52 protein-coding genes and 1 tRNA gene (2 of these 53 cut by a window edge) are annotated in these 57,671 nt (G+C 32.8%); 24 read left to right on the forward strand and 29 right to left on the reverse strand.

From position 1 onward, the window contains the following. The 3 genes from HB672_RS03780 to HB672_RS03790 form a co-directional block, all read left to right on the forward strand. A protein-coding gene (locus HB672_RS03780) for a HupE/UreJ family protein (protein ID WP_167607936.1) crosses the window boundary here: on the forward strand, positions 1-60 show its 3' end. It extends 531 nt beyond the left edge of the window; 60 of the gene's 591 nt are visible here — the last part of the coding sequence; the start codon falls outside the window, past its left edge; it ends in the stop codon at positions 58-60. 127 nt (positions 61-187) lie between these two features. Next, positions 188-616 (forward strand): dCMP deaminase family protein, encoded by a 429-nt coding sequence (locus HB672_RS03785; protein WP_167607939.1) that lies wholly within the window; start codon positions 188-190, stop codon positions 614-616. Next, positions 616-2,205 carry a S41 family peptidase gene (locus HB672_RS03790; RefSeq protein ID WP_167607942.1) on the forward strand — a complete coding sequence of 530 codons (1,590 nt, stop codon included), beginning with the start codon at positions 616-618 and terminating at the stop codon, positions 2,203-2,205. Before HB672_RS03785 ends, HB672_RS03790 begins: the two co-directional genes overlap by 1 nt. Here the strand turns inward: HB672_RS03790 and HB672_RS03795 are convergent. From HB672_RS03795 to HB672_RS03805, 3 genes are read right to left on the reverse strand one after another with little or no spacing between them, the layout of a single operon-like run. Beyond that, a complete protein-coding gene (locus HB672_RS03795) occupies positions 2,202-2,810 on the reverse strand; it encodes an FAD-dependent oxidoreductase (protein WP_167607945.1) in 609 nt (202 codons plus the stop codon). The genes HB672_RS03790 and HB672_RS03795 overlap by 4 nt on opposite strands. Continuing rightward, the gene (locus HB672_RS03800; RefSeq protein WP_167607950.1) at positions 2,810-3,013 is read right to left on the reverse strand and encodes a hypothetical protein; all 204 of its coding nucleotides are present in this window, start codon (positions 3,011-3,013) and stop codon (positions 2,810-2,812) included. Before HB672_RS03800 ends, HB672_RS03795 begins: the two co-directional genes overlap by 1 nt. Positions 3,014-3,015: 2 nt before the next feature. Then, positions 3,016-3,594, reverse strand: a complete 579-nt coding sequence (locus HB672_RS03805; RefSeq protein WP_167610258.1) for a MarC family protein — start codon at positions 3,592-3,594, stop codon at positions 3,016-3,018. A 127-nt stretch (positions 3,595-3,721) separates the two neighbouring features. Between HB672_RS03805 and HB672_RS03810 the strand changes: the two genes are divergently transcribed. From HB672_RS03810 to HB672_RS03825, 4 genes are all read left to right on the forward strand, one after another. After that, positions 3,722-4,291 (forward strand): DUF3109 family protein, encoded by a 570-nt coding sequence (locus tag HB672_RS03810; protein ID WP_167607953.1) that lies wholly within the window; start codon positions 3,722-3,724, stop codon positions 4,289-4,291. A gap of 344 nt (positions 4,292-4,635) precedes the next feature. Beyond that, positions 4,636-5,616, forward strand: a complete 981-nt coding sequence (locus HB672_RS03815) for a ribonucleotide-diphosphate reductase subunit beta (RefSeq protein WP_167607957.1) — start codon at positions 4,636-4,638, stop codon at positions 5,614-5,616. A 194-nt stretch (positions 5,617-5,810) separates the two neighbouring features. Then, on the forward strand, positions 5,811-8,306 hold the full coding sequence (locus tag HB672_RS03820; protein WP_167607974.1) for a ribonucleoside-diphosphate reductase subunit alpha: 2,496 nt from the start codon (positions 5,811-5,813) through the stop codon (positions 8,304-8,306). Between the two features lie 146 nt (positions 8,307-8,452). Further along, complete coding sequence (locus HB672_RS03825) at positions 8,453-8,959, forward strand: RDD family protein (RefSeq protein ID WP_167607978.1); 507 nt, start codon at positions 8,453-8,455, stop codon at positions 8,957-8,959. A 4-nt stretch (positions 8,960-8,963) separates the two neighbouring features. Here the strand turns inward: HB672_RS03825 and HB672_RS03830 are convergent, their stop codons facing one another. Then, entirely contained in the window at positions 8,964-9,686 is a 723-nt protein-coding gene (locus HB672_RS03830; RefSeq protein ID WP_167607981.1) for a DUF6503 family protein, read from the reverse strand. Positions 9,687-9,785: 99 nt separating this feature from the next. Here HB672_RS03830 and HB672_RS03835 point away from each other — a divergent pair, with 99 nt between their 5' ends. Further along, positions 9,786-11,549 (forward strand): Na/Pi cotransporter family protein, encoded by a 1,764-nt coding sequence (locus tag HB672_RS03835; RefSeq protein WP_167607984.1) that lies wholly within the window; start codon positions 9,786-9,788, stop codon positions 11,547-11,549. Positions 11,550-11,572: 23 nt separating this feature from the next. On the opposite strand, the gene HB672_RS03840 is transcribed toward HB672_RS03835, so the two are convergent. After that, positions 11,573-13,906: an inorganic phosphate transporter gene (locus HB672_RS03840; RefSeq protein ID WP_167607989.1), complete on the reverse strand. Its 2,334-nt coding sequence runs from the start codon at positions 13,904-13,906 to the stop codon at positions 11,573-11,575. 70 nt (positions 13,907-13,976) lie between these two features. After that, on the reverse strand, positions 13,977-15,182 hold the full coding sequence (locus HB672_RS03845; RefSeq protein WP_167607992.1) for a porin: 1,206 nt from the start codon (positions 15,180-15,182) through the stop codon (positions 13,977-13,979). A 380-nt stretch (positions 15,183-15,562) separates the two neighbouring features. On the opposite strand from HB672_RS03845, the gene HB672_RS03850 reads away from it, so the two are divergent. Further along, on the forward strand, positions 15,563-15,922 hold the full coding sequence (locus tag HB672_RS03850) for a nicotinic acid mononucleotide adenyltransferase (protein ID WP_167607995.1): 360 nt from the start codon (positions 15,563-15,565) through the stop codon (positions 15,920-15,922). An 81-nt stretch (positions 15,923-16,003) separates the two neighbouring features. Here the strand turns inward: HB672_RS03850 and HB672_RS03855 are convergent, their stop codons facing one another. Together HB672_RS03855 and HB672_RS03860 are read right to left on the reverse strand one after the other, a co-directional pair. Continuing rightward, complete coding sequence (locus HB672_RS03855; RefSeq protein WP_167607999.1) at positions 16,004-17,956, reverse strand: hypothetical protein; 1,953 nt, start codon at positions 17,954-17,956, stop codon at positions 16,004-16,006. Positions 17,957-18,077: 121 nt separating this feature from the next. After that, entirely contained in the window at positions 18,078-20,819 is a 2,742-nt protein-coding gene (locus HB672_RS03860) for a TonB-dependent receptor (RefSeq protein ID WP_208864177.1), read from the reverse strand. Between the two features lie 182 nt (positions 20,820-21,001). On the opposite strand from HB672_RS03860, the gene dgt reads away from it, so the two are divergent. Beyond that, positions 21,002-22,345, forward strand: coding sequence for a dGTP triphosphohydrolase (dgt, locus tag HB672_RS03865; RefSeq protein ID WP_167608004.1), 1,344 nt, complete (start codon positions 21,002-21,004; stop codon positions 22,343-22,345). Here the strand turns inward: dgt and dxs are convergent. Then, on the reverse strand, positions 22,340-24,088 hold the full coding sequence (gene dxs / locus HB672_RS03870) for a 1-deoxy-D-xylulose-5-phosphate synthase (protein WP_167608008.1): 1,749 nt from the start codon (positions 24,086-24,088) through the stop codon (positions 22,340-22,342). The genes dgt and dxs overlap by 6 nt on opposite strands. Before the next feature lie 41 nt (positions 24,089-24,129). On the opposite strand from dxs, the gene HB672_RS03875 reads away from it, so the two are divergent. After that, entirely contained in the window at positions 24,130-24,579 is a 450-nt protein-coding gene (locus tag HB672_RS03875; RefSeq protein ID WP_167608012.1) for a nucleoside deaminase, read from the forward strand. Positions 24,580-24,595: 16 nt separating this feature from the next. Here HB672_RS03875 and HB672_RS03880 read toward each other — a convergent pair whose 3' ends face one another. From HB672_RS03880 to HB672_RS03910, 7 genes are all read right to left on the reverse strand, one after another. Then, the gene (locus tag HB672_RS03880) at positions 24,596-24,820 is read right to left on the reverse strand and encodes a hypothetical protein (RefSeq protein ID WP_167608015.1); all 225 of its coding nucleotides are present in this window, start codon (positions 24,818-24,820) and stop codon (positions 24,596-24,598) included. After that, positions 24,817-26,595, reverse strand: coding sequence for a chloride channel protein (locus HB672_RS03885; protein WP_167608019.1), 1,779 nt, complete (start codon positions 26,593-26,595; stop codon positions 24,817-24,819). Before HB672_RS03885 ends, HB672_RS03880 begins: the two co-directional genes overlap by 4 nt. A 45-nt stretch (positions 26,596-26,640) precedes the next feature. After that, the gene (gene aspS, locus HB672_RS03890; RefSeq protein WP_167608024.1) at positions 26,641-28,395 is read right to left on the reverse strand and encodes an aspartate--tRNA ligase; all 1,755 of its coding nucleotides are present in this window, start codon (positions 28,393-28,395) and stop codon (positions 26,641-26,643) included. A gap of 125 nt (positions 28,396-28,520) precedes the next feature. Next, positions 28,521-32,036: an efflux RND transporter permease subunit gene (locus HB672_RS03895; RefSeq protein WP_167608027.1), complete on the reverse strand. Its 3,516-nt coding sequence runs from the start codon at positions 32,034-32,036 to the stop codon at positions 28,521-28,523. A gap of 14 nt (positions 32,037-32,050) precedes the next feature. Then, entirely contained in the window at positions 32,051-33,232 is a 1,182-nt protein-coding gene (locus HB672_RS03900; protein ID WP_167608030.1) for an efflux RND transporter periplasmic adaptor subunit, read from the reverse strand. 22 nt (positions 33,233-33,254) lie between these two features. After that, a complete protein-coding gene (locus HB672_RS03905; protein ID WP_167608035.1) occupies positions 33,255-34,601 on the reverse strand; it encodes a TolC family protein in 1,347 nt (448 codons plus the stop codon). 5 nt (positions 34,602-34,606) lie between these two features. Further along, the gene (locus HB672_RS03910; RefSeq protein WP_167608040.1) at positions 34,607-35,212 is read right to left on the reverse strand and encodes a TetR/AcrR family transcriptional regulator; all 606 of its coding nucleotides are present in this window, start codon (positions 35,210-35,212) and stop codon (positions 34,607-34,609) included. Positions 35,213-35,338: 126 nt separating this feature from the next. Between HB672_RS03910 and HB672_RS03915 the strand changes: the two genes are divergently transcribed. Beyond that, a complete protein-coding gene (locus HB672_RS03915; protein ID WP_167608045.1) occupies positions 35,339-36,313 on the forward strand; it encodes a polyprenyl synthetase family protein in 975 nt (324 codons plus the stop codon). Beyond that, on the forward strand, positions 36,313-36,663 hold the full coding sequence (locus HB672_RS03920; RefSeq protein ID WP_167608048.1) for a hypothetical protein: 351 nt from the start codon (positions 36,313-36,315) through the stop codon (positions 36,661-36,663). Before HB672_RS03915 ends, HB672_RS03920 begins: the two co-directional genes overlap by 1 nt. A 5-nt stretch (positions 36,664-36,668) precedes the next feature. Here HB672_RS03920 and HB672_RS03925 read toward each other — a convergent pair whose 3' ends face one another. From HB672_RS03925 to HB672_RS03960, 8 genes are all read right to left on the reverse strand, one after another. Beyond that, entirely contained in the window at positions 36,669-37,451 is a 783-nt protein-coding gene (locus tag HB672_RS03925; protein WP_167608053.1) for an ABC transporter permease, read from the reverse strand. Further along, on the reverse strand, positions 37,444-38,151 hold the full coding sequence (locus tag HB672_RS03930) for an ABC transporter ATP-binding protein (RefSeq protein WP_167608056.1): 708 nt from the start codon (positions 38,149-38,151) through the stop codon (positions 37,444-37,446). Before HB672_RS03930 ends, HB672_RS03925 begins: the two co-directional genes overlap by 8 nt. Beyond that, positions 38,145-39,380, reverse strand: a complete 1,236-nt coding sequence (locus HB672_RS03935; RefSeq protein WP_208864178.1) for a nitrous oxide reductase family maturation protein NosD — start codon at positions 39,378-39,380, stop codon at positions 38,145-38,147. The genes HB672_RS03930 and HB672_RS03935 overlap by 7 nt, the downstream gene beginning before the upstream one ends. A gap of 4 nt (positions 39,381-39,384) precedes the next feature. Further along, the gene (locus HB672_RS03940) at positions 39,385-39,822 is read right to left on the reverse strand and encodes a nitrous oxide reductase accessory protein NosL (protein WP_167608059.1); all 438 of its coding nucleotides are present in this window, start codon (positions 39,820-39,822) and stop codon (positions 39,385-39,387) included. 34 nt (positions 39,823-39,856) lie between these two features. Continuing rightward, positions 39,857-40,456 (reverse strand): hypothetical protein, encoded by a 600-nt coding sequence (locus tag HB672_RS03945; protein WP_167608063.1) that lies wholly within the window; start codon positions 40,454-40,456, stop codon positions 39,857-39,859. A gap of 112 nt (positions 40,457-40,568) precedes the next feature. Beyond that, positions 40,569-42,539, reverse strand: a complete 1,971-nt coding sequence (gene nosZ / locus HB672_RS03950) for a Sec-dependent nitrous-oxide reductase (protein WP_167608066.1) — start codon at positions 42,537-42,539, stop codon at positions 40,569-40,571. Between the two features lie 28 nt (positions 42,540-42,567). After that, complete coding sequence (locus HB672_RS03955) at positions 42,568-43,146, reverse strand: fasciclin domain-containing protein (protein WP_167608069.1); 579 nt, start codon at positions 43,144-43,146, stop codon at positions 42,568-42,570. Between the two features lie 6 nt (positions 43,147-43,152). After that, on the reverse strand, positions 43,153-43,659 hold the full coding sequence (locus HB672_RS03960; RefSeq protein WP_167608072.1) for a cytochrome c: 507 nt from the start codon (positions 43,657-43,659) through the stop codon (positions 43,153-43,155). Positions 43,660-43,820: 161 nt separating this feature from the next. Between HB672_RS03960 and HB672_RS03965 the strand changes: the two genes are divergently transcribed. The 3 genes from HB672_RS03965 (at position 43,821) to odhB (ending at position 48,344) form a co-directional block, all read left to right on the forward strand. Further along, positions 43,821-44,252, forward strand: a complete 432-nt coding sequence (locus HB672_RS03965; protein ID WP_167608076.1) for an Rrf2 family transcriptional regulator — start codon at positions 43,821-43,823, stop codon at positions 44,250-44,252. A 97-nt stretch (positions 44,253-44,349) separates the two neighbouring features. After that, a complete protein-coding gene (locus HB672_RS03970; RefSeq protein ID WP_167608081.1) occupies positions 44,350-47,109 on the forward strand; it encodes a 2-oxoglutarate dehydrogenase E1 component in 2,760 nt (919 codons plus the stop codon). A 26-nt stretch (positions 47,110-47,135) separates the two neighbouring features. Continuing rightward, the gene (gene odhB, locus HB672_RS03975; protein WP_167608084.1) at positions 47,136-48,344 is read left to right on the forward strand and encodes a 2-oxoglutarate dehydrogenase complex dihydrolipoyllysine-residue succinyltransferase; all 1,209 of its coding nucleotides are present in this window, start codon (positions 47,136-47,138) and stop codon (positions 48,342-48,344) included. Between the two features lie 377 nt (positions 48,345-48,721). Here the strand turns inward: odhB and HB672_RS03980 are convergent, their stop codons facing one another. Both HB672_RS03980 and HB672_RS03985 read right to left on the reverse strand, forming a co-directional pair. Next, positions 48,722-49,345, reverse strand: coding sequence for a response regulator transcription factor (locus HB672_RS03980; protein ID WP_167608087.1), 624 nt, complete (start codon positions 49,343-49,345; stop codon positions 48,722-48,724). Between the two features lie 27 nt (positions 49,346-49,372). Next, positions 49,373-49,816, reverse strand: a complete 444-nt coding sequence (locus HB672_RS03985) for a retropepsin-like aspartic protease (RefSeq protein ID WP_167608090.1) — start codon at positions 49,814-49,816, stop codon at positions 49,373-49,375. A 128-nt stretch (positions 49,817-49,944) separates the two neighbouring features. Here HB672_RS03985 and HB672_RS03990 point away from each other — a divergent pair, with 128 nt between their 5' ends. From HB672_RS03990 to HB672_RS04025, 8 genes are all read left to right on the forward strand, one after another. Continuing rightward, entirely contained in the window at positions 49,945-50,712 is a 768-nt protein-coding gene (locus HB672_RS03990; protein WP_167608093.1) for a TatD family hydrolase, read from the forward strand. Between the two features lie 2 nt (positions 50,713-50,714). Further along, a complete protein-coding gene (locus HB672_RS03995) occupies positions 50,715-51,740 on the forward strand; it encodes an asparaginase (RefSeq protein ID WP_167608098.1) in 1,026 nt (341 codons plus the stop codon). A gap of 74 nt (positions 51,741-51,814) precedes the next feature. Continuing rightward, a tRNA-Ser gene (locus HB672_RS04000) sits at positions 51,815-51,902 on the forward strand. A 121-nt stretch (positions 51,903-52,023) separates the two neighbouring features. Beyond that, the gene (locus tag HB672_RS04005) at positions 52,024-52,797 is read left to right on the forward strand and encodes a MotA/TolQ/ExbB proton channel family protein (protein WP_167608101.1); all 774 of its coding nucleotides are present in this window, start codon (positions 52,024-52,026) and stop codon (positions 52,795-52,797) included. Positions 52,798-52,825: 28 nt separating this feature from the next. Beyond that, the gene (locus tag HB672_RS04010) at positions 52,826-53,272 is read left to right on the forward strand and encodes a hypothetical protein (RefSeq protein WP_244306572.1); all 447 of its coding nucleotides are present in this window, start codon (positions 52,826-52,828) and stop codon (positions 53,270-53,272) included. 4 nt (positions 53,273-53,276) lie between these two features. Then, positions 53,277-53,900 carry a biopolymer transporter ExbD gene (locus HB672_RS04015; RefSeq protein WP_167608104.1) on the forward strand — a complete coding sequence of 208 codons (624 nt, stop codon included), beginning with the start codon at positions 53,277-53,279 and terminating at the stop codon, positions 53,898-53,900. Between the two features lie 29 nt (positions 53,901-53,929). Then, positions 53,930-54,409: a biopolymer transporter ExbD gene (locus HB672_RS04020; protein ID WP_167608109.1), complete on the forward strand. Its 480-nt coding sequence runs from the start codon at positions 53,930-53,932 to the stop codon at positions 54,407-54,409. A gap of 133 nt (positions 54,410-54,542) precedes the next feature. Further along, positions 54,543-55,205: a porin family protein gene (locus tag HB672_RS04025; RefSeq protein WP_244306573.1), complete on the forward strand. Its 663-nt coding sequence runs from the start codon at positions 54,543-54,545 to the stop codon at positions 55,203-55,205. Here HB672_RS04025 and HB672_RS04030 read toward each other — a convergent pair. The 3 genes from HB672_RS04030 to asnS form a co-directional block, all read right to left on the reverse strand. Then, complete coding sequence (locus tag HB672_RS04030) at positions 55,200-55,805, reverse strand: hypothetical protein (RefSeq protein ID WP_167608115.1); 606 nt, start codon at positions 55,803-55,805, stop codon at positions 55,200-55,202. The two genes, HB672_RS04025 and HB672_RS04030, sit on opposite strands and share 6 nt — an antisense overlap. 1 nt (position 55,806) lies before the next feature. After that, positions 55,807-57,261 carry an RNA polymerase factor sigma-54 gene (gene rpoN, locus HB672_RS04035; protein WP_167608118.1) on the reverse strand — a complete coding sequence of 485 codons (1,455 nt, stop codon included), beginning with the start codon at positions 57,259-57,261 and terminating at the stop codon, positions 55,807-55,809. 93 nt (positions 57,262-57,354) lie between these two features. Next, positions 57,355-57,671 carry the 3' portion of an asparagine--tRNA ligase gene (asnS, locus tag HB672_RS04040; RefSeq protein WP_167608122.1) on the reverse strand. It continues 1,117 nt past the right edge of the window, so only the last 317 of its 1,434 coding nucleotides appear in the window; its start codon lies beyond the right edge, outside the window — the gene reads right to left on this strand; its stop codon occupies positions 57,355-57,357.

A 57,671-nucleotide genomic window follows, 5' to 3' on the forward strand; every position in this document is an offset into this window, starting at 1 on the left:
TCTGCAATTGTAGTAGGTTTAGTAATACCTATACTAATTGAAAGTGATATCTTTTCTTAATTTATGATATTGTTATAAAAGTTTTGTAAAACTTTAACGTTAGTTAGAGTAAGCAGCTATTATATATGTAAAGGAATTCGTTACATTTGATGTTCTATTCTATTTAAAAGAAGATTAAAATAAATTCATGTCAGAGAAAAAACAACTAAAATATGATAAAGCCTACTTACGTATGGCTCAAGAATGGGGGGAACTCTCCTATTGTGAGCGGAAAAAGGTTGGCGCAATTATTGTAAAAGATAGAATGATAATCTCTGACGGTTATAACGGAACGCCAACAGGGTTTGAAAACTTTTGTGAAGATGACAGCGGCTATACAAAATGGTATGTATTACATGCTGAAGCTAACGCCATTTCTAAGGTAGCATCATCTACGCAATCTTGTAAGGGTGGAACATTGTATATCACATTGTCGCCATGTAAAGAATGTAGTAAACTAATACATCAAGCTGGAATTGTTAGGGTAGTTTATAGTAAAGCGTATAAAGATGATTCAGGAATTAGTTTTTTAAAAAAAGCAGGAATTGATGTAAAACATGTTAGCGAATTAAATTAATGAATATCCAAAAAAAATATTTGCCAATAATTATTAGTGCAGCCATTGCATTAGGGATATTTATAGGTGGAAAATTGAGTTTTACCGATAAATCCGACAGACTGTTTACTTCTAATTCTAAAAAAGATAAAATCAACAGGCTCATAGATTATATAGACTACGAGTATGTTGATCAAATAGATACTGATAGTATTGTGGATGTGACCGTAAATCGCATATTAGACAATCTCGATCCGCACTCAACTTATATACCAAAAAAAGATCTCCAAAAAGTAACCGATAATATGAAAGGAGATTTTATAGGTATCGGTGTTAGTTTATATACATATAAAGATTCAGCAACAGTTATTAGAGCTTTAGAAGATGGGCCAAGTAAAAAGGTAGGAATTAAAGGCGGCGATAGAATTGTAGTTGTTGACGGAGATTCAATTTTTGGGCCAAACTGGAGTAACGACGATATTCTAGCCAAGTTAAAGGGAGAAAAAAACACAAAGATAAAACTTAAAGTTTATAGACGAGGCGAGCCAAAATTACTTGATTTTAAAGTAAAATTTAGTGAAGTGCCGCTTAAAAGTGTAGATGCGTCTTATATGTTATCCGATAATTTGGGATATATAAAAGTGAATCGTTTTGCCGAATCGACTTATAAAGAATTTAAAGAAGGGCTTGATAATTTACAAATTCAAGGCGCTACAAAATTAGTTTTAGATCTTAGAGATAATCCTGGAGGCTTTTTGCATATTGCTAAGCAAATCGCTGATGAGTTTTTAGAAGATGATAAACTTATCGTGTTTACAAAAAACAAAAAAGGGAAGATTGAAAATTATTTTGCGACAAAAAAAGGTGATTTTGAAAGTGGAGAAATCTATGTATTAATTAATGAAAACTCAGCCTCGGCAAGTGAGATTATAGCAGGAGCTTTACAAGATAATGATAAAGGGACTATCCTTGGGAGACGCTCTTTTGGTAAAGGCTTAGTTCAACGAGATATGGCTTTAGGTGATGGTAGTGCGGTAAGACTAACAGTATCAAGATATTACACTCCAACTGGACGCTCAATACAACGTAGTTATGAAAATGGAAATGAAGATTATTACCACGAATATTACAAGCGAATAGATAATGGAGAATTATCAGAAGCTAAAAACATAGAGGTAGCCGATTCCTTAAAATTTACAACACCAAATGGGAAAGTGGTTTATGGAGGCGGAGGCATAATTCCTGATGTATTTGTGCCAATTGATAAGAAAATGGAAAATGGTACTATCAATAGAATTATTGGTAGTGGTATGATGAGTTATTTTGTGTTTGAGGATCTAGATAAAGATAGAACGCCTTATCAAAACATGTCTCAAGAAGATTTTGTAAACAATTATATTGTCACAGATAACGATTTGGAACGTTTTACAGAGTATATAAATAGAAGAACACGCTATAAAATTACCTTTGTCGCCTATCGTGAAGAGGTTAAACTATATATAAAAGCTACTCTTGCCGAACAATTGTACGGTACTGAAGCTCACATGCAAGTTTTAAATACGAATGACGCTATGTTGAAAAAAGTTTTTGAGTTAGTAAGTAATAATTAGCCGGTTATTTTATCATGAACCTTAGTATGCTTTCCGTTATTCCACAAGGTAAGAATATCTGTAGCTACATGAGCACCACTGCCAGAAGCTATTGCAAATTGACTTCGCCAACCAGCTAAAGTACCAGTCACATATAGATTTTTAGTAACTAAATGATTTGTGTTTTTTAGCCAAATTTTGTTTTTTTCTTTTTCAGTTCTTGGATGAGGTTCAATGTAATCTTCTAATCCGTTAATGGTAATCAAGTTGGTGTAGCCAACCGCCACGACAACTATTTTAGCTTTGTAATGATTTTTGTTAGTCAAAATTTCAAAATAATTTGAGCTCTTAAAAATCTCGCAAACCTTTTCATTTTCGATTTGTGTAATATGAGGATATAAATCTTTAAGCTGTTTTTTTCCACTCTCTAAGATAAAGGCTCCAGTAGTCCCTGGAGAAATGCCTAAAACATTATTAAACAATGCTGTTTGAAGGTGAGATGTTTTTTGATGGGTAACAATAGCAATTTTTTTATTCAGTACATAAGGTCTATTATTAGCTGACCCCAAAACCAAACCGCACGACATTCCTGCTGCTCCAGCACCAATAATTAAAACATCCAGCATTAGCGTCTCCTTTTTACTTTGGTTTCAATTTTTTTGGAAACCCTTATAATAGCAAGCAATAAAATGGTGCATAAACCTGCCATAACAGTTATTAAAGCGACAGTACTTTTATCTCCAAAAGGATCATTGTAATCTATTTGGGTTAGGTTAAAAATGATTAAACCTAAAGCGATAATACTTAATATATACGTAAAAATTTTCATAATTAAAATAAGACTTTAATATTTGCTGCAAATAATTTAACAGCTATAGCAAGCAGTATAACACCAAATACTTTTCTAATGATATTAATCCCATTTTTACCAATAATGTGCTCAATTTTGACCGATGTTTTTAAAACGGCATAAATCAATATCACATTAATAATAACAGCTACTATTATGTTTTCTAATCTAAATTCAGCTCTTAAAGATAAAAGGGTTGTTAAGCTCCCAGGGCCAGCAATTAATGGAAATGCTAAAGGAAAAATAGAAGCTGTAACACCGCTATCGTTATTGTCTTTATAAAGTGTTACACCTAAAATCATTTCTAATGCTATAAAAAACAAAACAAAGGCACCAGCAACAGCAAAAGAGTTAACATCAATTCCAATTAGTGATAATAGGCTTTTACCTAAAAACAGGAATACTATCATTATAATTCCAGCTATTATCGAAGCCTTTTCACTTTGTATATGCCCAACTTTTTTTCTTAAATCAATGATTATCGGAATATTCCCTATAATATCAATAACAGCGAATAGCACCATGAATGCTGTAAATATTTCTTTAAAATTTAATTGCACAGTTCTATAATTAGAAAATTTGTGCAAAGTTCGTCAATTAAATTGTATTTGTAACAACAAAATATATCAATGTTTAAGGTTTACATTTTGTTGATAATTGCTGCATAAATACCATTATATTTGCAGCATGTTTCAACTAGGTAAGACAATAGTTTCTGAAGATATTATAGAAAAAGACTTCGTATGTAATTTAAATGCATGCAAAGGCGCTTGTTGTATTGATGGTGACGCTGGAGCACCCTTAGAAGCTCATGAATCTTCAATTTTAAAAGATATTTATCCAAAAGTAAAGCCTTTTTTAAGAAAAGAAGGGATTGAGGCCATTGAAGCACAAGGAACTTTTATTAAAACAGAAGAAGGTGAACTAGAAACCCCATTAATAGATGGTGCAGATTGCGCTTACGTTATTTTTGATGAACACAATACTGCTCTCTGTGGCATTGAAGAAGCCTATAATCAAGGAGAAGTTACATGGAAAAAACCAGTTTCTTGTCATTTATACCCAATTCGTGTGAAAGATTATAGTGAATTTTCAGCTGTAAATTATCATCATTGGCACATATGCGATGATGCTTGTCAACTCGGTAAAGAATTACAAGTACCAGTTTACAAATTCGTGAAAGAAGCGCTTATTAGAAAGTTTGGCGAAGATTGGTACGCAGAGCTAGAAAAAGTTGCTAATACCATGACGAAATAGCGTATTATTTTTTAGTTTAAATTGTTTAAAATTTATTCATTTTTTTTTTTAAATTAATTGACTAAAAATAGAATTTCGTGTGAATTTTCTAATTTTTCATTTTCTAAAAATCCCATATTTTATAAGGGTTTCAAAATATTCAAAATTATTAAGTAATTGACAATCAAATAGTTAATATAAATTTTTTGTAAACTCTTTTGTGGGAAAAAAATCACTCGTTGTTAAAAACTTGTTAACATTGTTTATAAAATAACCTTTCGTATTTAAGTGCTTTTTTGAATATTTGTGAGTCCCTAGATTAAGCTAATTTTTATACCTATAATTTTTAAAATTTTCAAACAATTATGTCAAACCAAACAGAGCCCATTTTACAAGAAAACAAAGATCGATTTGTTATTTTTCCTATTCAACATCATGATATTTGGGAATGGTATAAAAAACAGGAAGCTAGTTTTTGGACAGCTGAAGAAATCGACCTTCATCAAGACATAATTGATTGGGATAGTAAACTAAGTGACGACGAACGCTATTTTATAAAGCATATTTTAGCATTTTTTGCAGCGAGTGATGGAATTGTAAATGAAAATTTGGCCGAAAACTTCGTGTCTGAAGTGCAATATACCGAAGCAAAATTCTTTTATGGCTTCCAAATAATGATGGAAAACATTCACTCTGAGGTGTATTCGTTATTAATTGACACTTATGTAAAAGATGAAGCCGAAAAAGACCAGCTTTTTAGAGCTATTGAAGTATTCCCAGCAATCAAAGAAAAGGCAGATTGGGCTTTAAAATGGATTGATTCGCCAAGCTTTGCTGAACGCCTAATTGCATTTGCTGCTGTTGAAGGCATCTTTTTCTCTGGAAGTTTTTGCTCTATTTTTTGGCTTAAAAAACGTGGTTTAATGCCTGGATTAACCTTCTCGAATGAATTAATATCTAGAGACGAAGGGCTTCATTGTGATTTTGCTGTGCATTTACACAATAACCACATGATAAATAAAGTGCCTAAAGAGCGTATCACAAAAATATTGACCAATGCTTTAGATATTGAGCGCTCGTTTATTACAGAGTCGTTACCAGTAAGTTTAATTGGGATGAACGCTAAATTAATGACACAATATTTAGAGTTTGTGACAGATAGATTGTTGGTTGAATTTGAATGTGAAAAAGTTTATAATTCAACAAATCCATTTGATTTCATGGACATGATTTCATTACAAGGAAAAACAAATTTCTTTGAAAAACGCGTGTCTGAATATCAAAAAGCAGGAGTTCTTAACAAAGAAGAAGAAAAAGACAAGTTTAGCTTTGACGCGGACTTTTAATTCATTTTTTTGAATTAAAATCATTCCCAAAAATACAGGGAAAACTAATAATATTTTTAACAAATTAACCAAGCGTTTCTTGAAAACGTAAGTAGAAAGAAACCGCTTTAATTAATTGAAACGAAATACCTAAAACCAACTAATTAATCATTTTTCTGACGAAGTTTCAGAAAACATTAAAGACCTAAAAACGTATGTATGTAGTAAAAAGAGACGGAAGAAAAGAGCCGATGATGTTCGACAAAATCACTGCTAGAGTGAGGAAATTGTGTTATGGATTAAACGAACTTGTCGACCCTGTAAAGGTGGCTATGAGGGTTATTGAAGGGTTATACGATGGAGTAACCACAAGCGAATTGGATAATTTAGCTGCTGAAATTGCCGCTACATTAACCACAGCTCACCCAGATTATGCACGCTTAGCCGCTAGAATTTCTGTTTCTAATTTACACAAAAACACTAAAAAAACGTTTAGCGAAGTAATGCACGATTTATATACCTATGTAAATCCAAGAACAGGTAAAGATGCTCCTTTGCTGTCGGACGAGGTATATAATGTTATTATGGAGAATAAAGAGAAATTAGACTCTACTATTATCTATAATCGTGATTTTGGATATGATTATTTTGGGTTTAAAACATTAGAGCGTTCATATTTATTAAAGCTTAATGGACAAATTGCAGAGCGTCCACAACACATGTTAATGCGTGTTTCTGTAGGGATTCATTTAAACGATTTAGATTCAGCTATTGAAACATACGAGTTGATGTCTAAAAAATATTTTACGCACGCTACACCTACACTTTTTAACTCAGGGACACCTAAACCACAAATGTCATCATGTTTTCTTTTAACAATGAAAGATGACAGTATAGACGGTATTTACGATACACTTAAACAAACTGCTAAAATTTCACAATCAGCAGGAGGTATTGGATTGGCAATACATAATATACGTGCTACGGGAAGTTATATTGCAGGTACAAATGGCACATCTAATGGTATTGTGCCAATGCTACAAGTATTTAACGATACAGCACGTTACGTAGATCAAGGAGGTGGGAAAAGAAAAGGAAGTTTTGCTATGTATATAGAACCATGGCATGCCGATATTTTTGACTTTTTGGATTTAAAGAAAAATCATGGTAAAGAAGAAATGCGCGCACGTGATTTATTCTATGCGATGTGGATTCCAGATTTGTTCATGATACGTGTGCAAGAAGATGGCGAATGGACGTTAATGTGTCCTAACGAATGCCCTGGATTACCAGACACACATAGCGAAGAGTTTGAAGCATTATATACCAAGTACGAAGAAGCAGGAAAAGGACGTAAAACTATTAGAGCACGGGAACTTTGGGAAAAAATCACTGAATCTCAAATTGAAACAGGGACGCCTTACATGCTTTATAAGGATGCTGCTAATAGAAAATCTAACCAAAAGAATTTAGGTACGATTCGTTCGTCTAACTTATGTACCGAGATTATGGAGTATACATCTCCAGATGAGGTTGCAGTTTGTAACCTAGCTTCTATTGCATTGCCAATGTTTATTAAAAATGGAGAATTTGACCATAAAGAGTTATATAGAATTACCAAGCGTGTTACCAAAAACCTTAATAAGGTAATTGATAGAAATTACTATCCTGTTAAAGAAGCTGAAAACTCTAATTTCCGTCATAGGCCAATAGGTCTAGGAGTTCAAGGATTAGCAGATACGTTTATTAAACTACGCTTACCATTTACATGCGATGAAGCTAAAAAGCTAAATCAAGATATTTTTGAAACACTCTATTTTGCTGCAGTAACTGCTAGTATGGAAGAAGCGAAAGAAGATGGGTCTTACCAAACCTATGAAGGCTCTCCAATAAGTAATGGAGAATTCCAACACAACCTTTGGGGAGTTAAAGATGAAGAATTAAGTGGTAATTGGGATTGGGCAAAACTACGTAAGCAAGTTAAAAAACACGGTATTCGTAATTCGTTATTAGTAGCACCAATGCCTACAGCTAGTACGTCACAAATTTTAGGAAACAATGAATGTTTCGAACCATATACATCAAATATTTACACACGTCGTGTATTATCTGGTGAGTTTATTGTAGTAAATAAACACTTGTTAGAGGATTTAGTTGAACTTGGCCTATGGAATGATGCCCTTAAACAAGAAATCATGAGAGCCAACGGTTCTGTACAAGGAATTGATGTTATCCCTCAAGACATCAAGGAGCTTTACAAAACAGTTTGGGAATTGAGTATGAAAGATATTATTGATATGTCTCGTCAAAGAGGCTATTTTATTGATCAGTCTCAGTCACTTAACCTATTTATGGAAGGTGCCACTATGGCAAAATTAACATCAATGCATTTTTACGCTTGGAAGAGTGGTTTAAAAACAGGAATGTATTATTTACGTACGAAGAGTGCTGTAGATGCGATTAAGTTTACGTTGGATAAAAAGAAGAAAGAGCAACCAGTAGAAGCAGAGGCTGTTGTTGAAGTAGCTGTTGCAACTCCAGATGCAACCGAAGAGATTGTTGTGGCCCAACGTAAAGAAAAGGCAGCTAAAACTGCTGTAAAATTTGCACAAGAAACCGAAGTTGAACCAATGTCTGCTGAAGAAATGAAAGCTTTAATTGCCCAAGCTAAAGAAGCTGAAGGAGACGATTGTTTAATGTGCGGTTCTTAATAATTCAATAAATAAATGTTGTTAAAAAGCATCTCGAAAGAGGTGCTTTTTTATTTTTAAAGGATTTGCGTTATTGATAAAAATGAGAAAAAATCAGACAATTTTATTTTTGATTGTTATATTTGAGACAGCTTAAACCTACAATTATGAATATCACTTCACGTAATTTTTTAGTTACACCTCAAATTTATGCTAGCAAGGAGAAACGTTTTGTTAATATGATAATTGATTTTGCTGGATATTATATTTTTTCAATTTTAATAGGAATGGCTGTTGGCTTCATTGCGTTATTAGGTATTGAAGGGCCATTAGATTATTTTTCAAATATAAGTAGAGTTGAAGAGTATATTCTAAACTTAATAATTGGGCTTACTTACTATTTTTTAATGGAAATCTTTTTTCAAAAATCACTCGGAAAATTCATTACCAAAACTATTGTGGTACTGAAAGACGGATCAAAACCTAGTAGTGGAGATATTTTCATTAGAAGCTTATGTAGATATATACCCTTTGAAGCATTTTCTTTTCTAGGAGACCAAGGTAGAGGATGGCATGATTCACTTTCTGAAACTTATGTCGTAGATGAAGTTAAATTCAAAATAAAAAAAGAAACAGAATTGGAATTGGAACTTATTGGAAAACCTTTAGAGTAATAATTTATTCCAAAATATCAGTTCCTAAATAGCCATCATCTTTATTATAATACCAATCACGGTTTTTAGGCATTTTAATACCGTTAACTATAGCTTCTTTGGTTAATAAAATATATTCGCCAGTATCATCTTTTTGGTTGCCACTATCGTCTTGTTTAAAAAACTGATAGATTTCCATAGCATACGTTTCAGGATCAAAATAGAAATACCAAATATCTGTTCCAACGGCTTCATCATAAGTTGCTTTTAGTACTAAATACTCTTTGCCTTTAAATGTTTTCGTTTCAACTATTTTGTCAATATGAGTTCCAGGATCTTTTAATTTCATAGGTAAACCATACAAATAAGTATAGTAGTTTTTATACATATTGGCGCGATCACAACTTAAATTATTTGCTTTTGCGGTTTCTTCATCAATATTTAAATCATCATTTAATCCAATAATACATTCGCCTTTGTTAACAGTATACTTTGTAGTTATTGTATCTCTAGTTGCAGTTAAAGAAAACAGGTCTTCAGGTAGATTAATTAAAATATTACTTAATCTATCGGCACTGTTAGGTGTTTCCATACGTACTTTAAATGCTGCATTAAAAGTATTCCAATTGTTATTTGGATCATGGTAATCAATGGCTTTGTCTAGTAAAATTTCTCCAGTTAGAGGTATTTCTTTGCAGGAAGACAACAACATTGTAATTAAAATACAACTAGCAAATAAGGCTTTCATATATAAATAGTTTTAGTAACATGACTTTTGTCATAACAAGATACTAGTTTTTTAATTTATATTTAATGAAATTTAGTCGACAAAAACTAACAGAATATTATGCAATACGGTTTTACTGAGATACTACAACTGCTAGGGGCGTTGGGTGTATTTCTATTTGGAATGAAAGTTATGAGTGATGCGCTCTTAAAACTTGCAGGGAATAAGATGCGTTCCATTTTAGCAAAAATGACCTCTAATAGATTTTTAGGAATTATTACAGGTTTTTTAATTACCTCAGTAATTCAATCGTCATCTGCCACTACTTTAATGGTAGTAAGTTTTTCAAACGCAGGTTTGTTAACACTAACAGAGTCTATAAGTGTAATAATGGGAGCCAATATAGGTACAACCATTACAGCATGGTTAATTACTATCTTGGGTTTTAAAGTTAGTATGAGTGCCATTGCGTTACCACTTGTTGGATTTGGATTTGCATTTACCTTTGCCAAAAAAGAGAAAACCCAAAACATTGGAAGTTTTATTATAGGGTTTGCGCTTATTTTTATTGGTCTTCAGTTTTTAAAAGAGGCAATGCCTGATATTAAAAACAATCCTGAAATACTTTCATTTCTTTCTAGATATACAGACCTTGGGTATGTATCAATATTGATATTCTTACTTATAGGAACTGTGCTAACGGTTGTAATTCAATCTTCTAGCGCAACAATGGCTTTAACGCTAATTATGACAGCAGAAGGCTGGATACCATTTGAAATGGCAGCCGCTATGGTTTTGGGTGAGAATATTGGAACTACCATAACAGCAAATTTAGCAGCTATAGTTGCAAACTACAGGGCAAAACAAACGGCTAGAGCACATCTAATTTTTAACATTATAGGTGTTATTTGGATGTTGGCATTGTTCTATCCTTTTTTAAAATTTGTGAGTTGGCTGTCCATACAGTTTGGGTCAGATTCACCATATTTAAGCGCAGCAGCAATTCCTGTTGCTATTTCATTATTTCATACAACGTTTAATATTATAAATACTTTTTTATTAGTTTGGTTTGTTAAGCCAATTGCAAAAATTGTCGAAAGAATTATTCCAAAAAGAGCAGATGAGACCAAGACTATTGAAGAGCCTAAGTTTTTAACAAATAATGCACTAAAATATCCTGAAACAGCAATTGCTACTCTAATTAAGGAGTCTAAATATTTGTTTAAAAATGCTGTTTTTGAAATTGTTGCTCATGCATTGAACATTCATAGAGAAGATATTAAATCAGATTTAAAGCTTAAGAAACTTATAAAAAAGTCCAACATTTTGTTTGAAACAGATATTAGAGAACTCTATTCTACAAAAATAAAGCACATCTATGGTGAGATAATAAAATTTGCTACCAAAGCACAAAGTACATTATCATTAACTGAAAATCAGAACAAAGAAATTGCAGAAATAAAAACAGCAAATAGACGAATGGTTGAGGTGATTAAAGATGTAAATGAACTTAGTAGAAATATAGGACTCTATCTCAATTCTGAAAATGAATACATCAAAAAAGAGTATGACAAGCTTAGGAAGAAGGTTGCTAAAGTACTTCGTGTTATCTATTTATTTAGAACAGAAAAAGATAACGATAGATATTATAAGATTCTAAAGAAATTAAAGGAGAAAGCTAGAGAAAATAAGCATACTGATAACCTTGAGATAGATAATTTAATACGTAAGGATTTAATAACAGTCGATATGGCGTCTTCGTTAGTAAACGATAATGATAACGTCAACGATATGGTGAAAAACCTTATTATAGTAGCCGAATTATTATATGGTAAAAAGGATTCTATCTTAGAAAATGACATTAAAAAAGCACCTATGCAATAGGTGCTTTTTTAAGTTAGTTTTTATTATTCACTTTTTTCTGAATCTTTCTCAACGATAACATCGATATCATCTGGAAGCGTTGCAGGCCTTACAGTAATATCATAAGCATCATGGTATTCTTCTAATAGATTCATTGTTGCATTCATTAAATCTTTGGTTTCAATTAAAACACTAAAATATAATGTTGTGTTTTTTGGACTTGATTCCTCTGTTCTTGTTCTTTTAACTTGTTTTTGAATCTTATCTTTAACTAAATCATAAACCTCTTTCTTTTCATTTATGATGGCTCCAATTTCTTCAAAAGAACCAGCTTTGAAAGCTTTTTCGGTATCACTAAATAAAATTTCTAGTTTATCATCAATTTCTTTTAGTTCTCTAACTTGGTTGAATTTAAGCTTTTTGTGATTATTATTAATATGTTTATGACATACTTTAGAAATGTATTCTAAAGATTGTGACATGTCTTGTAGATGACTTAAAATATTGATATAGAAACCACTCGCTTCTACACTAGATTCATCTAAATTCTTAATAAAATAGAAAATATTATCTCTTAAGTCGTCAACCTCGGCAGTTAATTTAACCACTTGACCTTTACTCTTTTTAAGTAGTGCTAAATCTTGTCTTGCAAGTCCTACTATTGCGTTAGAATAAATTCTGTTAGTACGTTTTACTACTTTAGAAATGTTTTTAGCACTTTCTTGAATAACACCTTGAACAGAGCTGCTTTCTGCTCTTGTTAAACTATCTTCAGCCTTTACTTCCTTACTTTTTTTGTTATGAGATATATAGTTTCTAATAATTAACCCAAATGCCGCAATAAGTAATAGAGGAAACATTAGAGGTAAATTTAAATTTAAAAGATAGGCAACTAAAGCTGAAGCAGTAAAGGCAATTAATGCTGTTCCGAACCAACCACCAATAACATTCAATACTCCAGCTACTCTATAGACAGCACTTTCTGCTCCCCAAGCTCTATCTGCTAGAGACGTACCCATCGCAACCATAAAGGTTACATAAGTTGTGGAGAGTGGTAATTTATAAGATGTAGCAATTGAAATTAATACAGCCGCAACCATTAAGTTTACAGCAGCTCTAACTAAATCAAAGGCAGGTAATTCATGTACTTTATCTTTAGATAATTTTATAACTGGAACTTCAAACTGTTTTTCAATTTTAGCTTGCATAGACCCAGGTAAAACATAATCTAAAACTTGTTGAGCACCCATTGCTAATCTTACAAAACCACGTGACAAAGAATTAGGTTGAAAACGTTCTTTTGTTTCTCCTTGACTAGATAAATCTAAAGATGTTTTTACAACGCCCTTTGCTTTGGTTGAAAACCATAAAGTCAATACCATTATCATACCAGCTGCAAATAATAGCAAGTTATTAGTTGGTACTTTTTCTGCTAATACATCCATTGGGAATTCTGCAGCAGGTAGGCCTGAGGCAGACCATTCTATAAATGCATTATATGCAGCAACAGGAACACCAATAAAGTTTACTAAATCGTTACCTGCAAAGGCGAGAGCTAAAGCAAAGGTTCCAACAATAATAATAAGTTTATAAATATTAGTTTTAGCAAAAGCTATTAAGGCATAAGATAATAATGACCAAAAAACAGCACTTATTAAAACTATAGGTATTACTTGTGTTTCTAGAAAGTTTGCCATTGTACCACCACCAAGAATATCAAAAGACTCTTTTGCGTATGACGTCCCTTTTAACCCTTTCATAAAAATGAAATAAGTAATAGCAGTTAGAGCAATACCACCAAATAAAGCACCAACCCATTGCGCTTTCTTTTCAAAATCGTAAGACAATAGCACTCTTGAAAACCATTGTACTACGGCACCAATGGAGAATGCGACGACTACCGAGAGCAGTATTCCTAAGATAATTTGAGTTGCTTTGGATGTGTTTATATAGTTAATAACATCGGAAAAACTTCCGCCATCATGACCAATTTTTATTAATGCCATGGCAACAGCCGCACCCAATAGTTCAAAAACTATTGAAACCGTAGTTGATGTTGGCATCCCAACTGTATTAAAAAAGTCAAGTAAGAGTATATCTGTTATCATTACTGCCATGAAAATAATCATGATCTCACCAAACATAAATTCTCCGGGGTTAAAAATCCCTTTTCTAGCAACCTCCATCATACCACTAGAAAACACGGCTCCAACCGCTACACCAATACTGGCGACAATCATAATGGTTTTAAATGAAATAGCTTTTGAACCTATAGCAGAATTCAAAAAATTCACAGCATCATTACTTACACCTACTACTAAGTCTGCGATTGCTAAAATAGCAAGAGCAATGATCATAAAAAGATAAATATTATCCATAATTTAGTTATAATTAGCCTGCAAATATCTTTAGTGTTTTGCAGTAAAATGTTACGTTAATGTTATGTTTTTAAAAATGTAAGTCAAAACCGAGCCTAAAAGTAATATTGTCTTCATTCCCATCAAGAGTTGTATAACTAATATCAGATTGTACCTTTAATTTATGACCAACAACGAATTTGTTAACACCAATTGTATATTGCTCTGTTGGTAAGGCACCAGTAATACTTTCATAATTTATAGTTGTAAAACGTGCAGCGATTTCGTAGTTGCTTTTAAATAAATAACCTGCCTGCAAGTTCAAAGCATTACCTGTTAAAACAATGTCTCCTGTTGGTGTAGTTCCGTCTAATTCTGTAGCAATTTCATCATCTGCTGTACGTTTTGCATATTCACCCATAAATGAAAAACCATCGTATTTAAACATGGCATCTGCAAAAATGGTAGTTTGATCCGTTTCATATAAAGAACCATCAGCTCTCATCATATAATCACCAGCAAACCCTCTTTCCCTAACGGCATTTTCGTTATAATTATAGGTGAAACCAAGCATTAGTTTTGGTTTCTCTTCACGCTTTAAATCAGATTGACTGTAATCTCCTTTAGATATAAATGTTCCTAATGGCAAAAACTCTAATCGAGCCGTATATTGCAAGCCCCCTTCATTTCCTTCGGTGACGTTACGACCTTCACCCTGAGATACTGAAAACTTTTCACGCATTAAAAAATCACCACCTAAGTTTGTTTTGTGACGTAATTGAATACCTAAATCGCGATCTATATTAAAACGACTGTTTAATAAGGAACGATCTATTAATTGAAGATTAGCAGAAGACACCACACGCTCTACATTACCAGGGAGTTTTGTTTGTCCAGCCCATAATTCCCAATTTTCAGCAAAATTCCACATAATAACCGCATCTAGAATATATCTTGGAGTATTTCTATTAAATTGATTGGCGCCTGAAATATCTCTATTTGACAACCCTAATTCTAATTTATACTTAAGTTTAGGTGTAAAGGCATAACCATCAAATTTTAAACGTGCTCTACGTACAATAAAATTATGCTCTGGGCTACCATATTGATTACCATCATGATCCCAAGATGACATTGAGCGAACTTGGAACCTAGGCGCAAATTTTACGCTAAAAGAGCTGTCTTTTGCAACAAAGTTAATTAAGCCTTTTCCGAATGAAGTATCACTAATCTCTTGAGCGCTTAGAGATGTTAGCGCTAGAAAACTGATAGCAATTATTGTAATTTTAAGTTTCATAATCTGTTAATAGTTTTTGTCGTTACAAATAACTATAACCAATGTTAACTTAATGTTTCCAAATCATTACTTTATGAATAAAAAAGACTGCCTTGGCCAAAGGCAGTCATTAGAATTCATGATAATGTAGTCGACAAAAACTAATAGATTATATGAAATACTAAAATAATTTGTCTTAAGACATTGCAAATATGCAACTTCAACATCATGTTAGTGTAATGACAACATTAATTAAATATTAAGAATTTTAGATTAGTATTAATAATTCAAATAATTGATAATCAGTATTTTAAAATTATAATGTTAATTTAACGTTAAGTAGATGTTGTTTTAATGTTAATAATAATATATATTGGTATTAGAATGTAAAACCCATAATTATGAAGAAAACAATTTTTTTATTGGCTTTTTTAATTTGTGCGGTGTCTTTTGGACAACAAAAGAGAGATTTAAAACTTAATGAAAACACTAATTTAATTGATGTAACATACTATCATGACAATGGAGTTATAAGTCAAACAGGAGCTTATACTTTAGATGGTAAATTACAAGGTGAGTGGTTAAGTTTTAACACGCAAGGTAAAAAGACAGTTTTGGCAAATTATGATAATGGGAAAAAAGTCGGCAAATGGTTTTATTGGAATAATGAAACTTTAAAAGAAGTAGATTATAATGAGAATGTTATTGCAGATGTTACTGTTTGGGAGAATGCTAGTTCATTAGCATTTAGAAAAAATTAGTAAGCAAATGTTTAAATAATATAAAAGCATCCTAAATAGGATGCTTTTTTATTAAAAGACTAATTTAAAATAAGCAACTTTTTAATTTTTCCAAGTCCAACTTGAAATGTCAATTTGAGTTCCTGTAGAATAATCTGTTGCAGGGTTAGCATCAACCCCATCTATTTGTACATTGACTAAAGGGCCATCATCTTTCATATCAATATTCATGTCGTAACCACTTAAGTATAGGTTAGTAATTGTTGCACCAGATTGTTTTTTAAATTGTAAAGCAGTTCCACCGACTGTTGAAATAGCTGTTACGTTTACAAACTGTGGATTGTTATTTATTTTATCACCTTCAAAGGCAGTTGAAAAACCAGCAATTGTATGATAAATATAAGTGTTGGTTACTGTTCCGTCCCAGCCTTCTGTCCAGTCAACTGAATCATCTTCATTATTTTGTAAGTATATATTTGTAGCAGAAACTGTTCCGCCGAAAAATTCAACACCATCATCAGCACCATTAATTACTGAGATATTCTCTATAGTTGTTCCAGAACCAACAGCATAAAGAGATATTCCATTGTATTGAGATTCTGAGTTAATTTGTGCTCCAGTTCCTTTTATGACTAAGTAGGTAATTGATCCTGAACTATCATTATCTGTAGTCCCTCCATATATAAATCCGCCAACTTCGGCTTCGGCATCTATGCCTGCTGTAGTAGTTGCTTTACCACAAATGGTTAATCCACCCCAATCTCCAGGATTAGCATTTGCCGAAGAAATTACTACTGGATTATCAGATGTACCTTGAATGTCAATTTCGCCTCCCTGTAACACCGCAATGTAAACACCAGTTCCACCATCTCTGGCAGTTATTTTTGTTCCAGCAGGAATTGTTAATTTTCCACCATCTTGAACGATATATGATGAGTTAAGCACATAATTAATGTTAGCATCTAAAGTAAACTCACCAGTTACAGTACCTTGTAATAAGTTATCGCCTAAAGTTAGATCTGTATCTACCCAAGGGAAATCCTGAGCGGTTGTTGTTGGAGTATTTGTATAGTTTAAGTTAGGGTCTGCAGTTTCCCCATCTATAATAACATTGTCTAATGGGCCATCATCCTTCATATCGATAGATACATCATATCCAGTAAGAGATAATCCTGTAATAGTTGCTCCAGACTGTTTTTTGAATTGCAATGCAGTTCCACCAACTGTTGAAATAGCAGTGATATTATTGAACTTTGGGTTGTTGTTATCTTTATCACCTTCAAAAACAGTTGAAAAACCTGAAACAGTATGAGAAATAAAGGCATTATCAACAGTGCCGCTCCATCCTTCAGTCCAATCTATAGAATCATCATCGTTATTTTCTAGGTATAAATTTGAGGCATTAACTGTTCCTCCAAAAAACTCTACACCATCATCCGAACCGTTAATTACTGCAATATTATCTATAAGTGTTCCTGAACCAACAGCATAAAAGGATACACCATTGTATTGCGATTCAGGGTTAATTTGAGCTCCTGTACCAACAATTTGTAAATATCTAATAATACCTGAGCTATCAGTATCGTCTGTCCCGCCATATAAGAAGCCACCAACTTCAGCTTCAGCATCTATGCCTGCTGTAGTTGTTGCTTTACCACAAATAGTTAATCCTCCCCAATCTCCAGGATTCCCATTTACCGAAGACATTACAACTGGATTACTAGGATTACCATTGATATTTATTTGACCTCCTTTTAATATAGCAAGGTACACATCTGTTCCTCCATTACCGGCAACAATTCTTGTCCCAGCTGGAATATTTAATACAGCACCTTTGTCTATTATAAACTGACCAGTTAAGCTATATTGTGTTGTAGAAGAAAGTGTAAAACTTTCTTTTAAAGTTCCATTCATGACTCCAGCATTTAAATTTTCTATTACTTGTGCTTCTACTGGAATTATTGGATCTGGATCATCACTACTACTACAGCTATTTAAGAATAATGATGTAGCTACTACTGTTAAACTAAATAATTTTACGCTTAATTTTTTCATTTTTGTTTATTATTTATTGTTGCTCAAAGAAAGAGATTGAACCTTTTTTTTACTTTAATTGAATATTAAACATAGGTTACTTTTTTACTGAAAAATGAGTGTTATGTTATCTGAAAGTTAATTAGAAACTATACCTTAGGCTTAGGTTGAATTGGCTCCCTTTTTTATAAGAACTTACGACCTCATTAGTAGTTACTTGAGTATTTATATTCCTAATCATTTGGGTTTGTTCAATTGCAGGATTTAATAAGTTTTTACCAACAAGTTTTATTTGCCAGTTTTTTGATAGTTTCTTACTCATAACCAAGTCCATTGTAAAGAATCCCTTCTCAATGATTTCATCATTAAATAGAATATCACTATTGGCGAAATCTTCAGGAGACCCTAAAGCGAAAACCTTATCTGAGGAATAATTACTAGTTAAGTTAGCTGTAAATTCATTTTCTTTTTGGTTATTATAGCCAAGGGATGCATTAAGAATGAGATCGGAAGCTCCTTGAAGATTAGATCCTTTTACATTTTTATATTGAAACTCTTCTAACAAATCTTGATTGAACCACATTTTAGTGATATTGGCGTTAAAATCTAAGATGTTTTTTTCATCTTCGTTCTCTACAAGATTGATTCTAGACTCAAGCTCTATTCCAAATACATCTGCTTTATTTCCTGTATTGAAGTATTGAAAAATACCCGAAGACCCTCTTGTTTGTGCAAGGTTGATAGGGTTATTGATTTTCTTATAAAAGGTAGTGGCAGAGAGCAGTTCACTTGAGCTTGGGAAAAATTCCCATTTTAGATCCATATTTAACACATCTGATTTTTCTAAATCTGGATTTCCTCTAGTTACTCGACCAGTTGGCGATACATATTCAAAAGGTGCTAACTCTTTAAACTCAGGTAAAGTTTGCGTTAAACTTGTTGCAAAACGTAAAGAGTTTCTATCATTTAACTCATATTTGATATTGACACTTGGAAATATTTGGTTATAATCTTTTTTAATTGACCCAACACGACCAACATAATTTGCAACATCCCAAAGCACTTCTATTTTATCTTGTTCATAACGAAGACCAAGATTTCCAGATAATTTTTTGTTGATGCCAAAATCAACACTTGCAAAACCAGCATAAATTTTTAAATCGGCATTATATCTATCTGGATTTCTTTGTCTTAGTACAAGCCCATTGTTAAAATTACTATCAGTAAACGTGAGTGAAAAATTATCTACCGATGGCACTTGAAAACCTCTTGCTCTTACACCAATAAATAAGGAATTGAATTTTCTTTCTTTTTGACGAAAATCTCCTCCAAAATTTAATCTAAAAGGTTTTACTTCTTCATCATCTAGAGCGCCAAACTCTAGTTGGTCTTTTATATAACCATTGTATTCTGTATCCTCAATTTTTTGACTTGTTTTTCTTTGCTGGAAGTCTCCAACATGAGCATATTGCACAGTACTTTCATCTAAAATATTGGCTTCGTTTCTAATTCTATTAGGTTCTTCAGCTAATACAAAGTTATAGCCAACAGCCCATTTTAGCTTGTGGGTTTCACTAAAATTGTGAGTCCCCAAAAGTTGATTAACAAAAACCGTTGTTTGTTTAAAATTTTGGTCTCTAACAAAAGCACCATCCTCTTGAGGGTCTTGATCAAAAACATAGCTCAATCCGTTTCTTCCTTGCTCGTAAACGTTATCAATCCCTTTATTTATTGCCAGAAAATTATATGAAATGCGGTTGTTTTCATTAATTTTTAGATTAGTATTAATATAACCTGTAGCGTTAATTTTGGTTGAATAAGATTCTGTATCTGTAAACTCGTTATCTAAAATATTGGCTCTGTAACTTCTAAAAATACCTTCTTCATATTCTAAACTTTTTGAATATGATCCAGCGGCAAATATTGATAAATTTTTACCAAAAAGAGATACCTTATGCCCTCCAGACAATGATAGACCATAATTGGCAGATCTCCCTTGACTAAGAGGATCCCAGCCTTGTCTTGTAATAAGGTCAACAACAGCATATTGCTTTTCATGAAAGCCTAATGTTACATCTTTACTGATGATACTTTTTTTGAAATCACCATCAAGAGCTAAAACATTCGAGTTTACGCCTGAACTTAACCCAATTGAAAATCCTTTGGAAGAGTATTCCTTAGAAACAATATCAACATTTCCTGAAGCTTGATCACCATAACTACTTGTTGTATATGTTTTGCTAATACCTATATTTTGAATTAAGTCTGTAGTAAATAATTCTAAATCAATATTTTTATTGTTCACATCATCTGATGGTATTGGCAACCCATTCATACTAGTAGATAAATACCGATCACCAAGCCCACGAATATAAATATCGCCAGAACCTTCACTTTTTGTAACTCCAGAAATTTTAGTAGTAGCGCCAGCTGCATCAGAGACACCAATTTTAGACAGCCTTTCTGCTCCAATACTTTCTTTAATCTCAAGAGCTTTTTTCTGTTCTAATAACAGAGCTACTTCACTTTCTCTTTTAGTGGTTGTAGTAATTAAAACCTCATCTAGAGAAGCTGTACTTGCAGCCATTGTTACATTTACTTCGGTTTCTTTACCTGCTTCAACCGTAACTGTTACTTCTTTTGTTTCGTAACCCACGAAACTAAATTGTAATGTGTAACTTCCAGGAGACAGGTTTTCAAAAACATATAGACCATCAAAATCTGATGTTGTTCCAGTTATGGTGCCTTTAATTAAAATATTTGCAAAAGGTAGAGGGTCATTATTGTACTCTTTGTCTGTTAATTTTCCAACAATTGAACCAGTATTTTGAGCAAACAAGGTGGTTGCCGAAAACATTAAAAATAATAGTGTGATAATTCTCATCAGTTTTTGTACTTTTTTATTGCTGCAAAGAAACTCACCCATTGTAAAGTAGTGGTTAATCGTAGGTTAAAGCTCAGTAACAAAAGGGTTATGTTATTGTTACCGAATAGTCAATTCTTAATTATTTGAAAACAATTATTTAACATTGAAAATATGTATCTTACAGCCTCAAATTTTGAACTATGAATTGGGAACAATTACTCTCTTTAAAACGACATGGCGATACAAATAAGCGACTAAGAAAAGAGCAAGATGAAACTCGTCTTGGCTTTGAAGTTGATTATGATCGTATTATTTTTTCTTCTGAATTTAGAAGCCTACAAGATAAAACACAAGTCATTCCTCTATCCCAAACAGATTTTGTGCACACTCGCCTAACACATAGTTTAGAAGTAAGTGTTGTTGGTCGTTCTTTGGGAAGGCAAGTTGGATTGAGAGTTCTTGAAAAACACCCTCATTTACAAGAAATTCATTGTTATCAAGCCAATGATTTTGGTGCTATTGTAGCTTCGGCAGCATTAGCACATGATATAGGGAATCCGCCTTTTGGGCATTCAGGTGAAAAAGCCATTGGACAATATTTTTCTAAAGGAAATGGTTTAGTCTTTAAAGATCAATTATCTGCAAAAGAGTATCAAGATTTATGTGATTTTGAAGGTAATGCTAATGGGTTTAAAATTGCAACTCAATCTAGAGAAGGTAGAGAAGGAGGACTTCGTTTAAGCTATGCTACTTTAGGGGCTTTTACAAAATATCCTAAAGAATCATTGCCTAAAAAAGCAACCAAACATATTGCCGATAAAAAATATGGTTTTTTTCAGAGTGAAAAAGAAAACTTTTTGGATGTAGCTAATGAGCTAGGATTAAAAGTAACTAGAGCAGGTAATGATATTAGTTTTGCAAGACATCCTTTAGCATTTTTAGTGGAAGCTGCCGATGATATTTGCTATACAATTATTGACTTTGAAGATGGGATTAATCTTGGATTAATTCCTGAGGAGTTTGCCTTGGAATATTTGTCTAAAATAATTAGAAACACGATTAAACCTGAAAATTATTATGCACTTTCAACTAGAGAAGATCGAGTAGGATATTTACGAGCTTTGGCTATTGGGACTCTTATAAATGAAGCAGTAGATATTTTTATGAAGCACGAAGAAGCCATTTTAAAAGGTGATTTTGATTGTGCCTTATTAGATAAAAGCAAGTATGAAGCACAAATAAACGATATTATTAAACTCAGCGTTGAAAATATTTACCAATCGAAAGAAGTTATTGAAAAAGAAATTTCAGGGTATGAGGTTATCACTAAACTTTTAGACACCTATATTTCTGCAGTAAATAATTGCTATGAAAATCATGCATCCAATTACGATAAATTAATTCTAAAAACGCTTCCTAGTTCTGTTAAAGCTAATGACGATAAACTCTATAACAGGGTGTTGAGTGTATGCCATTACATATCATTATTGTCGGACAGTAATGCCATTTTAACTTATAAAAAACTAATGGGGATGACGTTATAGTGTATTAACTATAGCGTTTCGTATGCCTTCAGCATCTAAACTAATATCCTTTTGTAGCTCTTGGATTTTACCATGTTCAATAAACTCATCAGGAATTCCAATGATTTTTACGGTATTTGTGTAACAGTTTTTTGATGCAAATTCTAATATCTCACTTCCAAGCCCACCTTTAATAGTGCCATCTTCAATAGTGATAATTGCTCGATAGCTTTTGAATATTTGATGTAGTAAGTTTTCATCTATTGGTTTAAGAAACCTCATATCGTAATGTGAGACATCTAAACTCTCAATAGCTTCGGAAACGTTTTTAGCAATGGTTCCTAAGCTTAAAACAGCAATATCTTTACCTTTTTTTAATAATTCTCCTATTCCAATGTCTATCTTAACAAATGGTTGTTTCCAATCTTCAATATGGCCATTCCCACGAGGATATCTTATGGCAATTGGCAACTTTAACCCAAGCTGAGAAGTGTACATGATGTTACGCAACTCAACCTCATTTCTAGGTGCAAAAACAATAAGGTTTGGAATACATCTTAAATAAGCTAAATCAAAAACCCCATGGTGTGTTGCGCCATCTTCACCAACTAAACCTGCACGATCTAAACAAAAAATCACAGGCAATTTTTGCAAAGCTACATCATGTATTACTTGATCATAGGCACGTTGTAAAAACGTTGAATAAATATTACAAAAAGAAACAAGTCCTTGCGTTGCCATTCCTGCAGCAAGAGTGACTGCATGTTGTTCGGCGATTCCAACATCAAAAGCTCTTTCCGGATAAATATCCATCATGTATTTAAGTGAGCTTCCCGTTGGCATTGCAGGTGTAATTCCTATAATGTTTTTATTTTTTTCAGCTAGCTCAACAATAGTAAGACCAAAAACATCTTGAAACTTTGTAAACTTTGAAGGCTCTTTTAAAATTAAGTCTCCAGTAGAAGCATTAAATTTCCCAGGAGCATGATAAGTTACTTGGTTTTCTTCGGCTTGTTTTAGTCCTTTACCTTTTTTGGTAATAATATGTAGTAGCTTTGGACCCTTAACTGTTTTTAGTCGTTCTAATTCTACAACAAGTTTATCAATATCATGACCATCAATAGGTCCAGAATAATCAAAATTCAAGGCTTCGAAAATATTATCCTGCTTTTGAGTCCCTTTTTTAACGTTGGTTAAATATTGTTTCAAGGCACCAACACTTGGGTCTATGCCAATAGCATTATCGTTTAAAATCACTAGAAGGTTAGCGTCTGTAACGCCTGCATGATTTAAGCCTTCAAAGGCCATTCCACTTGCAATGGATGCATCGCCAATAACAGCAATATGTTGTTTATTTTCACCTTTTAACTTTGAGGCAATTGCCATTCCTAAAGCTGCAGAAATAGACGTAGAAGAATGACCAACGCCAAAGTTGTCATATACACTTTCATCACGTTTAGGAAAACCACTAATGCCTTTAAATTGTCTATTGGTATTAAATATATCTTTTCTTCCAGTTAAAATTTTATGACCATACGCTTGATGTCCAACATCCCAAATCAACAAATCTTCAGGAGTGTTAAATACATAATGTAGTGCTATAGTGAGCTCGACCACACCTAAACTTGCTCCTAGATGACCCTCTTTAGTGGCTACAATATTAATGATGAAATCACGCAATTCTTTTGCAAGTTGAGGTAAGTCACCTTGTTTAAGTTGACGTAATTCTTTAGGTGAGTTTATGTGATTTAATAATTTGCTCATTAGTTTACAAATGTACAAGATGAAATTGTATTTTTACGCTTATGGAGAACCCTTTTGATGATACTTATTTTATGAAAAAAGCCCTTCAGGAGGCTGAAGTTGCTTTTGATAAAGGAGAAATTCCAGTTGGTGCTATTATTGTGGTTGATAATAGGGTCATAGCTCGTGCGCACAATCTTACCGAATTGCTTAATGATGTAACCGCCCATGCCGAAATGCAAGCCATAACAGCTGCAGCTAATTTTTTAGGAGGAAAGTATTTGCATAACTGCACATTGTATGTCACTTTAGAACCTTGCCAAATGTGTGCTGGCGCATTGTATTGGAGTCAGATTAGCAATATTGTTTATGGTGCTAAAGATGAAAAAAGAGGTTGTGGTATTATGGGAACTCAGTTACATCCAAAAACTAAAATTAAGGGAGGTATTCTTGCTGATGAATCTTCCAGTTTGATGAAACAGTTTTTTATTAAGCGGCGAAATTTGAATTGAAGTAAGAATTAATTCTTTATTTCTGATTTTCACGCATCTTGTCTATATTTTCTTTTGTTAACATATAATCTTCTACTTTTTTGTCTTTCCATCTATAATAAGAAAATAATGGGAATACTATAAAGAATAAGCCAACAACTCCAAATCCAATTAATTTTTTAGAGTAGTCTAAATCAAAAAAGTAGCCAGCTATTATGCTTGCTAGTGATGCTATAAAAAAAAGCCAGATTACATATTTCATGAGGTAAAATTAATTAATTCGCGTCTATACGCGGTTAATAATTTTGATTTTGACACAAACCCTAGATATGTTCCTTGTTTAATTACAGGAAGATTCCAAGCACCAGACGTTTGAAATTTCTTCATGACTTGTTTCATCGAATCGTTTTCATAATCGATAAATTCTGGTGGGTTGCTCATAAATGTTTGAACAGAAGTTGTTTCGTATAATGATTGGTCGAACATGACGGTTCTAATATCATCCAGTAAAATAATACCAACCAAAACATGAGATTCATCTACGACAGGAAAGAGATTTCGACTAGATTTTGAAACGCCATTTTTAAGCATATCGCCCAAAGACATTTCAGGATGAAGTACTATAAAATCTTTTTCTATGACGCTATCTAGACTCATTAAAGTTAAAACACTCTGGTCTTTATTATGTGTTAAGAGCGCACCTTTTTCAGCTAATTCTTTGGTGTAGATTGTATGCTCCACAGCATTTTTTGTAATTATGAACGACATTGAAACGGTTATCATTAATGGGATAAATAGCTCGTAACCTCCAGTAATTTCAGCTATTAAGAAAATAGCAGTCAATGGTGCATGTAAAACCCCAGCAATTAAACCAGCCATCCCAACTAATGTAAAATTTGCTTCAGATACCTGAAAATCTAATCCTAAATTGTTAATAATTTTTGCAACCACATTTCCTAGAGCGCTACCCATAACCAATGTAGGAATAATGATTCCACCAACTCCTCCAGCGGCAAGTGTTGTGGTCATTGCTATAGCCTTAAAAACAGTAATGCCAATAAGTAATGCAATAACCACCCAAATATTATCTAGATAACTATCAAAAGGTGTTTTCCCTAAAGCACCAAGGTCATTACCAGTCATTAAATCGTTAATGAACCCAAATCCTTCACCATACAAGGGTGGAATAAAATAGAGCATAACACCAATAATTAAACCGCCAAAAAGTAATTTTTTACGTCTTGTATTAAAGCGATTAAAAAAAGTGTTTATAGCAAAATATATTTTTGAAAAATAAATAGAAGCAATCCCAGTTCCTATTCCTAAAATAATATAAAAAAACGTATCGTTTATGGCAAATTTATCAGATACAGTAAAGTTGAAAATAGTATCATCACCTACAAAAAAATAAGAAGTTAATACTGAAGAAACAGAGGCTATTAATAAAGGTAATAACGAAGCAAATGTTAAGTCTAAACTAAAAACCTCGATTGCAAAAATAATAGCAGCAATAGGTGACTTAAAAATTGAAGCTATAGCTCCAGCTGCTGCACAACCAATTAAGAGTGTTCGTGTTTTTCTATCGATATGAAACAGCTGTCCAATATTAGAGCTTATTGCAGAAGCAGAAGCAATTGCTGGTCCCAGTAATCCAACCGAACCACCAAACCCAACTGTTAATGGTGCCGTTATTAAAGGGTAATATATTTTATTTCGGTTAAGTAAACCGCTTTTTTTTGATAACGAAAAGAGTATTGAAGGTATAGCATGTTCGATTGGTTTCTTAGACACAAATCTTACAAAAAGATACACCAAAAATAGTCCAATTGTTGGTAAAATGAAGTATAAATACTCTTTAGATAGAATAATACTTTGCTCTAAAAACCACTCAATAGAGTAGGTAATGTTTTTAATAGTCACCGAGACCAATCCTGCTAATAAACCAATAAGCATACTTAATAGGAAAACAAAATTTTTGTGCGATATGTATTTGTATCGCCAAAGAAGTACTCTTGCAAGTAAGGTATTGTTTGCCATAATTAAAGCTAATAAAAAATCCCGCTACTATGCAGGATTTTTTATTTATGATTTTAAATTAAGTTTTAAACTCAATTCTTTTAGTTGGTCATCATCAATTGGTGCGGGAGCATCAATCATGACGTCTCGACCAGAATTGTTTTTAGGAAATGCAATAAAGTCTCTAATAGTTTCTTGCCCACCTAAAATCGCTACTAATCTATCTAGTCCAAAGGCAATACCACCATGGGGTGGTGCACCAAATTCAAAAGCATTCATTAAAAATCCAAATTGCGCTTTAGCTTCTTTTTTAGTGAATCCTAAATGGTCGAACATTAAAGATTGCGTTTCTTTATCGTGAATTCTAATTGAGCCACCACCAATTTCGTTTCCATTTAGAACTAAGTCGTATGCATTTGCTTTAACATCTCCAGGATTGGTGTCCAATAACTCAATTTGCCCAGGTTTTGGTGATGTAAATGGATGATGCATGGCGTGGTAACGTTGTGTGTCTTCGTCCCACTCTAACAATGGAAAATCAATCACCCAAAGAGGTGCAAATTCGTTAGATTTTCTTAGCCCTAGCTGTTCAGCCAACTCCATTCTAAGTGCACTTAATTGTGCTCTTACTTTATTGGTATTCCCTGACAATACACAAATTAAATCGCCTGCTTTTGCATTAGTAGCTTCTGCCCATTTTGCTAAATCATCTTGGTCGTAAAACTTATCGACGGATGATTTATAAGTACCATCGTCGTTGCAGCGAACATATACCATCCCTAGAGCACCGACTTGAGGGCGTTTTACCCAATCAATTAATTTATCGATGTCTTTTCTTGAATATGAATTTCCGCCAGGAACAGCAATCCCAACCACTAATTCAGCTGAATTGAAGACATTAAAATCTTTATGTTGCGCAACGCCATTTAGCTCGCCAAATTCCATCCCAAAACGAATGTCTGGTTTGTCATTTCCGTAGCGTTTCATTGCTTCGTCGAATGTCATTCTAGGGAAATCAGCTATTTCTACACCATGAATTTCTTTAATTAAATGACGAGTTAATCCTTCAAAGGTATTTAAGATATCTTCTTGCTCAACAAATGCCATTTCACAGTCTATTTGTGTGAATTCTGGTTGTCTATCGGCTCGCAAATCTTCATCTCTAAAACACTTTACAATTTGAAAGTATTTGTCCATACCACCAACCATGAGCAATTGCTTGAAGGTTTGTGGTGATTGTGGAAGCGCATAAAACTGTCCTTCATTCATTCTTGAAGGCACCACAAAATCTCTAGCACCTTCTGGAGTAGATTTAATTAAATAAGGTGTTTCAACTTCAATAAAATCATTTTTTGATAGATAGTTTCTAACTTCTTGAGTCACTTTGTGTCTAAAAATTAGATTGTCTTTCACAGGATTTCGTCTAATATCTAAATAACGATATTGCATACGTAATTCTTCACCTCCATCCGTTTCATCTTCTATTGTAAACGGAGGTAGTTTAGCTGTGTTGAGTATCTCTAGTTTAGACACTAATATTTCTATATCTCCTGTTGGAATATTTGGATTTTTAGAGGCTCTTTTAATCACTTCTCCTTCAACTTGAACCACGAACTCACGACCTAGCTTTTGAGCTTGTTGCATCATCCCTTTTGAAGTGCGTTCTTCATCAAAAATTAGTTGTGTAATACCATAGCGATCTCTTAAATCGACCCAAATCATAAAACCTTTATCTCTAGATTTTTGAACCCAACCCGCTAGCGTCACTTTTTTTGCAATATCACTAGCTCTTAATTCACCACAATTATGACTTCTATACATATTTAGAAAATTTGATTTGCAAATTTACATAAGTTAAATGATTAATAATGAAAAAGCCCTAACATTTGTTAAGGCTTTTCCTGGTATTAATCCGGAGCTCTCAAGGAAAGCTGTTGTTAATATTGTTATTTTGTTGTTACTTGATCTTGAGCTATAAGTTTAGGTTCATTATTTTCATTTGTCTTGTTTCTAATCCACATTTTTAATTTCATAGATAAGAAAAACATTACAGGAACTATTATAAGTGTTAAGAAAGTTGCTATTAATAATCCATAAATAACGGTCCACGCTAGTGGCCCCCAAAATACAACGTTGTCTCCACCCATATAAATATTAGCATCAAACTCTTTAAATAGAGTAAAGAAGTTAATATTTAAACCAATGGCTAATGGAATTAACCCAAGAATGGTAGTAATAGCTGTTAATAGTACAGGACGTAAACGCGCTTTACCAGCTTTAATAATACTCTCAAATAAATCTTCAGTGCTTAAATATTCATTTTTATCTAAGTCTAAGTCATTTTTCTTCCTGTCAATTAGTAGTTGCGCATAATCGAGCAATACAACACCATTGTTTACTACAATTCCGGCTAGTGATATAATACCAACCATAGTCATCATAATCACAAAGGCACTACCAGTAATAACAATACCGCCAAATACACCAATTAAGCTCAAGAAAATAGCCAACATAATAATAGCTGGTTTAGATATAGAGTTGAATTGAAAAATTAAAATGAAGAAAATTAAGCCTAATCCTGTAAAAAATGCACCCATTAAAAACGCCATTTGCTTGTTTTGCTCTTCAATTTGACCTGTATAATCAATTTTGATGTTATTTGGTAAATCTAAGTAGCTTTTCATTTCATTTTGAATTTGAGCGACAATGGCGCCAGCATCAGTATAGCCAGGAGCCAATGCTGAATACACAGTTACAACGCGTTTAGCATCCTTATGTTTAATAGCACTAAAACCTGAGTTGTTTTCATGCTTTGCAACTGCAGATACAGGGATGCTTTTTATTTGACCTGAGTTGTCCCTAAAAGTAATATTCTGGTTAAATAAGGCACTAGTATTATATCTATTGTCTTTGTTGAACCGCACATAAATATCATAATCATCACCACTTTCTTTATAAATTCCTGCTTTTGAACCAAAAATAGAATTACGTAATTGTTGACCAACTTGTAAAGCACTTATACCTAATTCTCCTGCCTTTTCTCTATTTACAACAACTTGCATCGTTGGTTTGTCCTTGTTCACATCAATTTTAAGCTCATCAATACCTGCAATATTTCTAGAGTTGATAAACTCACGCATATCTTCGGCAGTAGCGATTAACTCATTGTAATCGTCACCTTCTATTTCAATATTAATTGGCGAACCTGCTGGCGGACCATCGGCATTTTTTTCAACAGAAATTAAGACACCAGGATAAATACCAATGAGTGATTCCTGCATTTTTTGACGCAAGAGTTCGCTATCTTTACCACGACGATATTTAAACTCACGCATAGATGCAGTTATTTTTGCTTTATGTGGCATTTCTGCTGCCGAACCAGCATCTGTTTGTGGGTTTCCAGCTCCTTCACCAACTTGTGATACTGCACTTTCTACCATAAAATTGTAATTACCATCTTTATACTCATCATCGTCAAGTACGTCATAAACGCGTTTTTCAATTTCTTTGGTAATTGTATTGGTTTTTTCAATGGCAGTTCCTTGGGGATATTCTATATAGACAATAATTTGGTTAGGTTTATTGTCTGGAAAAAATTCTACTTTAGTTCGTTGTGTTGCTAATGATGCCCCAAATGCAATAAATGCTAATATTAATAATACAAATATGCCAATACTTAACATATAGGGTTTTTTACCAGAAAGCGCCCAACGCAGTTGATTTTCATACCAACGTTCTAGTTTTACTAATGTTTTAGTTTGAAAGTTGTTTGCCCATTTACGCAAAAACAAGCGATACACCCAAAGTAGTATTGCAGTTAAAACCATAAGGCTTCCTAACGCCCTGTATTCACCACCAATAATAAAGACAATAATACCTGTAACCGTCATGATTAAGGTGTTTTTAATAATCTTTTTTAATGGCATGTCTTTGTCTTCGGTTTGCATAAACTGCGATACTAAAACAGAATTAAAAAAGATGGCTACAAAGAGTGATGACCCTAAAACTATTGATAGTGTTTGAGGTAAAATCATCATAAACTCTCCCATTAGACCTGGCCATAATCCTAGAGGGATAAAGGCTGCTACCGTAGTAGCTGTTGATATAATAATTGGAAATGCAATTTCACCTATTCCTTTTTTAGCGGCTTCAAGTCGACTCATTCCTTCCTCGTCCATTAAGCGATAAACGTTTTCAACGACCACAATACCGTTGTCAACTAACATCCCAAGTCCCATAATTAGACCAAATAACACCATTGTGTTTAGAGAAATTCCAAATAAATCTAAAATCATGAGCGACATGAACATAGACATTGGAATGGCAAACCCAACAAAAATGGCATTTTTAAATCCTAAAAAGAACATTAGCACTGTCACCACTAGAATAACACCAAAAATGATATTATTAACAAGGTCGTCTACTTGACCAATAGTAACTGAAGATTGATCATTGGAAATAGTTACTACTAAATCTTGAGGGAATACATTCTTTATTGCATTATCTTTTATAACTTGTATTTGTTCTACAGCAGCAACCATGTTTTTTCCTGCTCGTTTTTTAACATCAAGCATTACAACAGGGTCTCCAAATTTACGAGCATAAGTGGTTTTATCTTCTTCTTTAAAAGATACGGTTGCCACATCTTTTAGGTAAATAGCTTTACCATTTTCAGATTTTACAACAAAATTTTCAAGGTCTTTTGGAGATTCAATTTCACCTAAAACACGTATAGTACGACGTTGTCCGCTGGCTATTAAATTTCCTGCAGACATAGTGGTATTCCCATTGTTTATAGCGCCAATAATATCATTGAAAGTTACTTGAGTTGCCATCATTTTATAGATGTCTACAGCAACTTCAACTTCTTTTTCTTGTGCACCACGAATATCTACTTTCTTAATTTCTTGTAAATCTTCAATTTCATCTTGAAGGTATTCGCCAAATTCTTTTAATTTTTCGACTGGGTAGTCTCCAGAAATATTAATATTTAGAATTGGCATTTCTTCGGATAAACTCAATTCAAACACATCTGGTTCTACCTTGGCACCATTAAAGGTTGGCCAATCCTCACTAGAGGTCTCCGTGTCTATTTCATCTTTCACCTTTTGTTTTGCTTGGTCGACAGTTATGTTTTCATCAAACTCAACCACAATCATAGAAAAATCTTCTTGCGAAGTTGAGGTTGTTTCTACCACATTGCTAACGGTTTTTAATTTGTCTTCAAGCGGGTCAGTAATGAGTTTTTCAATATCTTCGGCAGTGTTACCTGGAAATACTGAACTTACATAAATTTTCGTTTCGTTTACTTCTGGGAAATTTTCTCTTGGCATATCGAAAAATGCCGAAACTCCAAGATAGAAGAACACAGCAATAAGGACGTACATCGTTGTCTTATTGTTAATAGCCCAAGATGAGAAACCAAATTCCTTATCGACTTGTTTTTTCTTTTTAGTAGTCATTAGTTTGTGGTTTTTTAGTCTTTAGAAAGATTGATAACTTTTACCGCCTGTCCATCTTTTACACTTCTGGCACCTTCTTGAATAATTTCTGTCCCACTTTCAATCCCTTCTAATACTTCAATAACATCGCCTTGAGTTTTTCCAGTTTTTATAATAACCCTACTTGCAGTACCTTCTTTATTACTGTTTTTATTATTAACTACATAAACATATTGTTCTCCTTCAGCATTTTCTGAGATTATACTTTGTGGAACTAAAAGCGCTTTCTCATTTGTATAATCATTAATTTTCAGTTTAGCAGTAAGGTTTGGCTTAATGGATTTATTTGAATTTGGGATGCCAACTTCTACCTTAAAAGTTCTATTTGCAGGATTAATATAATCACTCGCCTGACGAACTTCGGTTTCAATAGTTTTACCTAAAACAGGAAACTCTACGGTAACATGTTTTCCTTTTGTAACATCTGTAATATAGCTTTCTGGAACATCAGTTTCAATATACATATTGTTTAAATTCACTATGCGAATTAAAGGTGTTTGTCCTGCACCAACAACACTACCTTGTTCAGTAATTACATCGTCAATAGTTCCTGAAAAAGGCGCTCTAACAGTAGTTTTTGCAATTTGCTGTTTTAATTGATTAATGGCTTCAACTTGAGATTCGTAAGTAGATTTTGCTTGTAAATATTGAATCTCACTTCCAATGTTTTGTTCCCATAGGCGTTTTTGGCGCTCGAAAGTTGTTTTACCTAAATCTGCTTGAATTTGTAATTGTGATAATTGTTGGCTTAATCCTCCATCATCAATTTTTGCAAGAATTTGACCTTTACTTACTTTTTGACCTTCTTTTACATATACATTTGTAAGTATTCCATTGTACTCTGGTGTAATAACTAATAAGTTTTTGGTTGTTACATTACCTTGTATTTCGAGCATATGCTTAAACACTTCTTGTTTTGCAGTAAATGTTGTAATTAAGGGTACATTTTTTACGGTATCAATTTTGGAGATGGCGTCATCTAGTTGTTTTATTTTACTCTGAATAACTTGTTGATCATTTACCAAATCGGCTCTTTTTTTGCGAATGTTTTCCAAGTTATTACTTTGCAAAACGCTCTCTACCGTGTTTTTTTTCTTGTCACCTCCACATGAAGCCAAAACAAGAACTAAGATTAATAATGTGAATATATGTTTCATTTTATAGTGTTTTCTTGATTGATTAGTTTTTTGGAATTTCATTAAGTACTGTTTCTAAAGCTGCTTTTTTGTTGATTACATCTAACATTGCTTGCAATAATTCTTGTTGAGCTGTGTATAATTGAGTTTGTGCTTGACGTAAATCAAAACTTGAGCTTATTCCTTCAAAGAACTTCACTTGATTTTTTTTCTCAATACGTTCGGCCAAACTTAAATTGTCTTTTTTGTTTTGGTAATCTTCAATTGCAAATTTGTATTCACTTTTAGCAGTTTCAATTTGAAGTTTTAATTGTTGTTGGGTTTCGGTTAAATCATCTTTAGCTTTTTCAAGATTTATTTTTGCTCTCTGAGTAGCTGCAGAGCGCATTCTAGAGCTAAAAATTGGAATATCCATGCTTATGCCAAGTAACGAAGTACCAAACCATTTTTGAGAGCTTTGCAAAAACTTAAATTGATTGTTATTACCAACATAACCTCCATTAATAAAAGCATTAAGCGTTGGAAGTGCTTTGCTTTTTTCTAGTTTTAATAACAACTCTTTAGATACCTTATCGTTTTCGGCAATTTTATAATCAATGGTTTGTTCAATGTTTTCGTCGGCATCCAATAAACTAACAACCATATTTTCTGTTGTCAAACTATTTAGGTCGTCTGTAAGTTTAATATTTGAATCTAAATCAACACCTAATGTAATGTTTAGCATTTTATAAGCTAAGGTTTTTAAACGCTCGGTATTAGCCAAGTTACTTTTAATGCTTGAAAGTGTTATTTGTAATTGTTCGACACTCTCTTCTTCGCCAAGGCCGTTTTCGTAGATTTTTGTGGTTTCATTTAGATTCTTTTCTAGTACTGCAATATTTCTTTCTAATATTTTTACACTTTCTTCCGACAGAAGAACATTCCCGTAGGCATTAATTACAGCTTCTCTAACTTCTAAGTCTGTTTTTTCTTTGGCATTTTTAGAGATTTCAAGAAATACCTTTGCCGACTGTAGTCCAACCAAGTAAGAGCCATCGAAGATCTTTTGATTTAGAGTTGCAGTAGCATTCATTGTTTTTTTGGTTCCAAAAGCTACCTCTGCAAAGTCTCCTGGGTTTCCCCCAAAAAATTCAGCTGGAATTAGTGATACTTGTTGTTTTAACCAATGATTATAATCTATTGATGCACTTATTTGAGGCAGTCCAGAAGCTATAGTTTCCCATTTTTGATTTTCGGCTGCTTCAATATCCCGTTGCGCATTTTTAGCAGTTCGATTGTTTTCTAAAGCAAAGTCTATGGCTTCCTGTAGATTTAATGTTTCTGGTATTTCCTGAGAAAACCCAAAAGCATAAATAGTAATGCTAAAAACAGTTAAAATTGTTTTTTTCATGTGTCTTATGATTGATTTTTTTGAATGATTTCGTTTAAAATTTCTATGCCTTTTATAGTACAAATACCTCGTAAGTGATATTCAATATAATTTTCCATCAGCATATTTTTTGAAAATGTATTATTTGGAAATAAATTATCATCTTTTATTGCTAGCATACAGTTGAAATAGATTCTTGTTATAAAATCCACATTAATGGTATCTCTATAAATACCTAATTCAACACCTCGGTTAAGGTTGGTATTAACGCATTTATACATCACTTCAAATTGCTTGTTTTTAAGTGAATTAAAAATTTTTGGATAATATTTTTGTAACTGATATTGAGGTGATGATTTTTCGTCTTTTAAGTGTTCCGAAACAAATCGTTTTATATCGTAAATTTCTTCAATAGGATTTTTTTCTAAGGCACAAATACAATCAATACCATGTGAAATTATGTTAAACATGGACAATGTTGTAGCCTCTACCAGTTTTGTCTTATTGTCGAAGTGTAGATAAATGGTTTTTTTTGAAATACCTAAAGCATTAGCAATATCGTCCATTGTAACACTTTTAAAGCCGTAGCTCAAAAACAAATCGGCCGATTTATGTATAATTTTTTCTCTCATAATGGAGTGCAAAAGTACGAGTGGAAACTTAAAAAACCAAAGAAGTTTCCAAAGTTTTAATAATTATTTAACATTGGATTGTTTATAGGTGCTATTTATTATTGGGAATTGCTTTATTTTTGCGAAATGTTATCCATAGAAAAATATCAAAAGGTGTTTGTAAATTATTTAAATGATTTTGCAACACCTAAAGCGCCAAATAACTTGTACGAACCTATAGAGTATATTTTAGGGTTGGGCGGAAAACGTTTGCGTCCAGTACTTACATTAATGACTACAGAGATTTTTGACGATAATTACCAAAAATCTCTAGACGCGGCATTAGCAGTTGAGGTTTTTCATAATTTTTCATTAATTCATGATGATATTATGGACGATGCACCCTTGCGTAGAGGGAAGCAAACTGTTCATGAAAAATGGGATTTAAACACAGGCATTTTATCTGGCGATGCCATGTTGATTTTAGCGTATCAATTGTTTGAAAATTACGAGGGTGACACTTTTAAAGATTTAGCCAAATTATTTAGTAAAACAGCCATAGAAGTTTGCGAAGGTCAGCAATACGACATTGATTTTGAAACCAGAAACAATGTGACCATCCCTGAGTATTTAAAAATGATTGAATACAAAACTGCTGTTTTAGTAGGTGCTGCAATGAAAATGGGAGCTATTGTTGCTAATGCTTCGATTGAAGACCAAAATAGCATTTATGAGTTTGGAAAAAATTTGGGAATAGCATTTCAATTACAAGATGATTATTTGGATGCTTTTGGAAACCCTGAAACCTTTGGAAAACAAGTTGGAGGTGATATTATTGAAAACAAAAAAACCTACTTGTTTTTAAAAGCACTAGAATTATCAGTTGATAATCAGAAGAAGGAATTATTACAATTTTATGATGACTCTTCATCAAATAATGGTGAAAAAATTATAAAGGTTAAACAAATTTTTGATGAAAGTGGAGCTTCAAAAGCAACAAGGGATGTTATTGAAAGTTATACGCAAAAGGCATTTAGTGTTTTAAATTCCATAACTATTTCAGCAGAAAAGAAAAGGCTCCTTAAAGAGTTTGGAAATGCGTTAATGAATAGAAGTGTATAATGCTACAACCCAAAAATTTTGAAGAGCTAATAACTCAAGCCAACCAAGTTAACTTATATAATAAGCTAGTAAAACAACTTAATAAAGATTTTTTACTAGCAAATATTGATTTGGATTTTGATGAAGACATTTTACCCACTAGTCTTAAGTTTTTACTTCACGAAACAATTTTTAAATTAATTCAAGAAAAGTTCGCAGAGTATTTAAATGTACTATACATTATTGATGTTCCAGAGCATAAAATAAAGCAATTAGATGGTAGTGATATTGTATTACTTTCAGAACAAGTCACATTTTTAATACTACTAAGAGAGTGGCAAAAAGTTTGGTATAAGCAACAGTACAAATAAAATGTTTAAAAATCTTTTCTTTTCGATTTAAAAACAATTCGAAGTACAGGTAAAATTACCCAAACTGTAAGCATAGTAAAAGACACTATAAGTCCAAAGTTGGTGCCGAAAAATTCTTTAAACACAGCGCCTGTATAACCTAATAATGCAGATATATCCAACTTTAGTAGAATAAGTGTTCGTGATAAATCTATTGGATTTAGCATGGTGCCTACCAATGATAATTTATCAAGAGGATAGTCTTCAAACATAATTAGGGTCATTAAAAACAAGCCATCATAAATTACTGCTAAAAAGAGCCATAATAAGATAGCATAACCAAAGCCTTTTATTTTATTTTCGTTTGACAAGGCTATATTAAATGCTAAAGCTGTAAATATTAGTGTGAGAAATGTTCCAGTAATAAGTAATAGTGAAAAATCCCAAATGGCACTACTTTCAAATAAACCATAAAACACGAATGGAATACCTAAACCTAGTATTAAACTCATAGAAAGCGATAAAGCAACACCTAAATACTGTCCAAGAAAAATAGAGGAACGTTTTAAGGGTTGAGCCAATAATAACTCGGTAAATTCTTTGGAATTATAGTAGTACATCACACCAAAAATGGTTCCAATTAAAGGAACGAGAACAATAATAACATTCATTAAGGTAATGACTGCTTTTGATAAGTCATTATTTAAAAATAGAAGTACAACTCCAAGCAATAAGTAAAACGCAAAGTACACATAACTCCAGCGACTTCGCATTAAATCGTAAAAACTATATTTTAATATTTTAAGCATGATTCTCTGTTAATATAGACGCAATAGCATGCTCAAAATCTGGCTGCTTGGTCTTGGTTTTTAAATCTTGAATGGTACCCTTAAAGTATATTTTACCTTCTAATATAAATACAATCTCATCTGACACTTCTTCGACAAAACTCATAATATGTGATGTAATTAATATGGTTTTCCCTTTTCCTTTTTCGGTTTGAATTAAATCTTTTAATCTAATAAGCGAAATTGGGTCTAAGCCTGTAGTTGGTTCGTCTAAAATTATTAATGGGCTATCAAACATAAAGGTTAGCACAAGGTTTACTTTTTGCTTTGTGCCTCCAGATAGGTTTCCAAGTTTTTTATCTAAAAAAGGTTCTAATTTAAAAAGCTTTATTAAACGTTCATCTTCATCAGTGTCTTTACGTAAATCCTTAATCATTTTGATTAACTCTTTAACCTTTAAATTACTTGGGAAATTGGCGATTTGTGGTAAATAATCAATCTTATGCCTATAGTCTGAGTTTTTTTTGATGTTATTCCCTAACACTTCTATAATGCCTTTATTGGGGATTACCATCCCTAGAATAGACTTAATTAACGTTGTTTTACCTGAACCATTTGGGCCAAGTACAGCAAAAATTCCACCATCATTAATATATAGGTCAACGCCTTTAAGCACCTGGTTTTTACCAAATTTTTTGTGTAAATTTTTTATACTTACCATGTTATTTTTTTAATTGAAGGGTTGTTATCCATTAAATTATCTGGTGTAAAAACAGGAGATACTTTTTCTGAGAAATCGATAATATCTATAAACATACTACGTAATAAAATAATAGTTTCTGGTGTACGGTTTACAATGTATGAGAATAATTTTACAGGTCTGTAAGGCACATCTCCAACGCCATCTTTGTCTAAATCATAACCAGTATAATTGCTCCAATAATTTCTATCGAACACATTGTCATTTATTTTACTATTATATGAAATATCAAAAGAATTGTATAAAAAATTATTCTCGACAAAGCTATTGGTATAGCAGGCACCTCGAACTTTAATTGCCCAACCATTGTTTATAAAATTATTATTTTTATAAACAATTCTATTTGAACCTTCAATGTTAATTGCTATGGTATTTTCTTCAAACGTGTTTCCAATAATTTCGGCATCATTAATTTCTTTTAAAAGCATGCCATAGGATGCAGTTCCCCAATTTTCTTTAAATATATTGTTAAGCATTTTTATTTTTTTAGAAAACATTACTGCTACTCCAGCACCATTATTTTCAAAAGTGTTGTCTTGATAGACATCGTCGTTAGAGAACATGAAATGCAAACCATATCTAAGATTTTCGGCACTCACATTGTTTTTAATTAAACAATCATCTGAAAATTCTAAATAAATACCATCGCGAACATGTTCCACGTAATTATGCTCTATTTCTATATGATTACTATACCAAAGTTGTATGCCATTGCCAGAATTGTATTCTTCAACGGCGTCGCCTATTATTTTGTTATGATATACTTTTCCGTAACTTGATTTTTCAATGTATATGCCAAAAAAAAGTTTTTCTAACACTAAATTCTGAATTACAAAATTCTTACTTTTTCTCACTCGAATTGCAGCAAAATCCTCTGTGTAACTTGTGCCAACATTAATAATGAACAAACCGTCAACAGTTACATTATCCGATATTATGGTTATTATTTCACCTTTTAGTTCACCATCAATAACAGGGTAGTCTTCACCAATAATGGTTAGTGGTTTGTCAATAATAATATCATACTCTTTATAAGTGCCTTTTTTTACTGTAATTGTATCAAAGCCTTTAGCTTGAAGAATGGCATCCTTCAACGATGAAGTTGGACACGTATTGCATACCTCAATGTTTTGAGTATAACTTGTTTGAGCCAATAAAATGACTGCTAAAAAAACAAATAATTTATTCATGAAATTAATTGTTTAAATGAGCTAATAGTTCGTTCCAAGTGTGTAACTCACCTCCTTTATCAGCTTGCATTTTCTCAGCATCTGCTTTATTTTTAAAAGCAGATAAAAAAGCTCCCATTGGACTTGGGATATTCTCACTAATTAAAAAAGTTGCTTGAGTTGCATCAATTAGAGCCTCTGGCTCTGTATAGTTATTGGATAAATATAATTCTATTTCATTGGTGTCAAAGTCATCCATAAAATTGACCATGCATTCTGTAGCATCAAATTTATAGACTTTGCCTTTCTTGGTAACAATTTCGGCAGCATGGACTTTATCTACAATGGTCATCTTACAAAAGTGACAACCATCACTACCATATTCTATAGCTTTAGGTGATACATTACAGCTAAAAAGAATTAGCAATAATGCAGCAATTAAATAGTGTTTTAGTGTTTGCATTTTTTAGTGTTTTTAGTATTTTGTCTTTTCTCCTCTACATACTTAAAGTTTTTTTATGGGTTTTCTTACCGACAAGATACGCAAAAAATGATGCTGCAATCCCAAGCCCTAAAAAGTAAGCCCCTAATCTTGGATACGAGTGTGCTCTAAAGTTTAGAATATCTTTAGTCCCAAACAGTGGTGGCTGAAAGCCCATTTGTGTACCATCAGGGTTTGTAAATTTCATGATTGCTTTTGGGTCTAAGTTGTGTCCATAATCATGTTCCCAAATATAAAAATCATACAGTCCAGCACTACTTAACGCCATCATTAAAATAAACCAAAACAGAAACCATTTGTAGTTGCCTTTAAAAGCAATGATTAGCCCTATTACTGTGGTAATTAATATTCCAGCTGGAAATATTTTAAATTCAGGAATAGCTTCAGGAATATATTTCATACCAACATAATGGTTCATTAGGTTGATATTTTTTATATCATGCGGATTTGCGTCCGAAAAATCATTAATATGGATATACATTCCCAGAGGTGTTGGGTACTGTGGTGCTTCTAGGGTGATTTTCCAAAGCGGAAATAAGAATAGCCCTAAAGGTAATATTGCTGCAATAAACATGATGATATTAGACTTCTTCATGACATTTTTTTTGAGGTTTAAAATAGTGTTTTAAAAAGAAAGGCGAGAGCGAAAAGACAGCTCTCGCCTTGATAGGAAAATAAACACTAAAACAAAATTCTCCTAATTTTTATTATTCAATGTCTTCACCAAGCGACCATCTAAGCGGTGTGTTAGAATTAGCTGCAGATACTCTAACATATCCTTGCATTTCTTGATGCAGTGCAGAACAGAAATCTGTACAATAGAAAGGCCAAACCCCTTCTTGTTTTGGTTCCCAAGCAAATGTCTCAGTTTGTCCAGGCATGATAAGTAATTCTGAAGTATTAGCTCCAATTATACTTATACCATGTGGTACATCATAATCTTGCTCTAAATTAGTTACATGGAAGTAAACTTTGTCTCCTACTTTGATACCTTCAATATTATCTGGTGAAAAGTGACTACGAATAGTTGTCATGTAAATATGAACTGTTTTCCCATCTCTTACAACTTTAGTGTCAGCTTCAGTTTTTGCTGCATAAGGATGCTCATTATCTTCAAGGTTGAACAATTTTTTAGAACGTGGTTTTATTATATCTGCAGGAGCACCAGCCGCATAGTGAGGCTCACCAACTGTTGGAAAATCTAATAACAATTGCATTTTTTCACCTGAAATGTCATACAATTGAGCAGATTGAGTAACTTCTGGACCTGTTGGTAAATAACGGTCTTTAGTAATTTTATTCATAGCAAGCACATATTTCCCAAAAGGTTTTCTTGAGTTTCCTCCTGGAATCATTAAGTGACCAACAGAATAATAAGTTGGCTGTCTGTCAATAACTTCCCATGTACCAACTTTCCATTTTACAACCTCTGATGAAATAAAGAAGGTAGTATAAGCATTTCCTTTATCATCAAACTCTGTATGTAAAGGCCCTAATCCTGGTTGCTCTACTACTCCAGCTAGTGAAGCTTCAAATTCAATAATAGGAATGCCATAAGCATCTCCAGCAAATTTTTCATTTTCAATAGCATCCAACATTTTGGTAAATGAATGTATTGTTAAATTAGCAGAAAGTTTACCACTACCAACAATGTACTCACCAGTTGGATCTACATCACAACCATGAGGTGATTTTGGAGTCGGCATTAAATAAACTGCTCCTGGTACATCTAATGGATTAACAGTAAGCACTTCTTTCTTCATTGTAGAAGTTGCTGAATGAGTTGCTTCATCATAAACGTTATGTGCATAATTTGCAGGCATCATAGTTCCTCCTCCATTATTAACGTATTCTTCAATTTTTTTCCAGTTTACTGCAGCAATAAAATCTTTATCATTTTGCGAAGCGTTCACTTCCATAAGTGTGCTAGCTTCTTCAGTATTATATGTTGAGAAGAAGAACCATCCATGAGATTTTCCACGGCCTGGATGCGATAAATCGTAATCAAAACCTGGCATAATCAATTGAAATTTGATGTCCATATTACCATGCTCTGGCTCAACTGAAATAAAGGTTAATGCACCTTTAAAGTTTCCTTTGTAATCTTTAATTGGCATATCTCTTTGTGGAACTGGTACAGAGAAACGTGTTCCTGCAACTACATATTCAGTATTTTCAGTTACAAAAGATGAACTGTGATTACCTGCACTATTTGGTACTTCAATAATTTCAGTAGTTTCAAAAGTTGATAAGTCAATTTTCGCTATACGTGGTGTGTTATTACCATTAATAAATACCCAACGACCATCAATTACTCCTTCCGTTTGTGAAATATCTGGATGGTGACTGTCATCCCAAGGCACAAACCCATGAGATGTGTTTAACATAGGTTTTGTTTCTTCATTGTAACCATAAGCTTTTTCCGCATCTTGAGAGAATACAGGAATCACTTTAAATAAACGTCCTGATGGTAATCCGTAAACTGCTAATTGTCCACTAAATCCACCTGAAACAAACGCATAAAATTCGTCGTGTTCTCCTGGAGCCACATATACTTTTTCAGCAACATTTCCAGATAAAGCTCCAGATTTACTATCTGATGATGTTGCATTATTACAACTTGTAAATGCAACAGACACACTTACTATTGCAACTATTGATTTTAATAAATTCTTCATTGTTAAATTATATTTGATTAGTGTTTGATTATTTATCTTTTGCAGGTGGTAAAAGTACTTTGTCAATAACATGAACAATACCATTCCCAGCTTTTACACTAGCAATTATGTTTGCTCCTCCAATTACAGGTTTTCCATCAATAACCTCAATTTGCACATCTTGGTTATTTGCTTGCCCCAATTTTGGTAGTTTAGTTAAAATAGAAGTGCTCAAATTTCCAGGTGTAACATGATATTTTAAAATATCTGATAACGTAGCTTTATTTTCTGGTTTTACTAAATTCTCAACAGTACCTTCAGGTAAAGCAGCAAAAGCTGCGTCTGTTGGAGCAAAAACTGTAAGAGGTCCTACATTAACTAATGCATTTTCAACCTGAGCAGCTTGTACTGCAGCAACAAGTGTTTTATGATCAGGTGATCCAATAGCAATTTGCAAACAATTTGGTGTGCCTTCATCATCACTAATAAAAGCTTGACCAGATCTTTCTGTTGTTTCACCAGCTTGATTTGCTGTAGAGGTCGTTGAGGCTTCTTTGTTTTCGTTTTTACATGAGCAAACCAATGCTACTAAAGCAAAAACAAAAAATAGATGTTTAATTAGTTTCATATCTGTTTATTTTAATGTTCTAAAGTATTCTAATACACCCCTAGCCTCATCTTCTGTTAAGCTTTGATTAGCCATAGGCGAACCGTTAAACTCCATTAATAAAGCTTTAGCCAAAGGGTCTTTTTGTGTCATCCCTTCTGGGTCTAAAATCATATTCATTACCCATTCTGGAGTACGTCTTTCAAGGATACCATTTGGAGCAGGACCTATAAACTTCTTACCAACTCTGTGGCAAGCAGTACACATTTTATCAAATACTTCTTTGCCTTTTGCAACCATAGCTTCATCTACCGGAGCAGAAATATCCATGGATGTAATAGGCCCAACTCCTTTATTTGTTAAATCAATAGTTTCTGAAGGCTTGGTATCATTTGATTTTGATTCTACTTTCTTAGTTGTAGGCTGCCTTTTAAGCTGTACTTTTGTCTTTTCTTCTTTCTTTTCTTCCCCACCACCACAGCTCAATGCGAATAGAGTAATTACTAGTGTTAAAATTTTTAGTGTTGATTTCATTTTGTTTTAGATTTATTCGATTTATGTGCTATATAAAAAAATGTGAAAATAATTTTATTGGGCAAAAATAAAACCTAAAGGAGCATTAAAATATGACAAAAGTCATATTTAAGATATAAAACTCTTTTTTACCTTTGTTAAGAATTAAGTATACTTGAACAATGTTTTCAAACTCATCAAAATATGCTATTAAAGCAGTGCTATTTTTGGCTGTTAACTCTAGTGAGAGCCATAGAATAATGGTCAAAGATTTGGCAGCACCAATTAATGTGCCGCAAGCTTATTTAGCCAAATTATTACAAGAATTATCAAGAGGTGGCATAATATCTTCAAAGAAAGGACCTAAAGGAGGGTTTTTTTTAAGTAAAGAAAACGTACAGTATACTCTTATGGATATTGTTAATGTAATTGATGGTAACGATAAGTTTAATTCTTGTTTGTTAAGTTTAGAAAAGTGTAATGCAGATAAGCCATGTCCTTTACATGATTTAGCAAGCCCAAGTAGGTCAAAATTTATTCAAAGTCTCAATCAAAATACTATCGATGAATTTTCTATACAAATAGAACAAGGTAAGGTTTTCTTACCATTATAAAAGATGTGTTTTTAATAGAAAAAAAAGACATCACATTTTACTAAAAGTTGTATTTTTGAAAAAATTTTCTTGACTTAAGAAAGTCTTAAAAAAAATAATGGACAAGTATTCCTTTTTAAACGCAGCACATACAGCATACTTTGCTGACTTATACGAGCAATATTTACAAAACCCAGACTCTTTAGAACCAAGCTGGAGGGCCTTTTTTCAAGGTTATGATTTTGGAAGTGAGAACTATGGTTTAGAAGGCGAAATTATTGAAGGTGTTTCAACACAAATACCAGAACATGTTCAAAAAGAATTTCAAGTAGTTAAACTAATTGATGGTTACAGAAATAGAGGTCATTTATTTACAAAAACAAACCCAGTTCGTGCTAGACGTAAATATGCGCCTACATTGGAAATTGAAAATTTCGGTCTGTCTCAAAGTGATTTAGATACCGTATTTAATGCTGGAGATATTTTAGGATTGGGTAAACAAACACTCAGGGAAATTAGAACACATCTTGAGGCTATTTACTGCAACTCTATTGGTGTAGAGTATATGTATATACGTAAGCCAGATGAAATTGAGTGGATTCAAAGTAAGTTAAATATAAACGATAATCAGCCAAAATTTTCTACTGAAGAAAAGACACACATCCTTAAAAAACTAAATGAAGCAGTTTCTTTCGAGAATTTTTTACACACCAAATACGTTGGGCAAAAGCGATTTTCTTTAGAGGGTGGAGAATCATTAATTCCAGCTTTAGATGCTCTAATTGAAAAAGCTTCAGAATATGATGTAAAAGAGTTTGTGATGGGGATGGCTCATCGTGGTCGCTTAAGCACTCTTACTAATATCTTTGGTAAATCAGCTAAAGACATTTTTAGTGAGTTTGACGGTAAAGATTATGAACAAGAAGTTTTTGATGGGGATGTAAAATACCATTTAGGCTGGACTAGTGACCGAATTACAGATGCTGGAAAAAAAATAAATTTAAATATTGCACCAAATCCATCGCATTTAGAAACTGTTGGAGCCGTAGTGGAGGGTATAGCTAGAGCAAAGCAAGACGATAAATATCCAGAAAACCCATCGCAAGTACTACCTATTATTGTACATGGTGATGCAGCAATTGCTGGACAAGGATTGGTATATGAAGTGATACAAATGGCACAGTTAGAAGGCTATAAAACCAATGGAACTATTCACATTGTTGTAAATAACCAAATTGGATTTACTACTAATTATCGAGATGCACGTTCAAGCACATATTGTACAGATGTCGCTAAAGTTACACTTTCCCCTGTGCTGCACGTTAATGCCGACGATGCTGAGGCTGTAGTGCATGCTGTTTTATTTGCGTTACATTTTAGAATGAAGTTTAAGCGCGATGTATTTATAGATTTACTGGGTTACCGAAAATATGGGCATAATGAAGGTGATGAACCTAAATTTACGCAACCATTATTATATAAAGCAATTGCAAAACATAAAAACCCAAGAGATATTTATGCTGATAAATTAATTGCTGAAGGTGTGATTAATGATGATTATGTTAAACAATTAGAAAAAGATTACAAATCAAAATTAGAAGAAAAACTAGAAGATTCTAGAAAAATTAAGAAAACGGAAATCACTCCATTTATGAGTAATGAATGGGAAAACTATATTACAGCAGAAGAGGATAAAATGATGAAAGCTGTAGACACTTCTTATGATAGAGAAGAATTAGCAAAAATCACTAAAGTACTTTCTAATCTTCCAAAGGATAAAAAATTTATCCGAAAAATATCTCGCCTTATAGAGTCAAGACAAACCATGTTTGACGAAGGCAAAATGGATTGGGCAATGGCAGAGCATTTGGCATACGGAACATTATTAGAAGAAGGTTATGATGTGCGTATCTCAGGGCAAGACGTAGAACGTGGCACGTTTTCGCATCGTCATGCTGTTGTAAAGGTAGAAGATAGTGAAGAAGAAATTATACTGCATAACAACATAAGCGATACACAAGGAAAGTTCTTTATTTACAACTCACTATTATCAGAATATGGTGTGGTAGGTTTTGATTACGGTTATGCTATGGCTAGCCCAAAAACACTAACCATTTGGGAAGCACAATTTGGTGACTTCAGCAATGGAGCACAAATTATGTTAGACCAATACATAACAGCAGCAGAAGATAAGTGGAAACTACAAAACGGTTTAGTTATGTTATTACCACATGGTTATGAAGGTCAAGGAGCAGAACATTCTTCAGCACGTATGGAACGTTATCTTCAAATGTGTGCAAAAGACAATATGTTTGTAGTAGACTGTACAACGCCTGCAAATATGTACCATTTGTTGCGAAAACAAATGAAAGCGAAATTTAGAAAACCATTAATTGTATTTACTCCCAAAAGCTTATTACGCCATCCACTAGTAGTTTCTACTGTTGATGAATTTGCTAACGGAAGTTTTCAAATGTTAATAGACGATAAAAAAGCAGAAGCAGAACAAGTAAAAACATTAGTTTTTGTAACAGGAAAGTTCTATTATGATTTATTAGAAGAGCAAGAAAATCTTAAAAGGAAAGACGTTGCTTTAGTAAGAATAGAACAATTATTTCCATTACCAATAGAAGATATTCGTGAAGTAATAAATAAATATAAAAATGCTGAAGACATAGTTTGGGCGCAAGAAGAACCAAGAAACATGGGAGCTTATAGCCATATGATGATGCATATTGATGAAGCTAGAACATGGAGAGCAGCTACAAGAAGAACTTATAGTGCACCAGCTGCAGGAAGTTCAACAAGAAGTAAAAGGCGACATCAACAGGTAATTGATTATGTCTTTGATAAAACAAAAAATAACCAACGTAGATAATAATATACAACTAAAATATATATAGAATGATTTTAGAAATGAAAGTTCCATCACCTGGAGAATCAATCACCGAAGTTGAAATAGCGGAGTGGTTGGTAGAAGATGGAGATTATGTAGAAAAAGACCAAGCCATTGCCGAAGTAGATAGCGACAAAGCAACACTTGAGTTGCCAGCTGAAGCCAGCGGGACTATTACTTTAAAAGCAGAAGAAGGAGATGCAGTTGCTGTTGGGCAAGTGGTTTGTTTAATTGATACAAGTGCGGCAAAACCTGAAGGATCTGAAACAACAAAAAAGCTTGAGAAGACTGAAGTTTCTCAAATAGAAGTAAAAACAGTTCCTTCAAGTGAAACATACGCCACAGGTACACCAAGTCCAGCTGCAAATAAAATATTAGCAGAAAAAGGAATGGAAGCATCACAGGTTAAAGGCACAGGAAGAGATGGTCGTGTGACTAAAGAAGATGCGGTAAAAGCTGTACCTTCTATGGGTCAAGAGGTAAATGTGGAAGGTCGAGGTACTTCTAGAAGTAAAATGTCCATGCTTCGTCGTAAAGTTGCCGAACGTTTGGTAGAAGCAAAAAACACAACAGCAATGCTAACTACTTTTAACGAAGTAGATATGTCACCAATTTTCGATTTACGCAAGCAATACAAAGAAGAATTTAAAGAAAAACACGGTGTAAGTTTAGGCTTCATGAGTTTTTTCTCATTAGCAGTTGTAAGAGCATTGCAAATGTATCCAGCTGTAAATTCTATGATTGATGGAAAAGAAATGCTGAGTTATGATTTTGTAGATATTTCTATTGCAGTTTCTGGACCAAAAGGATTGATGGTTCCTGTCATAAGAAATGCTGAAAAATTATCATTTAGAGGTATTGAATCTGAAGTTAAAAGATTAGCAATTCGTGCTCGTGACGGACAAATTACTGTTGATGAAATGACAGGTGGAACATTCACAATTTCTAACGGTGGAGTATTTGGTAGTATGTTATCTACACCAATTATTAACCCTCCACAAAGTGGAATTTTAGGAATGCATAATATTGTTGAGCGTCCAGTAGCTATTAATGGAAAAGTTGAAATTAGACCAATAATGTTTGTTGCATTATCCTATGATCACAGAATTATCGATGGTAAAGAATCTGTAGGTTTCTTGGTAGCGGTTAAAGAAGCATTAGAAAATCCTATTGAATTATTAATGAATAATGACGTTAAGAAAGCTTTAGAGCTGTAGCGTAATAATTTATTTTATAAACAAAAAGGGTGCTTATAAATAAGGACCCTTTTTGTTCATATTAAACTAACTAATAAATTAATAGAAATTACCATAACAATAATAATAACTAATCCAATAAATAAAATTTTACGCCAAAGAGTATCGTCTTTATTCATTATCACTCATAAATATTTGGGGTAGATTCTTATTAGAAAATGAAAGCTCCAAGCAATTAAACCTAGAGCCTTCCATAATTCTCCCTAAGAACTAATTAATAGCACTGTAAATTTGCAAAATAAAGTAATACCAAACAATACGTATATATACGTATATGTAGCTTTTTTGAAGATAAATTACTAAAAATCAGAAAATTAAAAATTAAAAAAATTCAAATTTTATAAAAATAGGCTCTCATTTTCCTTCGCAAACAGCAAAAGGCCGTTATGTTTTGATTCTAATTTTAGTTTTTTAATAATATGACTCTTGTGCTTCTCCACTGTTCTTTTTGAGATCTCGAGTAGGCAAGCAATTTCTATGGCAGTTTTGTTTTCAGCAATTAGTTTTAGAATACGTTTTTCTGAAGGTGTTAAATCGTCAATATTTACAGGCTCCGTTTCACCTGAAAATTGATCTTCGATTTCTTTGCTAAAGTATGGCGTGCCCTTAGCCACTGCATTTAAACAATTTTCAATTTCTACTAAAGCAAACTCTTTTAATAGGTACCCATAAATGTTAAGTTGTTTGGCTTGATGGTAGAATGTGCTATTTTTTTCAAAAGTTATAAGTACAATTCTAGTATCTAATTTTTCATGACATAGTTTTGCTATATCTAAGCCAGATAGGTGTGGCATTTTTATGTCTAGAACAGCAATATCTGGCTCGTGCTTTAATATTAATTTATAAGCCTCTTTTCCATTGGTAGCACTATCAATAATGTTGTAGTTTTTTTCAATTAGAAAATCTTGTAACCCTTTTAGTACTAAAGGATGGTCATCAGCAATTATAATTGAAGGATTCATATTAGAGGTTAGTCGAGTTGCTATTAATTAATAGTTAAGATATAAATATTTCTTGTTGTAATCAATTATCGCCTTGGTTTTTTTTAGAATATCGGCTCCAATGATTCCATGTATAGGTTTTGAGTTATGGCTTATAAGTGCAGTATTTACGTGCGTTAAGTCAAATAGAATGATTGAAGTTTTTTTTGATTTCCATTTTCCTATTTTAAGGGTGTTTTTTTTTGATACTTGAGTAAGCATGTCTATTGCTCCAGCACCAGCTGCTTTTATATTGGAGTCTTCAACCTGTAAACCAAACATGTCGACAAATTCAAAATCAACACATGAGTTAGAGGCTCCAGTATCTAAAATAAAGCGTCCTTTTTTCCCGTTTATAGATGCTTTTAGCTCAAAATGATTGGTTTTAGTTAGTTTTAACTTCACTTTAGTGTAGCCTTTGTCAAATAGAAAATCTTTAAGCTTTTTGTTCATTTTTAAGTTTAAAATTGAAAGCTGTAAAAGTAAACCAAACTACAAACTAGAAAAAAATAAAGAGAAAGTATTTTAAATTACCAATAAAAAAGCATCATGTTTACTGATGACTTTTTTACTTTTACAAAATGATAATTACTGATACACACACTCATTTATATAGTGAAGCTTTTGATGAGGATCGTGACAAGATGATGCAGCGCGCCTTCAATAAAGGAATCACGCGCTTTTTTATTCCAGCAATAGATTCAACTTACACCAAGGCGATGTTTGAGCTTGAAAAAAACTACCCAGAGAATGTGTTTTTAATGATGGGTTTACACCCAACATCTGTTAAAGAAAATTACAAAGAAGAACTAACTCACGTTGAAAAGCTATTATCGGAAAGACCATTTATTGCCATAGGCGAAATAGGTATTGACTTGTATTGGGACAAGTCAACATTAAGCATACAGCAGGAAGCATTTAGGCGTCAAATTAAATTATCCAAGAAATATAAATTACCAATAGTAATTCATTGTAGAGAATCGTTCGATGAGATTTTTGAAGTTTTAGAAGAAGAAAAAGGAGACGATTTATTCGGAATTTTTCACTGCTTTACTGGAACATTAGAGCAAGCCCAAAGAGCAATTTCATATAATATGAAATTAGGCATTGGTGGTGTAGTGACATTTAAAAATGGAAAGATAGACCAATTCCTAAATCAAATAGATTTAAAGCATATAGTTTTAGAGACAGATTCACCATATTTAGCTCCTACACCATATCGTGGAAAGCGTAATGAAAGCAGTTACATAATTAATGTACTAGATAAGTTGTCATATATATATGGTATAAGTGCAACAGAAATTGCCAACATTACCACAGCTAATTCAAAAGAAGTTTTTAAAGTTTAGAAATGAAGATACCAAACATATTATTAATATATACAGGCGGCACTATTGGAATGATTAAAGATCCAGAAACTGGCGTGTTACGTTCTTTTGATTTTGACAACTTGTTAGATAAAATACCAGAGCTAAAACTTTTGGCATGTTCTATAGAAGCTATCTCTTTTGATGAACCTATAGATTCATCAAACATGAATCCTAATTATTGGATTCAAATAGCTGAAATAATTGAACAAAACTATTCTACATTTGATGGGTTTGTCATTTTACATGGTAGCGATACAATGAGTTATACAGCTTCAGCATTAAGCTTTATGTTAGAGAACTTAGGAAAACCTGTAATATTTACTGGGTCGCAATTACCAATAGGTGATTTACGTACCGACGCTAAAGAAAATTTAATTACCTCTATTCAAATAGCTTCACTACAAGAAAAAGAGCAACCAATCATTAAGGAAGTATGCCTTTATTTTGAGTATAAATTATATCGTGGCAATAGAACTACAAAAATCAACGCCGAACATTTTGAAGCTTTTGCATCTTTAAATTATCCCGATTTGGCTGAATCTGGAGTTCATCTTAAAGTAAACAAAGAATATTTACTTATACCAAAAACAGGTAAAAAATTAAAAGTACATAATACACTTAACAATAATATTGCGATAATTAAATTGTTTCCTGGGATTTCTGAGAACATAATGCGTTCAATTTTTTCCACTCCAAATCTAGAAGGTGTAATACTAGAAACTTATGGAGCAGGAAACACAACCAATAGAGCTTGGTTTATTGATATGTTAAAAGAGTATATTGATAAAGGAATACATATAATTAACGTTACTCAATGTTCTGGAGGCAGTGTTATCATGGGTCAATATGAAACAAGTACTCAACTAAAAGACATAGGTGTAATTTCTGGAGGTGATATGACAACTGAAGCAGCAATAGCTAAACTCATGTATTTGTTGAGCAAAAATTTATCTACATTAAAATTTAAGGAACACTTCGAAAATTCATTACGTGGAGAGATATCTTAAAATTAACAACCAAAATTTTAACGTTTAAACTTTTTTTTGTTATTTGAGCCGCTGTAACTAAAAAATAGAGTTATAGAGAGGTGGCCGAGTGGTCGAAGGCGCACGCCTGGAAAGTGTGTATACGTCAAAAGCGTATCGAGGGTTCGAATCCCTTCCTCTCTGCAAAAGAGATAATTGCGATTTTCCTAATAGAAATGACGAATCTCTAAATAAATTTTAATTTTTTAATTACAATTTTTTTATATCTTTAACGCTTTAACTAATAAAATTAAGATCAAGAACAATGAAAAGATTATTTTCTATTCTAGCCATCGCATGTATAATGGCATTCGGAACTGTAAATGCTAGTACAAATGCGAACACTACTACAACAATTGTTAATACGGTTGTTTCAGCCCAAGAAGATGGAGCTGCTGCTGAAGAAGACCTAGGATTTCATCAGGAATTAAAAAAGAGATTTATTGAAGGAGGCCCAGGATTTATGGGAATCGTGTTATTATGTTTAATTCTTGGATTAGCAATTGCTATTGAGAGAATTATCTTTTTAAACTTATCTACTTCAAATTCTAAAAAATTAACTCAAAATGTTGAGGACGCACTTGCATCAGGAGGTGTTGAAGCAGCAAAAGAGGTTTGTAGAAATACAAAAGGACCTGTTGCATCTATTTTCTATCAAGGACTAGATCGTGCAGACGAAGATATTGATGCTGCTGAAAAAGCTGTTGTAGCTTATGGTGGTGTACAAATGGGACAACTAGAAAAAAATGTGTCTTGGATATCTTTATTTATAGCATTAGCACCAATGTTAGGGTTCATGGGAACGGTAATTGGTATGATTCAAGCATTCGATAAAATTGAAGCTGCTGGTGATATGCAACCATCTTTAGTTGCAGGAGGTATTAAAGTTGCACTTCTAACAACCGTGTTTGGTCTAATTGTTGCTATTATATTACAGATATTCTATAACTACATCATTTCAAAAATTGATGCAATTGTAAACGATATGGAAGATGCATCAATTTCGTTGATGGATTTATTGGTAAAACACAAGAAGTAATAACAACAACTTAAAATCTTTATAGATTATGAATTTGCAAAAAATAATAAAACTTGTTGCAGCAATAGTTGGAGTTATTTCAATATTCTTTCTTATAAGAATTATTGGAGCAGGAGATGAAGCTCTTGAAACTACGCCTGATTTACAAGATAGCATAGTATCACCTTTTATGTACATAGCGTACCTTATATTAGGAATAATGGTATTTTTAGTTGTAGTGTTTTCAGTAAAACAAATGTTTTCTAATCCAGCAACATTAAAAAAGACCTTAACTAATGTTGGAGCTTTTGTTGCTTTAGCTTTAGTAGCATATTTTGGATTTGCTAACGGTGTAGAAACACCTTTAAGAGATGGTGAAGTTTTAACAGCAGGTAACTCGCAATTAGTAGGGGCAGGATTGTATCTATTCTACTTTTTAGTGTTTATAGCAGTTGGAATTATGCTGTTCACAGGAATTAAAAAAATGATTAAGTAATATTATGGCAAAAAGATCAGCACCAGAAGTTAATGCAGGCTCTATGGCCGACATTGCTTTCTTACTGTTAATATTTTTCTTAGTAACTACTACCATGGAAAAAGATTCTGGAATTAGCAGAAAGCTACCTCCAATGGAAGAATCTGAAGAGGATGTAGTTATTAAGCAGAAAAATATATTTACAGTATTGTTAAATGGTAAGGATCAGTTGCTTGTTGAAGATGAGTTGATGGAGCTTAAAGACTTAAGAGCAGCAGCTGTTGAGTTTTTAGACAATGGTGGAGGTGAAAATGCAGATGGTCAAAAATGTGATTACTGCAAAGGTAAAAGAGACACAAACTCATCAGATCATCCAGACAAAGCAATTATTTCCTTAGCGAATAATAGAGAAACATCTTATAAGGCTTACATCTCAGTTCAAAACGAATTGGTAGGTGCTTATAATGAGTTAAGAAATCGAAGAGCTTTAGAAATAGGGCCTCAACAAGGTTTTAGAGACATGAACTTTATAGAAATGCAAAAAAACTATAAAGACGTTAATTGGCCTGGAAATAGGAAAAAGTTAGAAGAGGTAATAGATCAAATAAAAAAGGAATACCCTCAAAAACTTTCTGAAGTACTAGAATAATAATATAAAACTTAATACAACATAATAATATGTCTAAGTTTAAAAAGAAAAAAGGAGGCGATTTACCAGCGGTAAATACTGCATCATTACCAGATATTGTATTTATGCTATTATTCTTTTTTATGGTAGCCACTGTAATGAGAGAAGATACGCTTATGATTGAAAACAGATTACCAAGTGCTGATCAAATTGAAAAACTTGAAAAGAAAAATTTGGTAATGTATATCTATGTTGGTAAACCAAGTAGCTCCTATAAAGCAAAATATGGCGATGAAGCTAGAATTCAATTAAACGATAAGTTTGCTCAAGTGAGTGAGATTCAAGCATTTATTGCAGCAGAACGTGCTTCTAAAAGAGAAGAAGAAATTCCTTATTTAACAACCTCTTTGAGAGTTGATAAAGAAGCAAATATGGGAATTGTTGGAGATATTAAGCAGGAACTTAGAAAAGCGAATGCTTTAAAACTTAATTATACCACAACTCAAGGAGATGTTTCTAATAATAACTAATTAGAAAATAATCTTAATTTGTTAGATAATATTGAAAAGCACTCTAAACTAGGGTGCTTTTCTTTTGCTTTATATTTGTATTATTGTATCTATTATGAAAGGATTGTTATTTTTTGTTTTGGCATTATTCTGTATGCAACTTGTTTTCGCTCAAGAGGTAAACAATGTACAAGTTATTGACAGCTTAGATCACAAGTATAAAGAAGATCAATACTATTTTGGGGTTACATATAATACTTTGACGAGTATGCCAAATGGGATGAGTCAAAACGGATTCTCAAGTGGTTTTCACGTTGGATTAATGAAAGATATGCCAATTAATAAGCGACGCAATGTAGCTATTGGTATTGGGTTAGGATATTCTACAAACTCTATAAACCATAATCTATTAATCTCAAAAGAGCAGAATGATACTTATACGTATGCGATTTTAGATAACTCGGAATTCACTAAAAATAAATTTGTACAACATCTTGTAGAGATTCCTTTAGAATTTCGTTGGCGTACGTCAACGGCAAGTACCTATAAGTTTTGGAGAATTTATTCAGGTATAAAATTGGGATATGTATTTGCTTCAAACACAAAATTTAAAAATGCATCGGAGCAAATAAAGAACAACAATATTAAGGACTTTAACCAATTACAATACGGACTTACTTTTGCCATTGGATACGACTCCTGGAATGCGTATTTACACTATACCTTAAATTCAATATTTGATTCTAAAGCCCAAATCGATGATGAAAACTTGGATGTTAAAATGCTAAAAATTGGTATTATGTTATACATTTTATAACCAGTAGTTAAGCATAATTATTTGAGGAATCATTCCAATAAATAATCCAATTAAAAGCTCTATATTATTATGTGCTTTTAAATGCAATCTAGACGTTGCTATGGCTCCAGCAATAACACACATAAGTATTATTGACCCATTTATATTTATATGGTAATGAATACTAATTCCAATAAAAAACAAAATTACTCCACCTGCTGCTACCATATGGATACTTGGCTTAAATTTTAATATTGCCAACATTAAACAAGCTAGAGTAGATAACAATATTCCGATAAAAAAACAGTATAATTCTATAAGCTCATTTTGAGGTAACACACGTTGTAAAACTAAAAAAATGATAATGCAGTTAAGAGCCAAGGGTAAAATCCGCTCTTTTGTTGTTGGAAGGTTTACTGTTTCAACTTTTTTCAAAGTTTTTAAAAGTAAATAAAGTAAAATAGGTAAAACAATAGTTAATATTCCTATAGAAAATAGTTTTGCTTTAATTATTTCAATAGGAAGATATCTAGGCGACTTAGAGAAAAAGAAAGCGGTACCTAGAAGCGGCATAAATAAAGGATGAAAAATATAAGATATACTTTTTAAAAATCCACTCATTCTAAATTTCTTTTCTTAATCTAGCCACTGGAATGTCCAATTGTTCACGGTATTTAGCTACTGTACGTCTTGCGATTGGATAACCTTTTTCTTTCAAAATTGCAGCAAGTTTTTCATCGGTTAGTGGTTTCTTTTTGTTTTCCTCTTCAATAACAGTTTCCAATATTTTTTTAATCTCTCTAGTGGAAACATCTTCTCCTTGATCGTTCTTCATGGACTCACTAAAGAACTCTTTAATCAATTTTGTACCATAAGGTGTATCGACATATTTACTATTAGCCACCCTCGAAACTGTAGATACATCCATCTCTATTTCGTCTGCTATATCTTTTAAAATCATTGGTTTTAACTTACGTTCATCACCAGTTAAAAAATACTCTTTTTGATAATGCATAATGGCACTCATAGTAATAAACAGCGTTTGCTGTCGTTGCCTAATGGCATCAATAAACCATTTTGCAGCATCCAGTTTTTGTTTTATAAAGAGTACTGCATCTTTTTGAGATTTAGATTTGTCTTTAGACTCTTTATAACCTTTAAGCATATTATTATATTCTCTAGATACATGGAGTTCTGGAGCATTTCTCCCATTGAGCGTCAACTCTAACTCGCCATCAACAATTTTGATAGTAAAATCGGGTACTACATGCTCAACCATTCTTGTGTTACCTGAAAAAGAACCACCAGGTTTAGGGTTTAAGCGTTCAATTTCATGAATAGCATCTTTTAGTTGTGTTTCGGTAATGTCAAATTTTTGTAGTAGCTTTTTGTAGTGTTTTTTTGTAAACTGCTCAAAGGCTTTGTCTATAATTTTTTGAGCTAATTCAATGCTAGGCGTAGGCGTTTTACGGTGTAATTGTATACTTAAACATTCTTGCAAACCTCTTGCGCCAACTCCAGCTGGGTCTAATTGCTGTACTATGGCAAGCACACTTTCTATTTTATCTTCGGTTGTATAAACATTTTGTGTAAACGCCAAATCGTCCATAATATCGGAAAGTTCACGCCTTATATAACCACTTTCATCCACACTGCCTACTAAGAACAAAGCGATTTGCTCTTCTTCATCGTCGAGTCTAAATGTGTTTAATTGTGATTTTAAATGCTGAGTAAAAGATGTTCCTGAAGCATAAGGCACACTTTTGTCTTCATCATCAATGCTATAATTGTTTGCCTGCATTCTATAATCAGGAATCTCATCATCGCTTAAATATTCATCAACGTTGATGTCTTCAGCATTTATTGATTCACTATCGTTATAATCTTCTGTATTGTCGAAATCATCATCAAGTTCATCTGTTTTATCTTTGCCACTTTCAAGAGCTGGGTTTTCTTCCAATTCTTGTTTTAATCTCTGTTCAAAAGCTTGTGTAGGTAACTGGATTAACTTCATCAGCTGTATTTGCTGAGGCGATAATTTTTGAGATAATTTAAATTGTAAATACTGCTTAAGCATTGTGTTATTTGGGTTTAGAGTAAAAATAAAAAAAACAATCTACATTATGTTAGAACGAAGATTGTTTTATTAAAATATATTTATTCTTAAAAATTAGAACTCGGCATTTTGAGGTGTTCTTGGATAAGGAATTACGTCTCTAATGTTACCCATACCAGTAACAAACATTACTAAACGTTCAAAACCTAGTCCAAATCCTGAATGCACAGCTGTTCCGTATTTTCTTAAATCTAGATACCACCAAAGTTCCTCTTCAGGAATATCTAATGCAGCCATTTTTTCTTTAAGAACCTCTAGTCGTTCTTCACGCTGACTTCCACCTACTATTTCCCCAATCCCAGGGAATAAAATATCCATAGCGCGAACTGTTTTTTCATCCTCATTCAAGCGCATATAAAACGCTTTGATGT

The organism is Gaetbulibacter sp. S0825, from assembly GCF_011777505.1.
Taxonomy (GTDB): domain Bacteria; phylum Bacteroidota; class Bacteroidia; order Flavobacteriales; family Flavobacteriaceae; genus Pontimicrobium.

Excerpts from the sequence above, each read along its gene's own strand:
- HB672_RS03880 (WP_167608015.1), bottom strand. The coding sequence starts at position 24,820 with ATGAAATATGTAATCTGGCTTTTTTTTATAGCATCACTAGCAAGCATA.
- dxs (WP_167608008.1), bottom strand. The coding sequence starts at position 24,088 with ATGAGCAAATTATTAAATCACATAAACTCACCTAAAGAATTACGTCAA.
- HB672_RS03885 (WP_167608019.1), bottom strand. The coding sequence starts at position 26,595 with ATGGCAAACAATACCTTACTTGCAAGAGTACTTCTTTGGCGATACAAA.
- HB672_RS04015 (WP_167608104.1), top strand. The coding sequence starts at position 53,277 with ATGGCAAAAAGATCAGCACCAGAAGTTAATGCAGGCTCTATGGCCGAC.
- HB672_RS03955 (WP_167608069.1), bottom strand. The coding sequence starts at position 43,146 with ATGAAACTAATTAAACATCTATTTTTTGTTTTTGCTTTAGTAGCATTG.
- HB672_RS03850 (WP_167607995.1), top strand. The coding sequence starts at position 15,563 with ATGAAGAAAACAATTTTTTTATTGGCTTTTTTAATTTGTGCGGTGTCT.
- HB672_RS03995 (WP_167608098.1), top strand. The coding sequence starts at position 50,715 with ATGAAGATACCAAACATATTATTAATATATACAGGCGGCACTATTGGA.
- HB672_RS03905 (WP_167608035.1), bottom strand. The coding sequence starts at position 34,601 with ATGAAAAAAACAATTTTAACTGTTTTTAGCATTACTATTTATGCTTTT.
- HB672_RS03915 (WP_167608045.1), top strand. The coding sequence starts at position 35,339 with ATGTTATCCATAGAAAAATATCAAAAGGTGTTTGTAAATTATTTAAAT.
- HB672_RS03820 (WP_167607974.1), top strand. The coding sequence starts at position 5,811 with ATGTATGTAGTAAAAAGAGACGGAAGAAAAGAGCCGATGATGTTCGAC.
- odhB (WP_167608084.1), top strand. The coding sequence starts at position 47,136 with ATGATTTTAGAAATGAAAGTTCCATCACCTGGAGAATCAATCACCGAA.
- HB672_RS03900 (WP_167608030.1), bottom strand. The coding sequence starts at position 33,232 with ATGAAACATATATTCACATTATTAATCTTAGTTCTTGTTTTGGCTTCA.
- HB672_RS04020 (WP_167608109.1), top strand. The coding sequence starts at position 53,930 with ATGTCTAAGTTTAAAAAGAAAAAAGGAGGCGATTTACCAGCGGTAAAT.
- HB672_RS03990 (WP_167608093.1), top strand. The coding sequence starts at position 49,945 with ATGATAATTACTGATACACACACTCATTTATATAGTGAAGCTTTTGAT.
- HB672_RS04005 (WP_167608101.1), top strand. The coding sequence starts at position 52,024 with ATGAAAAGATTATTTTCTATTCTAGCCATCGCATGTATAATGGCATTC.
- HB672_RS03935 (WP_208864178.1), bottom strand. The coding sequence starts at position 39,380 with ATGAATAAATTATTTGTTTTTTTAGCAGTCATTTTATTGGCTCAAACA.
- HB672_RS03965 (WP_167608076.1), top strand. The coding sequence starts at position 43,821 with ATGTTTTCAAACTCATCAAAATATGCTATTAAAGCAGTGCTATTTTTG.
- HB672_RS03795 (WP_167607945.1), bottom strand. The coding sequence starts at position 2,810 with ATGCTGGATGTTTTAATTATTGGTGCTGGAGCAGCAGGAATGTCGTGC.
- HB672_RS04025 (WP_244306573.1), top strand. The coding sequence starts at position 54,543 with ATGCAACTTGTTTTCGCTCAAGAGGTAAACAATGTACAAGTTATTGAC.
- nosZ (WP_167608066.1), bottom strand. The coding sequence starts at position 42,539 with ATGAAGAATTTATTAAAATCAATAGTTGCAATAGTAAGTGTGTCTGTT.
- HB672_RS03960 (WP_167608072.1), bottom strand. The coding sequence starts at position 43,659 with ATGAAATCAACACTAAAAATTTTAACACTAGTAATTACTCTATTCGCA.
- HB672_RS03970 (WP_167608081.1), top strand. The coding sequence starts at position 44,350 with ATGGACAAGTATTCCTTTTTAAACGCAGCACATACAGCATACTTTGCT.
- HB672_RS03855 (WP_167607999.1), bottom strand. The coding sequence starts at position 17,956 with ATGAAAAAATTAAGCGTAAAATTATTTAGTTTAACAGTAGTAGCTACA.
- aspS (WP_167608024.1), bottom strand. The coding sequence starts at position 28,395 with ATGTATAGAAGTCATAATTGTGGTGAATTAAGAGCTAGTGATATTGCA.
- HB672_RS03785 (WP_167607939.1), top strand. The coding sequence starts at position 188 with ATGTCAGAGAAAAAACAACTAAAATATGATAAAGCCTACTTACGTATG.
- HB672_RS04030 (WP_167608115.1), bottom strand. The coding sequence starts at position 55,805 with ATGAGTGGATTTTTAAAAAGTATATCTTATATTTTTCATCCTTTATTT.
- HB672_RS04010 (WP_244306572.1), top strand. The coding sequence starts at position 52,826 with ATGAATTTGCAAAAAATAATAAAACTTGTTGCAGCAATAGTTGGAGTT.
- HB672_RS03945 (WP_167608063.1), bottom strand. The coding sequence starts at position 40,456 with ATGAAGAAGTCTAATATCATCATGTTTATTGCAGCAATATTACCTTTA.
- HB672_RS03920 (WP_167608048.1), top strand. The coding sequence starts at position 36,313 with ATGCTACAACCCAAAAATTTTGAAGAGCTAATAACTCAAGCCAACCAA.
- HB672_RS03825 (WP_167607978.1), top strand. The coding sequence starts at position 8,453 with ATGAATATCACTTCACGTAATTTTTTAGTTACACCTCAAATTTATGCT.
- HB672_RS03980 (WP_167608087.1), bottom strand. The coding sequence starts at position 49,345 with ATGAATCCTTCAATTATAATTGCTGATGACCATCCTTTAGTACTAAAA.
- HB672_RS03940 (WP_167608059.1), bottom strand. The coding sequence starts at position 39,822 with ATGCAAACACTAAAACACTATTTAATTGCTGCATTATTGCTAATTCTT.
- HB672_RS03930 (WP_167608056.1), bottom strand. The coding sequence starts at position 38,151 with ATGGTAAGTATAAAAAATTTACACAAAAAATTTGGTAAAAACCAGGTG.
- HB672_RS03910 (WP_167608040.1), bottom strand. The coding sequence starts at position 35,212 with ATGAGAGAAAAAATTATACATAAATCGGCCGATTTGTTTTTGAGCTAC.
- HB672_RS03830 (WP_167607981.1), bottom strand. The coding sequence starts at position 9,686 with ATGAAAGCCTTATTTGCTAGTTGTATTTTAATTACAATGTTGTTGTCT.
- HB672_RS03925 (WP_167608053.1), bottom strand. The coding sequence starts at position 37,451 with ATGCTTAAAATATTAAAATATAGTTTTTACGATTTAATGCGAAGTCGC.
- rpoN (WP_167608118.1), bottom strand. The coding sequence starts at position 57,261 with ATGCTTAAGCAGTATTTACAATTTAAATTATCTCAAAAATTATCGCCT.
- HB672_RS03845 (WP_167607992.1), bottom strand. The coding sequence starts at position 15,182 with ATGAAACTTAAAATTACAATAATTGCTATCAGTTTTCTAGCGCTAACA.
- HB672_RS03985 (WP_167608090.1), bottom strand. The coding sequence starts at position 49,816 with ATGAACAAAAAGCTTAAAGATTTTCTATTTGACAAAGGCTACACTAAA.
- HB672_RS03860 (WP_208864177.1), bottom strand. The coding sequence starts at position 20,819 with ATGAGAATTATCACACTATTATTTTTAATGTTTTCGGCAACCACCTTG.
- HB672_RS03875 (WP_167608012.1), top strand. The coding sequence starts at position 24,130 with ATGGAGAACCCTTTTGATGATACTTATTTTATGAAAAAAGCCCTTCAG.
- HB672_RS03835 (WP_167607984.1), top strand. The coding sequence starts at position 9,786 with ATGCAATACGGTTTTACTGAGATACTACAACTGCTAGGGGCGTTGGGT.
- HB672_RS03790 (WP_167607942.1), top strand. The coding sequence starts at position 616 with ATGAATATCCAAAAAAAATATTTGCCAATAATTATTAGTGCAGCCATT.
- HB672_RS03840 (WP_167607989.1), bottom strand. The coding sequence starts at position 13,906 with ATGGATAATATTTATCTTTTTATGATCATTGCTCTTGCTATTTTAGCA.
- HB672_RS03815 (WP_167607957.1), top strand. The coding sequence starts at position 4,636 with ATGTCAAACCAAACAGAGCCCATTTTACAAGAAAACAAAGATCGATTT.
- dgt (WP_167608004.1), top strand. The coding sequence starts at position 21,002 with ATGAATTGGGAACAATTACTCTCTTTAAAACGACATGGCGATACAAAT.
- HB672_RS03895 (WP_167608027.1), bottom strand. The coding sequence starts at position 32,036 with ATGACTACTAAAAAGAAAAAACAAGTCGATAAGGAATTTGGTTTCTCA.
- HB672_RS03810 (WP_167607953.1), top strand. The coding sequence starts at position 3,722 with ATGTTTCAACTAGGTAAGACAATAGTTTCTGAAGATATTATAGAAAAA.
- HB672_RS03800 (WP_167607950.1), bottom strand. The coding sequence starts at position 3,013 with ATGAAAATTTTTACGTATATATTAAGTATTATCGCTTTAGGTTTAATC.